Origin of the sequence: Kordiimonas marina (assembly GCF_023006325.1) — a bacterium.
Taxonomy (GTDB): Bacteria; Pseudomonadota; Alphaproteobacteria; order Sphingomonadales; family Kordiimonadaceae; genus Kordiimonas; species Kordiimonas marina.
In genome coordinates this window covers 170395-226660 of the sequence record NZ_JAINDF010000004.1, presented here as the reverse complement: position 1 = coordinate 226660, position 56266 = coordinate 170395, and the positions used below count along the sequence as shown (strand labels likewise).

Annotated in this window: 54 protein-coding genes and 1 other RNA gene (1 of these 55 cut by a window edge); 32 read left to right on the top strand and 23 right to left on the bottom strand. The window is 59.9% G+C overall.

Annotated elements, in window-relative coordinates:
- Both K6118_RS17540 and K6118_RS10435 read right to left on the bottom strand, forming a co-directional pair.
- Nucleotides 1-521, bottom strand: the 5' portion of a protein-coding gene (locus K6118_RS17540) for an HNH endonuclease (RefSeq protein ID WP_247120291.1). The gene continues 232 nt to the left of window position 1, outside the view; 521 of the gene's 753 nt are visible here — the first part of the coding sequence; the start codon lies at nt 519-521; the stop codon falls past the left edge of the window.
- Between the two features lie 63 nt (nt 522-584).
- Entirely contained in the window at nt 585-1220 is a 636-nt protein-coding gene (locus K6118_RS10435; protein ID WP_247120290.1) for a hypothetical protein, read from the bottom strand.
- A 125-nt stretch (nt 1221-1345) separates the two neighbouring features.
- Here K6118_RS10435 and K6118_RS10430 point away from each other — a divergent pair, with 125 nt between their 5' ends.
- The gene (locus K6118_RS10430) at nt 1346-1828 is read left to right on the top strand and encodes a YaiI/YqxD family protein (RefSeq protein ID WP_247120289.1); all 483 of its coding nucleotides are present in this window, start codon (nt 1346-1348) and stop codon (nt 1826-1828) included.
- A 103-nt stretch (nt 1829-1931) separates the two neighbouring features.
- Here K6118_RS10430 and K6118_RS10425 read toward each other — a convergent pair whose 3' ends face one another.
- From K6118_RS10425 to K6118_RS10415, 3 genes are all read right to left on the bottom strand, one after another.
- Nucleotides 1932-2114: a hypothetical protein gene (locus tag K6118_RS10425; RefSeq protein WP_247120288.1), complete on the bottom strand. Its 183-nt coding sequence runs from the start codon at nt 2112-2114 to the stop codon at nt 1932-1934.
- Nucleotides 2115-2320: 206 nt separating this feature from the next.
- Entirely contained in the window at nt 2321-5158 is a 2838-nt protein-coding gene (locus K6118_RS10420; RefSeq protein ID WP_247120287.1) for a M56 family metallopeptidase, read from the bottom strand.
- Nucleotides 5155-5523: a BlaI/MecI/CopY family transcriptional regulator gene (locus K6118_RS10415; protein ID WP_247120286.1), complete on the bottom strand. Its 369-nt coding sequence runs from the start codon at nt 5521-5523 to the stop codon at nt 5155-5157. The genes K6118_RS10420 and K6118_RS10415 overlap by 4 nt, the downstream gene beginning before the upstream one ends.
- A gap of 197 nt (nt 5524-5720) precedes the next feature.
- Between K6118_RS10415 and K6118_RS10410 the strand changes: the two genes are divergently transcribed.
- Nucleotides 5721-6944 (top strand): GGDEF domain-containing protein, encoded by a 1224-nt coding sequence (locus K6118_RS10410; protein WP_247120285.1) that lies wholly within the window; start codon nt 5721-5723, stop codon nt 6942-6944.
- A gap of 69 nt (nt 6945-7013) precedes the next feature.
- Here K6118_RS10410 and K6118_RS10405 read toward each other — a convergent pair whose 3' ends face one another.
- Nucleotides 7014-8144: a beta-ketoacyl-ACP synthase III gene (locus tag K6118_RS10405; RefSeq protein WP_247120284.1), complete on the bottom strand. Its 1131-nt coding sequence runs from the start codon at nt 8142-8144 to the stop codon at nt 7014-7016.
- Between the two features lie 186 nt (nt 8145-8330).
- Here K6118_RS10405 and K6118_RS10400 point away from each other — a divergent pair, with 186 nt between their 5' ends.
- The 5 genes from K6118_RS10400 (at nt 8331) to K6118_RS17355 (ending at nt 12818) form a co-directional block, all read left to right on the top strand.
- Nucleotides 8331-9083, top strand: coding sequence for a TerB family tellurite resistance protein (locus K6118_RS10400; RefSeq protein ID WP_247120283.1), 753 nt, complete (start codon nt 8331-8333; stop codon nt 9081-9083).
- Nucleotides 9070-9960: a DMT family transporter gene (locus K6118_RS10395; RefSeq protein WP_247120282.1), complete on the top strand. Its 891-nt coding sequence runs from the start codon at nt 9070-9072 to the stop codon at nt 9958-9960. Before K6118_RS10400 ends, K6118_RS10395 begins: the two co-directional genes overlap by 14 nt.
- Before the next feature lie 12 nt (nt 9961-9972).
- Complete coding sequence (locus tag K6118_RS10390) at nt 9973-10719, top strand: N-acetylmuramoyl-L-alanine amidase (RefSeq protein ID WP_247120281.1); 747 nt, start codon at nt 9973-9975, stop codon at nt 10717-10719.
- Nucleotides 10716-11945: a hypothetical protein gene (locus tag K6118_RS10385; protein WP_247120280.1), complete on the top strand. Its 1230-nt coding sequence runs from the start codon at nt 10716-10718 to the stop codon at nt 11943-11945. Before K6118_RS10390 ends, K6118_RS10385 begins: the two co-directional genes overlap by 4 nt.
- Nucleotides 11946-12161: 216 nt before the next feature.
- Nucleotides 12162-12818 (top strand): TetR/AcrR family transcriptional regulator, encoded by a 657-nt coding sequence (locus K6118_RS17355; protein ID WP_343269941.1) that lies wholly within the window; start codon nt 12162-12164, stop codon nt 12816-12818.
- 91 nt (nt 12819-12909) lie between these two features.
- Here K6118_RS17355 and K6118_RS10370 read toward each other — a convergent pair whose 3' ends face one another.
- Nucleotides 12910-13140, bottom strand: a complete 231-nt coding sequence (locus tag K6118_RS10370; protein WP_247120279.1) for a hypothetical protein — start codon at nt 13138-13140, stop codon at nt 12910-12912.
- 156 nt (nt 13141-13296) lie between these two features.
- Between K6118_RS10370 and rnpB the strand changes: the two genes are divergently transcribed.
- The 5 genes from rnpB (at nt 13297) to K6118_RS10345 (ending at nt 20180) form a co-directional block, all read left to right on the top strand.
- An RNA gene (rnpB, locus tag K6118_RS10365) (RNase P RNA component class A) lies at nt 13297-13668 on the top strand.
- A 751-nt stretch (nt 13669-14419) separates the two neighbouring features.
- A complete protein-coding gene (locus K6118_RS10360; RefSeq protein WP_247120278.1) occupies nt 14420-16216 on the top strand; it encodes a DUF885 domain-containing protein in 1797 nt (598 codons plus the stop codon).
- Nucleotides 16217-16703: 487 nt separating this feature from the next.
- Nucleotides 16704-17024 (top strand): GIY-YIG nuclease family protein, encoded by a 321-nt coding sequence (locus K6118_RS10355; protein WP_281500761.1) that lies wholly within the window; start codon nt 16704-16706, stop codon nt 17022-17024.
- Nucleotides 17025-17043: 19 nt separating this feature from the next.
- On the top strand, nt 17044-17598 hold the full coding sequence (locus K6118_RS10350) for a 3'-5' exonuclease (RefSeq protein WP_247120276.1): 555 nt from the start codon (nt 17044-17046) through the stop codon (nt 17596-17598).
- A gap of 131 nt (nt 17599-17729) precedes the next feature.
- Nucleotides 17730-20180: a zinc-dependent metalloprotease gene (locus tag K6118_RS10345; protein ID WP_247120275.1), complete on the top strand. Its 2451-nt coding sequence runs from the start codon at nt 17730-17732 to the stop codon at nt 20178-20180.
- 169 nt (nt 20181-20349) lie between these two features.
- Here K6118_RS10345 and K6118_RS10340 read toward each other — a convergent pair whose 3' ends face one another.
- On the bottom strand, nt 20350-21801 hold the full coding sequence (locus K6118_RS10340) for a calcium-binding protein (protein WP_247120274.1): 1452 nt from the start codon (nt 21799-21801) through the stop codon (nt 20350-20352).
- A gap of 608 nt (nt 21802-22409) precedes the next feature.
- Nucleotides 22410-23558, bottom strand: coding sequence for a calcium-binding protein (locus K6118_RS10330; RefSeq protein ID WP_281500747.1), 1149 nt, complete (start codon nt 23556-23558; stop codon nt 22410-22412).
- Between the two features lie 700 nt (nt 23559-24258).
- Here K6118_RS10330 and K6118_RS10325 point away from each other — a divergent pair.
- From K6118_RS10325 to K6118_RS10245, 17 genes are all read left to right on the top strand, one after another.
- Nucleotides 24259-24570, top strand: coding sequence for a division/cell wall cluster transcriptional repressor MraZ (locus K6118_RS10325; protein WP_247120273.1), 312 nt, complete (start codon nt 24259-24261; stop codon nt 24568-24570).
- The gene (rsmH, locus tag K6118_RS10320) at nt 24567-25592 is read left to right on the top strand and encodes a 16S rRNA (cytosine(1402)-N(4))-methyltransferase RsmH (protein WP_247120272.1); all 1026 of its coding nucleotides are present in this window, start codon (nt 24567-24569) and stop codon (nt 25590-25592) included. The genes K6118_RS10325 and rsmH overlap by 4 nt, the downstream gene beginning before the upstream one ends.
- Nucleotides 25585-26019, top strand: a complete 435-nt coding sequence (ftsL, locus tag K6118_RS10315; RefSeq protein WP_247120271.1) for a cell division protein FtsL — start codon at nt 25585-25587, stop codon at nt 26017-26019. The genes rsmH and ftsL overlap by 8 nt, the downstream gene beginning before the upstream one ends.
- Complete coding sequence (locus tag K6118_RS10310) at nt 26016-27713, top strand: peptidoglycan D,D-transpeptidase FtsI family protein (RefSeq protein WP_247120270.1); 1698 nt, start codon at nt 26016-26018, stop codon at nt 27711-27713. The genes ftsL and K6118_RS10310 overlap by 4 nt, the downstream gene beginning before the upstream one ends.
- Before the next feature lie 11 nt (nt 27714-27724).
- Nucleotides 27725-29176: a UDP-N-acetylmuramoyl-L-alanyl-D-glutamate--2,6-diaminopimelate ligase gene (locus K6118_RS10305; protein WP_247120269.1), complete on the top strand. Its 1452-nt coding sequence runs from the start codon at nt 27725-27727 to the stop codon at nt 29174-29176.
- Nucleotides 29173-30162 carry a hypothetical protein gene (locus K6118_RS10300; RefSeq protein ID WP_247120268.1) on the top strand — a complete coding sequence of 330 codons (990 nt, stop codon included), beginning with the start codon at nt 29173-29175 and terminating at the stop codon, nt 30160-30162. The genes K6118_RS10305 and K6118_RS10300 overlap by 4 nt, the downstream gene beginning before the upstream one ends.
- A 15-nt stretch (nt 30163-30177) precedes the next feature.
- The gene (gene mraY / locus K6118_RS10295) at nt 30178-31254 is read left to right on the top strand and encodes a phospho-N-acetylmuramoyl-pentapeptide-transferase (protein ID WP_247120267.1); all 1077 of its coding nucleotides are present in this window, start codon (nt 30178-30180) and stop codon (nt 31252-31254) included.
- Between the two features lie 7 nt (nt 31255-31261).
- Nucleotides 31262-32629 (top strand): UDP-N-acetylmuramoyl-L-alanine--D-glutamate ligase, encoded by a 1368-nt coding sequence (gene murD, locus K6118_RS10290; RefSeq protein WP_247120266.1) that lies wholly within the window; start codon nt 31262-31264, stop codon nt 32627-32629.
- Entirely contained in the window at nt 32626-33777 is a 1152-nt protein-coding gene (ftsW, locus tag K6118_RS10285) for a putative lipid II flippase FtsW (protein WP_247120265.1), read from the top strand. The genes murD and ftsW overlap by 4 nt, the downstream gene beginning before the upstream one ends.
- Nucleotides 33774-34883, top strand: a complete 1110-nt coding sequence (gene murG / locus K6118_RS10280) for an undecaprenyldiphospho-muramoylpentapeptide beta-N-acetylglucosaminyltransferase (protein ID WP_247120264.1) — start codon at nt 33774-33776, stop codon at nt 34881-34883. Before ftsW ends, murG begins: the two co-directional genes overlap by 4 nt.
- Nucleotides 34883-36304, top strand: coding sequence for a UDP-N-acetylmuramate--L-alanine ligase (gene murC, locus K6118_RS10275; protein WP_247120263.1), 1422 nt, complete (start codon nt 34883-34885; stop codon nt 36302-36304). The genes murG and murC overlap by 1 nt, the downstream gene beginning before the upstream one ends.
- Nucleotides 36305-36309: 5 nt before the next feature.
- Nucleotides 36310-37242 carry a UDP-N-acetylmuramate dehydrogenase gene (gene murB / locus K6118_RS10270; protein WP_247120262.1) on the top strand — a complete coding sequence of 311 codons (933 nt, stop codon included), beginning with the start codon at nt 36310-36312 and terminating at the stop codon, nt 37240-37242.
- Nucleotides 37239-38018, top strand: coding sequence for a cell division protein FtsQ/DivIB (locus K6118_RS10265; protein WP_247120261.1), 780 nt, complete (start codon nt 37239-37241; stop codon nt 38016-38018). The genes murB and K6118_RS10265 overlap by 4 nt, the downstream gene beginning before the upstream one ends.
- 62 nt (nt 38019-38080) lie before the next feature.
- On the top strand, nt 38081-39316 hold the full coding sequence (gene ftsA / locus K6118_RS10260; protein WP_247120260.1) for a cell division protein FtsA: 1236 nt from the start codon (nt 38081-38083) through the stop codon (nt 39314-39316).
- A gap of 72 nt (nt 39317-39388) precedes the next feature.
- Nucleotides 39389-41014, top strand: coding sequence for a cell division protein FtsZ (gene ftsZ, locus K6118_RS10255; RefSeq protein ID WP_247120259.1), 1626 nt, complete (start codon nt 39389-39391; stop codon nt 41012-41014).
- Between the two features lie 190 nt (nt 41015-41204).
- Nucleotides 41205-41579, top strand: coding sequence for a GntR family transcriptional regulator (locus K6118_RS10250; RefSeq protein ID WP_247120258.1), 375 nt, complete (start codon nt 41205-41207; stop codon nt 41577-41579).
- A gap of 9 nt (nt 41580-41588) precedes the next feature.
- Nucleotides 41589-42470, top strand: a complete 882-nt coding sequence (locus K6118_RS10245) for a hypothetical protein (RefSeq protein WP_247120257.1) — start codon at nt 41589-41591, stop codon at nt 42468-42470.
- A 71-nt stretch (nt 42471-42541) separates the two neighbouring features.
- Here the strand turns inward: K6118_RS10245 and K6118_RS10240 are convergent, their stop codons facing one another.
- The 9 genes from K6118_RS10240 to K6118_RS10200 all read right to left on the bottom strand — a co-directional run bounded on the left by K6118_RS10240 (nt 42542) and on the right by K6118_RS10200 (nt 49747).
- A complete protein-coding gene (locus K6118_RS10240) occupies nt 42542-42886 on the bottom strand; it encodes a cupin domain-containing protein (RefSeq protein ID WP_247120256.1) in 345 nt (114 codons plus the stop codon).
- Nucleotides 42886-43335 carry a molybdenum cofactor biosynthesis protein MoaE gene (locus tag K6118_RS10235; RefSeq protein WP_247120255.1) on the bottom strand — a complete coding sequence of 150 codons (450 nt, stop codon included), beginning with the start codon at nt 43333-43335 and terminating at the stop codon, nt 42886-42888. Before K6118_RS10235 ends, K6118_RS10240 begins: the two co-directional genes overlap by 1 nt.
- Before the next feature lie 2 nt (nt 43336-43337).
- Complete coding sequence (gene moaD / locus K6118_RS10230) at nt 43338-43589, bottom strand: molybdopterin converting factor subunit 1 (protein ID WP_247120254.1); 252 nt, start codon at nt 43587-43589, stop codon at nt 43338-43340.
- A 7-nt stretch (nt 43590-43596) separates the two neighbouring features.
- Nucleotides 43597-44148: a CDP-diacylglycerol--glycerol-3-phosphate 3-phosphatidyltransferase gene (gene pgsA / locus K6118_RS10225; protein WP_281500746.1), complete on the bottom strand. Its 552-nt coding sequence runs from the start codon at nt 44146-44148 to the stop codon at nt 43597-43599.
- Between the two features lie 111 nt (nt 44149-44259).
- Nucleotides 44260-46146 (bottom strand): excinuclease ABC subunit UvrC, encoded by a 1887-nt coding sequence (gene uvrC / locus K6118_RS10220; protein ID WP_281500745.1) that lies wholly within the window; start codon nt 46144-46146, stop codon nt 44260-44262.
- 350 nt (nt 46147-46496) lie between these two features.
- Nucleotides 46497-46922, bottom strand: a complete 426-nt coding sequence (folB, locus tag K6118_RS10215) for a dihydroneopterin aldolase (RefSeq protein WP_247120251.1) — start codon at nt 46920-46922, stop codon at nt 46497-46499.
- Between the two features lie 4 nt (nt 46923-46926).
- Nucleotides 46927-47694: an SDR family oxidoreductase gene (locus K6118_RS10210; RefSeq protein WP_247120250.1), complete on the bottom strand. Its 768-nt coding sequence runs from the start codon at nt 47692-47694 to the stop codon at nt 46927-46929.
- Nucleotides 47691-48668 carry a calcium/sodium antiporter gene (locus K6118_RS10205; RefSeq protein ID WP_247120249.1) on the bottom strand — a complete coding sequence of 326 codons (978 nt, stop codon included), beginning with the start codon at nt 48666-48668 and terminating at the stop codon, nt 47691-47693. The genes K6118_RS10210 and K6118_RS10205 overlap by 4 nt, the downstream gene beginning before the upstream one ends.
- Before the next feature lie 140 nt (nt 48669-48808).
- Nucleotides 48809-49747, bottom strand: a complete 939-nt coding sequence (locus K6118_RS10200) for a 2-hydroxyacid dehydrogenase (RefSeq protein WP_247120248.1) — start codon at nt 49745-49747, stop codon at nt 48809-48811.
- A 272-nt stretch (nt 49748-50019) separates the two neighbouring features.
- Here K6118_RS10200 and rpmF point away from each other — a divergent pair, with 272 nt between their 5' ends.
- The 3 genes from rpmF (at nt 50020) to K6118_RS10185 (ending at nt 51736) form a co-directional block, all read left to right on the top strand.
- Nucleotides 50020-50205, top strand: a complete 186-nt coding sequence (gene rpmF, locus K6118_RS10195; RefSeq protein ID WP_247120247.1) for a 50S ribosomal protein L32 — start codon at nt 50020-50022, stop codon at nt 50203-50205.
- Nucleotides 50206-50332: 127 nt separating this feature from the next.
- A complete protein-coding gene (locus K6118_RS10190; protein WP_247120246.1) occupies nt 50333-51118 on the top strand; it encodes a M48 family metallopeptidase in 786 nt (261 codons plus the stop codon).
- 201 nt (nt 51119-51319) lie between these two features.
- Entirely contained in the window at nt 51320-51736 is a 417-nt protein-coding gene (locus tag K6118_RS10185; RefSeq protein WP_247120245.1) for a DUF6869 domain-containing protein, read from the top strand.
- A 6-nt stretch (nt 51737-51742) separates the two neighbouring features.
- On the opposite strand, the gene nadC is transcribed toward K6118_RS10185, so the two are convergent.
- From nadC to K6118_RS10160, 5 genes are all read right to left on the bottom strand, one after another.
- Nucleotides 51743-52588 carry a carboxylating nicotinate-nucleotide diphosphorylase gene (gene nadC, locus K6118_RS10180; protein ID WP_247120244.1) on the bottom strand — a complete coding sequence of 282 codons (846 nt, stop codon included), beginning with the start codon at nt 52586-52588 and terminating at the stop codon, nt 51743-51745.
- A gap of 16 nt (nt 52589-52604) precedes the next feature.
- A complete protein-coding gene (nadA, locus tag K6118_RS10175; protein WP_247120243.1) occupies nt 52605-53603 on the bottom strand; it encodes a quinolinate synthase NadA in 999 nt (332 codons plus the stop codon).
- 123 nt (nt 53604-53726) lie between these two features.
- Nucleotides 53727-54632 carry an MBL fold metallo-hydrolase gene (locus tag K6118_RS10170; protein WP_247120242.1) on the bottom strand — a complete coding sequence of 302 codons (906 nt, stop codon included), beginning with the start codon at nt 54630-54632 and terminating at the stop codon, nt 53727-53729.
- Nucleotides 54632-55609 (bottom strand): cation diffusion facilitator family transporter, encoded by a 978-nt coding sequence (locus tag K6118_RS10165; RefSeq protein ID WP_247120241.1) that lies wholly within the window; start codon nt 55607-55609, stop codon nt 54632-54634. Before K6118_RS10165 ends, K6118_RS10170 begins: the two co-directional genes overlap by 1 nt.
- A 5-nt stretch (nt 55610-55614) precedes the next feature.
- Entirely contained in the window at nt 55615-55917 is a 303-nt protein-coding gene (locus K6118_RS10160) for an ArsR/SmtB family transcription factor (protein WP_247120240.1), read from the bottom strand.
- Nucleotides 55918-56266: the final 349 nt, after the last annotated feature.

Genomic DNA, 56266 nt, shown 5'->3' with positions numbered 1-56266 from the left:
AATTCTTCGATCTTCGCAGCAACAGATGGGGAGCGTTTGAAACGCCTGATCGTTACGGTGACTTCTTCTGGATCAGGGTTTTCGCAAACATACTCGGTGCTTTTATATTTTTTCGATATTTCTGATTCAAGGATGTAGGGGTCAGTTTGAAAGTTACCGAATAAAAAGTCCCTAAGATTAGAAGTCATATTCTCTGTTGTTTTTACCAATGTTGTTAATTTGACGCCTTCGTGGAATAAGCCGTTTTTGTAGCTGCTGGTGTCATAGGCATAGCAGCGGATGGCTTCTGCTGGTTGCTCTGTAGTGGCTTGGTATAGAAGTTTGAGAAATCTCTCTAAGTTCGCATGAAATTGCGTCTTTCCGTTGATGCTAATGGCAAAACCTCTAATGGGCTCACTTGGGAGAACAGGGACTGTATTAGTAGGTTCTGTGCATTGGACTATTTTCGGAAAGAGGGTATGGCCACTTTTCGTGACATGCCAAATGTCTTTGAAGTATCCACGTTCATCAATTTTAAACACTAGAATTCTCTCATGATTTCATAAACAGAATTTGAGCTTAGCCCCTTTATCTGCAGGCTTGAGCTAGTGAAAGTGTTTACCGAGGTCCGCGGCCAGGCTTTCATAGCGTTTGCGCATGTCGCCCCCCAGCCCCGCGCAGAAGCGCTTGGTACCGAAATCGGTCTTGAGGGAATCAAAAAGCCCGCGGCGGCGGCCGATCTTGAACATGAGCGTGGTGGACGCGACATCGCTGATGAGCGCGAGGCGTTCTGCCTCCGGCCGGCCGGCGGAATCGGCCTTGATCTTCTGGCCGGCGGGGGATTGGTCCAACAGAAGCGCGATCTTGAGCGTGCTTTGGTTGGCAATGTCATTGAGGGTTTTGGTGTCCATCTCAGGGTCCGCGCAGATCAGGCTATAGGCCATGACCTGGGCGGCATCTTCCATCTGATGCACTTCTGGCGTTGCGCGCTTGCTGCTGAGGTAGGCCAGGTGCTGGGCGGCAAGGATGCGGACCGTTTGCGCGCGGCCGAGGATAAGCGCAAGCGCCTTGAGGGAGCGTTCTTGGTCGTCCTGTTGGGGGGCAGCTTGCTGGGTTGCGAAATTTTCCGCCTGCTGGATGGAGTCGGGCGCGGTTTGTGCACTTGCAGGCAATGCAGACACAAGACCAAGGCCGATCGCGGCTATAATTGACAGATGGTGGAAATACTGAAAACTAACCATTAACCCCTCCAAAACAGTGCTTATGCCTTTCATAGCATTGTTTTGCCTTGTGAAAACATGCTATTTGGCCGCTGTAACGCCCGTTAAAGGCGGTTTACTACCCTAGTGAGGCAGTAGAGATACTGATGCTTGAAATTTACGTCGATGCTGATGCCTGCCCGGTGAAGGAGGAGGTTCTGAAGGTCGCCTACCGGCATGACCTGACGGTCCATCTCGTCAGCAACCAATGGCTTCGGCTTGAGGTCGGCGAAAATATCAACAAGGTGGTGGTCTCGGACGGCTTCGATGCTGCCGATGACTGGATTGTCGAGCATATGGGCGCGGGCGATATCTGCGTCACCGGCGATATTCCGCTGGCGTCCCGCTGCCTGGACAAAGGCGCGGTTGTTATCGGTGCCACTGGGCGGCTGTTCACGCTCGACAATATCGGCATGGCGCTGGCGATGCGGGAGCTCAAATCCCAGCTCAGGGACATGGGTGAGGACCGGGGCTTCAATGCTTCTTTCACGAAGCGGGACCGCTCGACTTTCCTGTCCGCGCTGGAGGGCGCTGTTCAGAAGTTGATGCGGCACGGCATTAGCCTTCAGGCACAAAACGGCCAAACCTAAACTGTCAGCCCTAAACGGCCCGACGCAATCCAATAAATGGCCCAATAAAAAGCGGCACCCCCAGGCGATCAGGGGCACCGCTTTCAAGCTCCCTTGACGAAGCTTAAACTTTGATGTCGATCTTCAGGCCCTGGCCGTGGCCGGTGAACTGAGAATCGAGCTTCACCTTGCTTTTGGGAAGGTTTTCAAGGTCCAGTTTGGCTCCTTTGAAACCCTGGTTGATCTTCGACGTCGGCGCTGACGCCTTGAAAGGAATAACAACACTGGAAGATACGCCTCCAACCATGCTTATTCGCTCCTCTTGGCACGTGTGATTCGACTACATGACGTCTTATCTGCCAGAGGTTCCTCTGCTTGTACAGGGACGGCTAAAATTTTAAATTTATTTGGTGAAAGAGGCGTGTTTTCAAAGAGTTGCCCTGCAGGTAGCTATACCCGCAGGGCGAGTTTTTTCTCAGAGCTTTCCGAGTGAGAAAAGGGTTTTAGAGGCAGTTAAGCGGCGCTGTTTGCGACTACAGGTTTTGCGGCGGGCGCGGGCTGCGCGGGCGGCGCCGAAGGCACTGCCGGTTCCGCCGGGATATCGTCGCCCATCATCCGCATGGTGCGGGTCAGGCGGCTGCGCTCATAGTCGGAGCCGATACCCTGGACCGCTTTGGCGAGTGTTTCCTGGAGCTTCTTGTCATCGGGCATCATCGCGCGGATATGCAGGAGCGACTGTGCCTTCTCATAGTCGCTGCCGATCTTGCTGGCGACATCGATGGCGGCTTCCCAATTGTCATTGGTCATCGCGCCCTGGCTGATCACGATATCCAGCGTCTTGCGCTTTTCATAATCGCTGTGCTGTTTTCCGACGGCGTCCAGAAGCGTCTTGGTGCTGGCTGGCGCTTTATGGAGCTGGCTCGCGAGTACGGCGATCAACTGACGGATTTCATAATCGCTTTTGATGTTATCCGTGGCGATCTTGACCACGCGCTCGACGGCTTTTTTGCTGAGATCCTTGTCATGCAGGCCGACGACCAGCAGGTTGCGGAGCTCATAGTCGCTTTTCATATGGGCGGCCATGTCGATCAGCATGTTGATACCGTCGTCATCAAGCGGGAACTGGACGAGATAGGGCGTCAGAAGCTGGCGCAGCTCATAATCGCTGTCCATGGTTTTGGCGGCCTTGAGGACTTTCGCCATGACCTTCTTGGTCGGGCGACCTTCTTCCAGAAGCAGGGTCAGCGCGACCCGCTTTTCATAGTTGCTTTTGATGTCGGCCAGAAGGTCGGCGAGCTTTTCGGTGTCATGGTCCTTCAGCTTGGCCTGCTCCAGAAGGTTCTGGGCATAGATGCGCTTGAGATAATCGGTCTTGGCACCCTTGATCAGCTTCAGCACATCCTTGACGCCGCCTTTCTTGAGGATCATGGCGATGCGTTCGCTGGCGTGCCAGCCGGTACGCTCGGTCAGTTCCGAAACCGTCGCCTTCAGCCATTTCTGGCCGTCCTTGTCCATGGCCTGCTTGGTACCGTTCACCCAATAGGTCTGGCTAAGCTTGCCGCCGTCATTTTCGAAATGAACCCGGCGGTCTTCCTTCTTGGATTTGGCGCGGATATCGAGCCAGGCGCCGGGGGCGACATCGGCGACGCCGTCCATGGTGTCATTGAGGCTGAAAGCACCTTCCCAGGATGCCTTGAGGGTGCGGTCCTTGTCCGTCAGCACCAGGTTGCCTGAATCGTCGTCGGTGACGAAATAGCTGCTGTGGTCATGGTCCTTGGCGTGCAGGCGGGCGAGTTCGGCGCGTTCGGCGGCGCGGGCGATCCGTTCCTGCTTGCGCGCCATCAGCTCTTCCTTGCGGACTGAACGTTCCTGTTCCCGCGCGGCGCGTTCGATTTCCTTCACCGCGTTCTTGATTTCACGGGCGGAGGCCCTGTGTTCTTCGGCCTTTTGCCTCAGTTCCTCGATCTTGGCTTTCTGCTCGTCGGTCAGGCCGTAATGATCGTTATGCTGATCATCCTTGGCGGCCGTGATCGACATGGCGTCGGCGAATTCGAAGCTGGGCAGGCCGAAGGTGAGGCCGATGACACCCGCAAGCAACAGGCCCTTGGCGGCGCGGCTTGCGGTGCCGAAATGGGCGCCGTTCGCGCCCACCAGGCGCTCGACGCGTATTTTAAGCATGGATTTGTTTCCAGCCATGGCTAATCCCCATTGTAGGTTTTTGCTGTCGTGTATTTTGGTGGCACAGGTGAAAAGGGCGGTGGCGACGGCGCGCGGGTCCGAAAGCTGTTTCGCGGCCCATTCGTCGGCGGCCAGTTCCGCAAGGTCCGCCAGCCGCCGGCGTGCCACGTTGAAGAACGGCTGGAAGAAGAAGAGCCGGGACAGAAGCTGAAGCACCATCAGCATCATCGGGTCACGGCGGATCATGTGGCCCAGTTCGTGGGCCAGAAGGCTTTGCATTTCGCGCTCGGGCAGGGCGTCGAAGGCCCAGTCCGGCAGGCAGATTTCACGCCGGGGCAGGCACACGGGGCTTGCGATATCCGATGACCGGCTGAGGTAGGGAACATGTTTGATGTCCGCCTTTTCGCACAGCAGACGGAGCGTGCGGTTGGCCGGGTGCTCGGCATCGACCCTTGTGCGGGTGCCCAGGTCGCGGATCGCACTCCGGTAACCGAAGCCGAGGGCGATGAGGGCCAGAAGCGCCACAATGCTCCACAAGGTGGCGGCCAGGGCCCTGGCACTCAGGCCCGCCACCCACTGTTCCCAGGACGATAGTGTAGTGTCCTCGCTGTCGGCCTCGGGTTTTTGATGAGTGCCGTGTGTCTGGGAAGTCGGGGTGGCGGCCTGGGTTTCCTTGATGGCGATGGTGGCTTCCATCGCCTTCTGCAGGTCCTTGAGTTGTTTCGGGAGCATGATGTGCACGCTTTGGGAATCCGCGTCCTGCATCCCTTGAAGGTCGACGGTGACCGGGGTTCCCTCCTTCACGCCATCAACCGTGAAGTCGCCCTTGAGCGTGATCTCCCGCGCCGGCAGCCACTGGCTGACAGTCTGGTCGGGGGAAGCATCCTTATGGATGAAGGCTGAGATCGGCTGGCCGCTGTCGAAACGGGAAACCAGGTCCTTGGCTTCGTTATGATGGATGGTGATCGGCCCCGAAAGCCAATTGCCGATGGGTAAAAGCGCGATGAAAGATGCGGCGATCGCCAGTTTCCAGGCGAGTTCGCGGATGTCGGGCAGGCGCAGGATACGCAGGCGTTCCAGAAGCCAGATCGTTCCCATCAGCACAGTGCTTGCCACCATGAATTTCAGGAACAGGCCGACGAACGGCAAGCTGGTGAAAAACTCGGTCATCATGACGGCTCCTCATCCAAAAGCGCCTGTATGTCCTTCAGTTCATCGGCGTCGATGTCACCTTCGTTCACAAGGTGGGCGAGAAGCGCTTTGCTGTCGCCCCGGAACAGGGTCGAGATCATGGAAGAGACCATGGAGCGGCGGACATCGCCTTCGCTGATCAGCGCGCGGTAAACGCGTTCACGGCCACGGGTCTCCGAAGTCAGGATGCCGCGTTTTTCCAGGCGGGACAGGATGGTGCCGACCGTGGTGTGGGCAAGTGGGTCCGTCAGCCGCGCCTGTACATCCTTGGCCGATCCTTCGCCGAGCGCCCACAGGGCCTCCACAATCTGATACTGCTGGTCGCTGAGTTTGATATCGCCTGCCATCGGTGTCTCTTTCTACTACATGTGTAGAAGATAGATACTACAGCTGTAGTAGGTGGTCAATCCCTATTTTCGGCTGTGGGGGATAGGCAGGGTCCGCCCGTTGGGGCTTACCTGTAACACTTGGGGCGGACTATGGATTTGCATTTTGTCCCTAATGCAATAAGGTGACGGCGGAGCCTGCCGTTTTGGGGGAATGGATGCTTTTAGACCTACCGACATTGATCGTTGCGACAACGCTGATTCTCATCCTGTCATCCGTTGCGCTGATTGCGCATTGGCTCGCCAATTTCGGTGTGCAGGGGCTGAAGGAGATCGCGGGCGGAGTGGTTGTCTCCACTGCCGGGATCTGCCTGATGGCGCCGATTGACGGCCCTCCTTTACCGATGACAGTCCTGCTTGGCGACCTGATGATCCTGATGGGACATTTCTGGGTCTGGCTCGGGATCGCCGATTTCTGGGGCGCGCGCAGCCGCCAGCTTGTCTATCTCGCGGGCAGTATCATGGCGGCGGCGATGATCGTTCTGTGCTTCAATTTCGTGAAGACGGAAGCCGCGGGAGAGCGCGACACGCTCCTGTCTGTCTTTATTGTGGCGATGTCGGTGGGAACATCCGTAACCCTCGTCCATGCGTTTGGTGGGCGGGTTGCCCTTTATAAGGGGATCATCAAACGGACCGCGCTTGGGGCCGCGCTTACCTCGGCGCTTTTCATGGCCCACGCGCTTTTCAATCTGTACCGCGCCGCAGAATGGCGCGGTCTGGCGCATGGGGCTGGTATGGATAGCGTCAGTTCGCTTGCGGCCTGGACGCAGGTGGAAGCCATGCTCTTCGTGTTCCTGCTGGCACTGACGGTCATCATCATGACGGCCGAACGGCTACAGCATGAGCTGAAGATCCAGGCGATGATGGACCCGCTCACTGGGGCGCTGAACCGCAGGGCCTTCATGGCGGTGGTGAAAACCGTTCTGGCACGGGCGCGGCGGGTAAGCGAACCTGTGTCGCTGATCATGATCGATATCGACAAATTCAAGCGCATCAATGTGGAACACGGCCATCTGTTTGGGGATGCGATCCTGCAAAGTTTCGCCGAGCTGGTGATGCAGGGGCGCCGGTCGCAGGATGTTTTCTGCCGCTTCGGTGGCGAGGAATTCGTGCTTCTTCTGCCGGGGACGGAGGAGGAGGGGGCGGCTATCGTCGCTAACCGGGTGCGTGAATCCATATCGCGGGGCAGCCTGTCCCATGGCGATACGGTGATCGAGCTCACGCTCAGCGTCGGGGTGATGACCGCCCGCGGGGATGATCTGGACGCCGATGGCATGCTGGATGTGGCCTATAAAATGCTGCGGGAAGCCCAGAAGGCAGGACAGAATACCATCCGTTTCGCGGAGCCGCTTACGGCCGAGCATCAGGGTGCCCCGGCGTAAGTCCGACAAAATGTGGACATGAAAAAAGGCGGCTGAAAAGCCGCCTTTTTGAATTTATCGGGTGGAAGCTTACAGCTTCTCGACCAGCAGGCTGCCGATCGAATAGCCGGCGCCGAACGAGCAGATAATGCCCTTGTCGCCCGCTTTCAGGTCGCCGCGGTGCTTGTGGAACGCAACGACCGAGCCTGCACCAGCCGTGTTGCCATATTCGTCCAGCACGGTTGGGGCTTCGCCTTCAACCGGCTCGCGGCCCAGCAGCTTCTTGGCGGCATACATATTCATGTTGATGTTGGCCTGGTGGAGCCACATGCGGGCCAGGTCTTCAACCTTCAGGCCTTCGCTTTCCAGCTGGGTCGAGATGAATTCGGTCACCAGCGGCAGCAGTTCCTTGAACACCTTGCGGCCTTCCTGGACGAAGAACATGTCCTTACGGAACATGGAATCATCGTCAAGGCGCGTCATCGGACCGTAGTTGGAGCGGATGTTGTTGGAATATTGGGTCTCGGCCTTGGTGCCTGTCACCTTCCAGAGGTCCTTGCCCTTGGCGAGGTCGGCGCGTTCCAGCACCACAGCGGTGGCGATATCACCGAAGATGAAGTGGCTGTCGCGGTCGCGGAAGTTGATCATGGTCGAGAAGATTTCCGGGTTCACCATAAGGACCCGGTTGGCGATGCCGGACTTGATGGCATTGACGCCGGAGATCAGGCCGTAGGTGGCGCTGGAGCAGCCCATGACCATATCAAGCGCCGAGCCCTTGGTGCCCAGATGGTGCTGAACCTCGATGCCGATGGCCGGGAAATAACGCTGCAGCACGGCGGCCGAACAGATGGTCTGGTCGATGTCTTCCGGCTTCAGGCCAGCTTGTTCAAGCGCCATGTTGGCGGCTTCGATCGCCATGTTGGCCTGGAAGCACGGGGTGTCGGTGTCGCCGTGGCCGCCTTCCGGCATTTTGGACATCATGCGGTTCAGGTCCATCACGCCTTCAACGTCCACAAGGTGGCGGGCCTTGATGCCGGAGGCTTTCTGGATGAATTCTGCGCTGGAATGCTGCAGGGCAGGGGTCAGGCCTGCGTCGATGTCGGCTTTGTGTTCCGCATTATACTGGTCGACATATTCGTTGAATGTCTCCACCAGCTGCTCGTTCGTGATCCTGTGCGGCGGCACATAAAGACCTGTACCGGAAATCACTACATCAACCATACCCAACAATCCTTCATTTTTATCCGTTCTTGCACCGCCAATCTATATGACAGCCTTGTTACAGCGGCGCACAGATATACTGCCTTTTCGGCCAATCGCCAACCAAACATTCGGCTTCGCGCAGATATACAATTTCCCGCTTAGTTTTCTGTAGGATAGGCAAGGGGCCTATGCTACCAAATCAGCATGTCGATTTGGGGAAAAATAATTGGTGGTACCGCGGGGCTCGCGCTTGGCGGGCCGCTCGGGGCTTTGATCGGCCTGACCGTAGGCGCCGCGGTGGACGCGGGCGTGCGCGCGGTTGACCGCGACCCTGAGGCCACGCGCCGGATTACCTTCACCATCGGGGTGATCGCGCTGGCCGCCAAGATGGCCAAGGCCGATGGCCGCGTTACCCGGGAAGAAGTGGACGCCTTCAAGGCGGTTTTCCGTGTGCCCGCAGGCGAGATGCGCAATGTCGGGCGCGTGTTCGATATGGCGCGCCAGCATACCGCCGGCTATGAGGCCTACGCCCGCCAGATCGCCGATCTGATGCGCGATAACCGCCCCGCGCTCAACGACCTATTGGAAGCGCTGTTTTTCATTGCCGAAGCGGACGGCCATGTCCATCCGAATGAGCTTGATTATATCCGCACCGTCGCGCGGATTTTCGGGTTCAATCAGCAGGAAATCGAAGCGCTTGTTCATCGCCATATCGGCGCGGACCCCAACTGCCCCTATAGCGTGCTGGGGGTTGACCCCGCCATTGGCGATGAGGATCTCAAACGCCACTACCGCAAGCTGGTGCGCGAAACCCACCCGGACCGTATGATCGCTGCCGGCGTCCCGAGCGACTTTATCGCTGTCGCCACCCGCCGGGCGGCGGAGATCAACGCCGCTTATGACCGGATCATTGAAATCCGCATGAGCAGTAAAGGCCGCACGAATGCCGATACGTGATGTGTTTCTCGTCCTTCTGGTGACTGTCATCTGGGGCGTGAATTTCGTCGCGGCCAAAGGCGCCGTCACGCACCTGCCGCCCCTGGTGGCCAATGCGGGCCGGTTCGTTGTGGTCATCATCGCGCTTTTGCCGTTCCTGAAGCTTGTGCCAGGGCGGATGAAGGACCTGATGATTGCGTCCTTCACGCTCGGCGTTCTGCATTTCGGCCTGGTGTTTACCGCCATGAGCCTTGCGGGCGGGGTTGGCTCCGTGGCGATCGCGGCCCAGCTGGCTGTGCCGTTTTCCACCATCTTGGCCATCATCGTTTTGAAGGAAAGCCTGGGCTGGAAGCGCGGTGCGGGCATTGTGCTTAGCTTCTTTGGCGTGCTCGTGCTTGGGTTCGACCCCAAGGTTTTCGCTTATTGGGACGCGCTTCTGGTGATGTCGGCGGCGGCTTTTGTTTATGCCGTGGCGGCCATTCTGATGCGGCGGCTCAAGGATGTGCGCGCGGTAACCACGCAGGCGTGGGTTGGTGTCGCAGGCGCTATCGGCTCAATCTTTCTGTCGCTGGTGTTCGAACATGGGCAGTGGCAGGCGATAACAAGCGCGCCGCCGATTGCCTGGCTTTGTGTGGTCTATACCGGGCTGGGCTCATCGGTTGCGGGGCACGGGACGATCAATTATCTCCTGCGCAAGCATGAGGTGACCGCGGTTTCGCCCTATATGCTGGCAACGCCCTTGTTCGGGGTTCTCGCGGGCATGGTGTTCCTGGGCGAACATCTGACCTGGCGGATGGTCCTCGGCGGTGTGCTCACCATTCTGGGAGTTCTGATCATCACGCTCAGGAACAATGTCCGCGCTCGCGCGGTCGCTGAAGTCGCCCTGACGTCGGATTAAGCAGACCCGCCCATGAAAATCCACCGCCAGCCATCCCCCAATTTCAATGTCCGCCCCGCAGATGCCGCGGTCGATACCGTCATCCTGCATTATACCGGCATGGAGACGGCAGAGGCTGCGCTCGCGCGGCTGACCGACCCGAAGGCGGAAGTCTCAGCCCATTATCTGATCGATGAAGACGGCCGGATCGTGCAAATGGTCGAGGAAGAACACCGGGCCTGGCACGCGGGGGTCTCCATCTGGCAGGGACGCGAGAACCTTAACCACACCTCCGTCGGCATCGAGCTGGTGAACCCGGGGCATGAGTTTGGCTACCGCGCGTTTCCGGATGCCCAGATAGAGGCACTGCTTGCCCTGTTGGCAGGCATCCGCGAAAGGCATAAGATACCTGTGTCGCGTTACCTGGGGCACAGCGACATCGCACCGCATAGAAAAGCGGACCCGGGGGAATTATTCCCATGGGGCCGGCTGGCCCGTGAAGGCTTCGGGCTCTGGTCCGATGTTGAGGGCTCGGATACGCGACCGCTTCCGGATGAGGCCGTCACGGGTGAAGCCCTTGTTAAGCTTAATAAACAATTAGGTATCGTCGGCTATCATATGGAAGATAAAGACAGTTTCGGCGCTGCCGCTCAGTCCATCGTTCGTGCATTCCAGGCACATTGGCGCCCCGAAACGGTGAGCGGCCTGTACGACTACGGTACAGCCGCCATCTTGAGGGACATCGCTTGCCAAAGCGAACAAACCGGGGAATCTCTATGAATAGATTGCTTGCCACCACCGTCCTCACCCTTTTCGCTTCGTCGGCCCTGAGCGTGTCTGCGTCCGCGCAGAACGGCTCCAACGGGTCGGTCTCGGAAGAGCACAAGCCGAACGCGGCGACCATGGCCTGCCTAGAGGCGCCGACACGGGACTGCGCCTTTTCGGCTGCGCTCCACACCGTGATCGGTGAGGATTTCGGCGTCGAACGCGCCAAGGTGCTGATCGGCGTTGCCCGATCGATGATTGAGACCGGCAAGGACAAGGAAGCCCTGCAGACGCTCAAGCTCGCGCTTGATGAAGCCCGTGCCGTGCACCTGTCGCTGGTGACCCAGGAAAAAATCCGTTCCATCGCGCCCCTGATGTCGACGGCCGGGGATGTGGCCGGTGCGCTGGCGCTTACGCAGGAGCTGACGAACGAAAACGTGCGCGACGGCGTCTTGATTCATATCGCCGCCGGCGCCTACAAGCGCGGGGATATCGCCGCCGGCCGCCTGGCGCTCAAGGAAATGCAGAACCGGGGCCGGGCCTTCTGGCAGGAACTGACGCTGCTGACCGAAGCGCCGAAGGCCGCGCTTGCCCACGTCAAGCTGGCTGATTTGGAGAAAAAAGTCTCGGCCATGGCCCGCCCGTACCGCCACTATCGCGGGCTTGTCCAGCTTGCCATCATCGCCGACCGCATGGGCAACCCGGGCGATCGCAACCAATATCTGGCGCAGGCGGATGACCTGTTCCCGACCGTGATCGGCCTGCAGGTCCGCGCGGACGTGACCGCGTTCCGCCTCCGCAACATGTTCGACGCCGGAATGAGCGATAGCTTCATCGATGCGAGCTACAAGCTTGCCCTCCTGCACGGCAGCCGCTTGCACGCCAAGTCGGAACTGGCGTCCTTCTCCGAGAAGGTCGGCCCGGTTGAAGCCGCGCGCGGCAACCTGGACGCCGCACTCAAGCGCCTGAGCTACTTCAAGGCCGTGGATGCCAAGGCCCAATATCTGGCGTCCCTGAAGGCGTCGAAGGATGAAAGCATCCTGGCGGCGCAAGTGCGGGAAGTCCTGACCGAGGTGAAGGACGTGCAGGGCGCCTATGAGCGGGACGGCATCCGGCTCGACCTTCTCGAATGCGCCTTCGCCAACAAGGATATCCAACTGGCCCGCACCATCGTTGAGGCGATGGAGGATGACGACAACCAGGCACTCGGCCTCGCAGTCATGGCGCCGATGCTGGACTGATCCGCAGCCGTCCAAGGCCACAGAAAACGCACGCGGCTCCGGTCATCCGGGGCCGTTTTGCTGCCCGTCTCAGCCGTCCGCCTTGCTTTCGGGCGCTTCCGTGATATTTATGGACCATCAAGTCCAAGAATGCCTGCCTGACGCTACGGGGCATTTGCATGTAGCCGGACTTGGCGCTATGGAAAGCGTGTTCAAGGACAAGAAGGCCAACTTTCAGTGACAGAAACCGCGTTAGACCTGACAACTGCCGATGACACCCGCCCGACCCGCGGCCGCCCGCGTGACGCTGAGAAAAACAGCGCCATCCTCGAGGCGGCGGGTGAGCTGTTCCTCGTGAACGGCTATGACGGCACCAGCATGGATGAAGTCGCCAAACGCGCGGGCGTGTCGAAACAGACGGTCTACAGCCATTTTTCGTCCAAAGAACAGCTGTTCAGTGAGGCGATCCACCAGAAGATCGAAGCCTATTTCCCGGACAGCGCCCTCAGCCGTGTCACCACCCACACGCTGGAAGCCGACCTTCGGGCGGTGAGTGAGGCTTACATGCGCCTGGCGCTGAGCCCCGAGGCCATCGCCGTCAACCGCACGCTGATGACCGCGGCGGCGAAGAACACCAACCTGCCGAAAATCTTCTGGGAAGCCGGCCCGCAGGACCTGATGGTGAAGCTGAGCGCCTTCCTGAAAGGCTGGGTCGAACGCGGCGCGCTCAAGATCGAGGATATCGATGAAGCGTCGGACCTGCTGATGTCGCTCCTGAAGGGCCGTCACCAGTTCCCGCTGTCGATCGGCCTCATCGACCATGTCAGCGACGCGGAAATTGACGCCCATGTCGACCAGACCATCCGCCATTTTCTGAAGCTCTATAGCGCCTGATCCGCGCTTTAGCCGACGTCCCCAAAAATAAAAACGGCCCGCCGCAATCTGCGTGGGCCGGTTTTCGTGGTCTGCTGTTTGGGGAAGGGGCTTAGTTGCCACCCTTGCCCTTGGCAGGGGTGCCGTCATCGGTGGTCATGTCGGGCGCGACCGCCGGGGCATCGGAATATTTGGCGTTGGCATGGTCGCCTTCCAGGTTTTTCGGCAGTTTTTCGATTTCCGCATGGGTTGCCGGGCCGACCGTGTCATCGAACACGATGGCGTCGCCCTTGCTGCAGGCGCCAAGCATCAACAGGGCGGGAACGATAAGCAGTTTCTTCATCACGCTATCCTCGGTACGGGCCGCCGGAGATATGAGGGCGGCTTCAGTTGGCTGGACTGTGCCGCAAAAGCTGCGGGAGTTCAACAGGGGAGTTCAACCACCCCCGCCGCGCAATAAGCTTGACGTGCGGGCGGGCAAAGTGTTCATTGGCGCCCGGCAGATGGCTGGATGACCGCCGCTCAGGAATGAGGGGAGGAAAGTCCGGGCTCCACGGAAACACGGTGCCGGTTAACGGCCGGCGAGGGCGACCTTAGGGAAAGTGCCACAGAAAGCAAACCGCCGGGCTTCGGCTCGGTAAGGATGAAAGGGTGCGGTAAGAGCGCACCGCGGTCCTGGCAACAGGACTGGCAGGGTAAACCCCACCGGGAGCAAGACCAATAGGGATGGTAGCCCTTCAATGGGCAGGCGGGTTTCCGCGCCTCCGTCCGGGTAGGTTGCTTGAGCATGCTGGCAACAGTATGCCTAGAGGAATGGTCATCCAGGCGCTTCGGCGCCGGACAGAACCCGGCTTACAGGCCATCTGCCGCTTTTCTTCCGAAAAATGTGAAAAGCGGCTTGTCCGGATGTTCCGTATATTATAGGTTTTTATAGCTAAAATGTGAGAAGTTCAGCCGCGGTCAAGATCGCGGCTTTTTTATTGCGCTGGCACTACATAAGACTCTACTTACATCTCTTGGTGTGAGCGCCGGTATGGCACTCTTTCTCCTCTTACCCACCTCATAGGAAATATGATGAAAAAAGCGAAGCGGCGCCTAGCGCGACCGCAAAGGAAGAGCCGTTCCATTTGGAACGGCTTTTTTCTTTGGGTTGGCCGTATGGCGACATTGCTAAAGCTATTTGATCTGATCAAGCACATCTTCTGATAGCAGATAGCGCTTTATGCATCTAAATTGTAGAAAGAGACTAAACCAGTAAACGATACTCTATTGTCTGAAGGTTGGGGTTCCTGTCATGCCGGGACTTGATCCCGGCATCCATGCGGTGGTGGCTGAGGGTGCCGATCTCGGCAAGCAGGGTTAATGGATAGCGGGATCAAGTCCCGCTATGACATGGGGTGGAGGCGTAGGGCACGCGCTGTACAGCCGTTGATTACAAATCAACGGCCCTCATTTGCCTCTTCCAATCTTTCCATCCCACAACCCACTTCCACCGCACGGCGGGCACGCCTCGGCGCATTCTCATTTGACGGGTGCATATATGCACGGCATGATGCGTCTCGGGGCAGGGGAGCGTCCTTGCGCCAATAATATAAAAAACTGACAGTCCGAGGAGAAAATCCATGTCATTCAAGAAACGCGGCCGCGTTGCGGTCGCTGGCGTTAGCCTTATTGCGGTTGTTTGTGGTCTTGGCCTTCCGGCGAGTGCCGAAGAAAGCTGGGTCGAGAAAAGCAACGCTTACTCGCAGCAACTGCTGCAGCTTCTGGCCAAATATAACCCGGAACAGGCCACTATGGTGGGTGTCGCCAGCGCGGACGCCGACGTTGAGGACCTGCGCCCGCATGTGCTGGAACGCCAGACAGCCGACGCCGAAAAGATCATCGCCAAGCTCAAGGTCGCGATGACGAAGGAGACCGACCCGTCGCTCAAGCAGGACCTGGCCATCATGGTCGATGCGCTCGAGGACGGCATCACCAGCGAAAAGCTGCATAACAGGGTCGAAATTCCTTACTACAACCTGCCGCAGACCATTTATTCGGGCTTCCGCTCGCTGCTCGGGCCGGGCAGTGACAAAAGCCGCCACGAGAAAGCCGTGCTGCGCCTCAAGCGCTATGCCGGGCTGGTGGAAGGCTACACGCCGATCGTTCAGCTCGCTGAAGCCCGCACCACCGAACGGCTTGGTGACAAGAAGCTCATCGGCCCCTATATCGGCGAAATCAATCAGGACTTCAAACGCATGCCGGTCTTCATCGGCGGCATTGAGAAGCTCTTTAAGGATGCTGGCCTCACCGGATGGGAAGACGCCTACGCCACGCTCAAGACCCAGCTGACCGGCTATAAAGGCTTCGTCGAGAAACAGATCGTGCCGCGCGCCCGCCAGTCGGCCCGCCTGCCGCTGCCCTTGTATCAGGACGCGCTCAAACAGTGGGGTGTGGACGCGACGCCTGAACAGCTCATCGCCATGGCCCAGCTCGGCTATGCCGAAATCAAGGATGAGATGAAGGCGCTGGCGCCCCTGGTCGCCAAGGAAAAAGGCTACAAGACCACCGATTATCATGAGGTGATCAAGCTCCTCAAAAAGGAGAATATCCCCGGCGATCAGGTTGAGGCCTTCTACAAGCACCGCATCGACCAACTTGAGGATATCGCGCGCAAGCATAACCTTGTCACCATTCCGGACCGCAAGGCCAAGGTGCGCATGATGACCGCGGCTGAAACCGCCGCCAACCCGGCGCCGAACCTGCAACCGCCGCGGTTCGTCGGTGGCGACCCCGACCATAAGGAATATGCCACCTTCCGCCTGCCGCTTCTGAAGAAGAACGCTGACGGCACCTGGCAGCATACCGACGATACCTTCAAGGCCACCACCTGGACGCTGGCGGCGCACGAAGCCCGACCGGGGCATGAGCTTCAGTTCGGGGCGATGGTGGACCATGGTGTCTCGCTCGCGCGTCAGCTTTATGCCTTCAACAGCACAAACGTCGAAGGCTGGGCGCTTTATGCCGAAGCCATGAGCAAGCCTTACATGCCGCTCGATGGCCAGCTTCTCAGCCTGCAGAACCGGCTTCTCCGCGCCGCGCGCTGCTTCCTTGACCCAATGCTGAACCTCGGCCTCATCAGCCCGGCGGACGCCAAGCGTCTGCTGAAGGAAGACGTGGTGCTGGGTGAAGGCTGGGCGCAGAATGAGATCGAGCGCTACACCTACCGCATGCCGGGGCAGGCCACGGCCTATTTCTACGGCTATACCAAGCTGATGGCGCTGCAGACCGAAGTGCAGTTGCGCCTCCGCGACAAATATAGCGCCAAGGCCTTCCATGACTTCATCCTCGCCCAAGGCCTGCTGCCGCCGGACCTGATGCGCAAGGCCGTCCTGGACCGCTTCGTGCCCTCCGTCCTCGGCAAGAAAAAAGCCAGCTAAGCGCGGGTATAGCGATAGAAACCAGAAAGGGGTGCCTGAGGGCGCCCCTTTTTCATTTCAGTAAGTCGTCACCCTGAACTTGTTTCAGGGTCTATATCGGCCTCATGCGGCGCTGTTGGCCATGGATGCTGAAACAAGTTCAGCATGACGAGTATGAAAAGCAGCGCTGGAGCAAACACACCTGTCCCCCTGAGCTTGTTTGGCTGAGGTCGGCCTCAAAATCTGGGCGCACATCTCGAAAAAAGCTGCTTGGCTCAAAAATGGATGCTGTTTGCGAAGCTGGCTGTAGCCTGACAAGTTCAGCATGACGAGTATGAAAAGTGGCGCTTGAGCAAACACACCTGTCACCCTGAACTTGTTTCAGGGTCCATGTCGGAACCATGCGACGTGGTTGGGTATGGATGCTGAACCGAGTTCAGCATGACGGTGACGGTGACTGGGCGTGGCTGTGTTGATCACCAGCAGTATCCATGCATATTCTTTGAGGATGGAGAAAGCAGGGTACACATACATTCTTGCCTCAAAGAAGAACGGTACGCTCTATGTCGGCGTTACGTCTGACCTCATCAAACGCATCTGGCAGCACAGGGAAGGCGTGCAGGCAGGCTTCACATCACGCTATAACGTCAAGCGGCTCGTATACTATGAGGTGTTCGGGGATATGAGCCTGGCGATTGAGCGGGAGAAACAGCTCAAGCGCTGGCACCGGCCTTGGAAGGTTAACCTGATCGAAGAGAAAAACCCGGACTGGAAGGATTTGTATCCCGGTCTTGTCGGGGAAATGGACCCTGAAACAAGTTCAGGGTGACGCTAATGGGGGAGGGTTCATGAAAGTTGCGGTACTGGATTTTGAAACGGCGGACACCGGGGCGGACAGCGCCTGTGCCTTGGGCCTCGTCCTCGTTGAAGACGGGCAGATCGTCATGGAAGAATCCTACCTGATCCGTCCGCCAAGACAGACGTTCCTCTTTACCGACATTCACGGCATCACCTGGGCGGACGTGTGCGATGCCCCGACCTTCGAGGACTATCTGCCGGAGATAAACGACCGTCTGGCAGACGCGCGCTATATCGCGGCCCACAATGCCGGGTTCGACCGCAAGGTTCTCTGGACCTGTTATGGCGCGGCGGGGCACCGGCCGCCGCCGCAGGATACCCTGTGCACGGTGAAGCTTGCCCGTAACGCTTGGGGCCTGCGCCCGACCACCCTGCCGGATGTCTGTGCCCATTTCGGCTTTGAGCTCGATCACCACGACGCGCTTTCCGATGCCCGCGCCTGCGCCCGGATTGTTATGGAAGCTTTGGCGCAGGGTATTCCGCTCGACCGCGCCAAGCTGGGCCCGCCATCCTATCAGGTCAGGGTTCATGGGAATGGGCGTTAGGCCATTCCCTGCGGTGTGTAATTATCTTTCCTTGCCATTCTTCACGCCCTCGTGACGCGCTGCCCCCTTCCATTCGCGTGACTAATCTTTAAGGTAGTCGCCTTGTGGTCAATGGTTCATGGGGGAAATGTATGTCCTTACCCACCTTTTTAAGCCGCAGCCTTGTTGCCTGCGCGCTCCTCGCCTTGCCTGCCCATGCGTCCGACTTTGGCGACGCCGTCAAGGGGCTGAAACATAAGGAAGGCCTGATCGAAACCTATGTGGACAGTGCCAAGGCGCGGGTCCTCGTTGCCCTGCCGAAGCCGGATGAAGACGGTGTCGCCGGGCGCTATGTTTACGCAGCCTACCTCACGGGCGGCCTGGGCTCGAACCCCATGGGGCTGGACCACAGCCTGCCGGGCGATAGCCAGATCATCGATTTCAAGCAGATCGGTGACCATGTGGCCGCGGTGATTGAAAACACCGCCTTCACCGCCTCCGGCGCGCCGGAGGAGGCCCATGCGGTCAAGAACAGCTTCGCGCGCTCGATCATCTGGTCGACGCCGATTATCGCGACCGACAAGAAAACCGGCCGCCTGCTGATTGACCTGAGCGGGTTCCTCAAGCGCGATGCCATCGGCGTTGCCGCCCGGCTTGAAGCGCGTGGGCAGGGGCATTTCAAGCTCGATAAGGACCGCTCCTTCGTCGACACCAAGGAAGCGCATGCCTTCCCGATCAACGATGAATTCGATGCCTATATCACCTTCGCGGGGCAAAAGCCGGGGCCTGAGGTGGTGACCACCACGCCGGTGCCGGATGCCGTGACGCTGATCGCGCATTCGAGCTTCATCAAGCTGCCGGAACCGGGGTATGTGCCGCGCGTCAATGACGAACGCGCCGCGATCATCGGTATTTCCAAGGTGGATATGTCCGCGCCGCTCGATGGCGACACGGTCAAGAAACTGGTGCGCCGCTTCCGCCTGCAGAAGGACAAGGACGGCCACACGATCAAGCCGATCGTCATGTATGTCGACAACGCCGCGCCGGAGCCGATCCGCTCCGCGCTCGTTGAAGGCGCGAGCTGGTGGAAGGCCGCCTTCGCCGCTGCCGGCTTCCCGGACGGCTATCAGGTCAAGGTGCTGCCGAAGGGCGTGCACCCCCTCGATGCCCGCTATAATGTCATCAACTGGGTGCACCGGGCGACGCGCGGCTGGTCCTACGGCGCCGCGATCCATGACCCGCGCACGGGCGAGACGATCCGCGGCCTCGTGCTTCTGGGCTCGCTCCGCGTCCGTCAGGATATCCGTATTTTCGAGGCGCTCGCGGGGGCTGAGAAAACCGGCACCGGCGCGCCCGATGATCCGGTTCAGCTTGCACTCGCACGCATCCGCCAGCTGGCGGCGCACGAAACCGGCCACGCGCTCGGCTTCGGTCACAATATGGCGGCCAGCACCGCGCCCGGCGGCCACAGCGTGATGGATTACCCAGCCCCGGATGTCCGGGTGAAAGCCGACGGCACGCTCGACTTCAGCCACGCCTACGGTGTCGGCATCGGCGGCTGGGACAAGTGGAACGCCCGCTTCCTTTATGGCGATGAAGATCACGCCAAGCTGATCAAGGAAGCCGACGCAAAAGGCTACGTCTATATCCGTGACGAAGATTCCCGTCCGATTTCCTCCGGCGAAGCCCGCGGGGCTTTGTGGGACACGGGCTCCGACCCGCTCGCAAGCCTGAAGAACACGCTGCACGTCCGCCGTATCGCGCTCGACAAGTTCGGCCCGCATAACCTCAGGAAGGGGGAAAGCTTCGGCGCACTGCAGGCCAAGTTCGTGCCGCTTTATCTGTATGACCGTTACCAGCTTCAGGCGGCGGCCAAATCGCTCGGCGGTCTGATCTACCAATATCGTCATGAGGGCGATGGCCGTCCGGCACCGTCCGTGGTGTCGGTGGACCGCCAGAAGGAAGCGCTCGACCTGCTCCTTCAAACTGTTGCACCTGCAACACTTGATGTGACCGATAAAGTGCTGGATACGCTGACACCTGTTGCATACGCGGACGGCGATCCGACCTTCGTGCGCGAGACCTTCAAGGCCCCCGCCCGCCCGCAGTTTGACCTGATGGGAATCGCCCGGGTTTCTGCGGATATTACCTTTAACGCCATGCTCGCACCGGCCCGGCTCGCCCGTGTCGACGCGCAGGACCTGAAGGGTCTTGGCCTCCAGGCGATGTTTGCGGAAGCAACGAGCACGCTGATGGCCAGCCCGCGCAAGGAAAGCCGCCGTCACCAGCGCCTGCGTCAGATTGTGGCGGATGTTTACGCTAACCATCTGATCGCGCTGACCTTTGGCACGGATACACCGCCCAACGTCAGTGCCGCTGCCCGCTCCGCGCTCATGGATGTGCGCACCGCCGCCATGCGCATGAGCGGTGAGATGAAAGCCTACGGCAAAGGTCTGATCGCCCGCATCGACGACGCGCTCGCCCGCGGCCGCACGCCTGCCGTGAAGGCCGCCGCCGGTCCTGCGGTACCGCCGGGTAGCCCGATTGGCGCGACCACCGGTGAGGATTGCTGGTTCTGCGATACGGATACGCTGCTGCGCTAAGCGGCGTCTTGGAAAAGCTAGATAAGAGAAAGGGGGCCGAAGCCCCCTTTTTTATCGCCTGTGTCCCCCATTGCGCATTTCGGAGAGAGGCTGGTCTGGATGGTGATGACCGGCCCCGGGAGAAGGGGATCGCCCGCGCGGGGTCCGCGCGGGCAGGCGTGCTTGGAAGTTAGATGAAGTCGAACCAGGCCGGGTCCGCCGTGCCGTGCACGTCGGTCAACAGCAGGCTGTTGTCGCCCCAGGTGATCATCATGCCATCGTTGGTGTCGGTGATGGTGAGGTCGCTGAACTGAACCCCGGCCGCCGAGAAGTTGAGCATGTCGGAGCCTGCTTCGAAGTCCTTGATGACATCGTTGCCGGACGTGCTGTCGAAGACGAACTGGTCTGCACCAGCACCCCCATGAAGGATGTCGTCGCCGTTGCCGCCGGTAATGGTGTCGTCACCCTGGCCGCCGAACAACGTGTCGTTGCCGTCACCACCGTTCAGGTCGTCATTGCCTTCACCGCCATAGAGGCGATCGCTGCCGGCATCGCCGGTCACCGTATCATCGTCGGTGCCGCCGAACAGCTTGTCGTCGCCGTTGCCGCCGTCGACCGTGTCGCTGCCGTTGCCGCCGAAGCACATGTCGTCGCCGTTACCGCCGGAGACGTCATCGTTACCGCTGTGACCGGCATAAAGCGTGTCGTTGCCATCGAGGCCGTTGATGTCGTCGTCGCCGTCGCCGCCGCCGACCTTGTCGCCGCCTGCGCCGCCATAGACCGTATCGGCGCCTTCGCCAGCCCAGAGGGCATCGCTATTGGCGGTCGCGCCGGTGCCGTCGTCGAACGTGTCACCACTATCGACCAGGCCGTCACCGTTGGTGTCTTCCCAGTTGCCGCCGACGATCACGTCATCGCCGTTGCCGCCGAAGATCGTGTCGGCGCCAGACGCGTGATGACCATGGCCGTTGCCATGTTCGCCACCGAACAGGCTGTCGTTGCCATTACCGCCGCCCATGACGTCATCGCCATTGCCACCGGAGAAGGTGTCATCGGACTCGTCGCCTTTGCCAGCCCACATCTTGTCGTTGCCGTCGCCGCCGTCGATGGTGTCTGCGCCAGCGCCGCCCACGATAGTGTCGTCGCCGTTACCGGCATCGATGACATCGTCGTTGCTGTCGCCGCGCAAAAATTCGGCATGGTCGTTGGCGTGTTCGGCGCCTTGGCCGTGCTCGCCAGCCTGGCCGTGATCTGAATCGTCGTTGGAGCTGTCGTCGTTGGAACTGTCGCCGTTCGAGGTGTCATCGTTCGATGTGCCATCGAGCGTGTCATCGTTCGAACCGGTCAGCGTGTCATCGTTCGAGCCGGTCAACGTGTCCCCGTTCGAGCCGGTGAGTGTATCGCCGTTCGATCCCGTCAAGGTGTCCCCGTTGGAACCGGTGAGCGTATCGCCGTTCGAGCCAGTGAGCGTGTCGCCATTGGACCCCGTCAAGGTGTCGCCGTTGGAGCCGGTAAGGGTGTCGCTATTGGAACCGGTGAGTGTATCGCCGTTGGCCGTTGTTGCCGCCTGTGGGACGGCTTCCATGCCAAAGCTTTGCGGGCCGAAGAGATCTCCGGCCTGATAAGGATCATAAGATGCCACTGTGAGTGCCTCCTGAAATTGCCTGGATAGGCGGCTTTTAACTGCCTGATGGACGAAAGTTTATGGTGGGTTTGTTACGGAAAGCATAATGATTGCAGTGGCTTATAGTAAAAGAACCGGAAAATTTTAACTATTTCAAGGTCGGCCTCCGCCGCAATGAACCGCGGAATTCCGGGCTTTCGGGGCGTTTGTGATGGTGGTTGGCCGCCAGTGGCTGGGTCCAGCCTCTGAAAAAAAATCCAAAAAATTACGCTGCCCTGACACCGGTATGTTGTTTCGCATTCCCCTAAGGCTGATTTGGGACGCCGTGGGATGGTCTGCGGGATCGGAGTCTTTGCATGGACTTGTGGTTTCCCATGCCGTTTGAGGGGGGCTTTAACGGTATGAATGTTGAGCCAGCACCACGCTTACTGACGCCATCCCGATGGTGTCGTTGCTTCGGAGGTGGACCGAGGGGGCGTTGGATGCCACAGCGCCCCCAATGAGGCCTTCTGAGCGTGTGTCGCGGGCCATCTTTTGTGGGTCATGATTCTTCGCCTCGATAAAAGGAGGCCGAAGCCTCCTTTTCACGTCTCATTGGGTTATCCGGGCTATCCCCGTGTGCTTAATTAAAGAAGTACGGCGCCTGGTAAAAGGTCGTCCAACGTCATGTTCGAAAGGTGGATGACAGTGTCGCCGAAGCTGATGACAAGGTCGGCTCCGTCAGTGTGCGTGGCGGCAAGCAGAGCATCTCTGTCAGCGAAGCCTGCGGCAGTGAGGTCCAGGACATCCGTATCGGCATTGAAGTCGGTTACGGTGTCATTGCCACTTGTTCGTCCGAAGATGAAATGGTCAGCGCCATCACCGCCAGTGAGCGTGTCGTTACCCAGGCCACCCCACAGGGAATCATCGCCAAGGCCGCCTTCCATGCTGTCATCTCCGACGCCGCCGAACAGGCGGTCATCACCCGCGCCGCCTGACAGTGTGTCATTGTTCTGTCCGCCGCCGAGTGTGTCGTTGCCGTTGCCGCCAATCAGCAGGTCATCACCACGACCGCCCCACAAGACGCTCGACCCTTCTCCTGCCTTGGCTTCTCCCGTGTCGAAGCGGTTGTTGCCGTTCTGGTCCAGCCAATGCCCGGCAATCAGCGTGTCATTGCCCAGGCCCCCCATCAGGTGGTCCTGGCCTGCTTCCTGGTTGAGGGTGCCGGAGTTGCCGCCGATAAGCAGGTCATTCCCTGCGCCGCCTGCCATGGTATCATTGCCGATGCCACCGATCAGGATGTCTCGTCCGGTATCGCCCGCCCCAGCCCAGACCTTGTCGTCGCCGATGCTGGCCTGCACAGTATCGTGGCCGCTCCCGGCGATAATGGTATCGTTGCCCCCGCCTGCCAGGATTTCATTGTTATCATCGGTACCCACAAGCCGGTCGGGGCCTGATGTGCCGCCAACGTATACGGACGTGGCAAAGACGAATTGGTCATTATTCATTTCCGCCACATCGACGCCGTCCAGCATCAGGCTATTGCCAAGGCCGTCTGTGATGAGCGTACCGCCGTCGGACGCCGTCAGGGTGAGGTCAAAATAATGCAGGTCGGTTGCCGAAAGGTCGATGGTGTCGGCGCCGGGAAGGAAGTCGGTAATCCGATCTGCTCCCCAGTCGCTGTAGCCGCCTGATGCCAGGACGAACACGTCCGATCCTGTGCCGCCTGAAAAGATGTCGTTTCCGGGGCTGCCGATCAATGTATCGTCCCCGGTTGTGCCGGTCAGTGTTGTCATTTCAAGTCTCCACGCGGGGTATTAGGCCCCGCTTCGCTGTCTAGATTTTTTTCTTTGTACTTTCATCTGTGCCTCATTTTCGGGGCGCGAATAAAATGAAAGTAAAAATGCGGATAATCTTTCTGAGTGGGCCGGTCAATTTGGATATTGGTTTAGGGCCCAATGGTATCCAAGGGGCCGAGTGGCAGGGTGGGGCGGCCGATTTGGGAACTATATGGGATGCCATGGGGGCGGCGCTTGAGAGGAGGGGCGTGTCTGGTTTGCCAGTTTCCCATGCTGTCCCATCGTGCCCCCGACTAGGAAGCCCTATCAGCACATTTTTATGCGGAACATTAAAAGAACAAAATGTAACATCTATATGAATCAAAAGGAATATTTGTGCTTTTGTGGCTTATCTTTATGCCCAGAAAAACGCACTTAATCCCATAAAGTCCCATTGACCACCTATAGAAACCCATGATATCCCAAATAGGTCCAGATGACGATCTGGATGCCTGCTCGTGCGTTTGGCGGCGTGCCGGTGGGGAAATTCGGGGGAAACGGGACAATGGCATTTTTCCTGTCCACATTTACGAACAAGGTTGACAAGAAGGGACGCGTGTCCGTTCCGGCAGCCTTTCGTGCCGCCGTTTCCCAAAGCCAATTCCCCGGTATTGTCGTTTATCGTCCGCTAAACCTGCCCTGTATCGAAGGGGCGGATATGACCTTCCTTGAACAGCTCTCCGACCGGCTTTACGGCGACTTTGGTCCCTTCGACCCCGATCAAATGTCTGTCGCCACCGCCATTCTCGCCGGCGCGAGCCAGCTGTCGTTCGACCCCGAAGGCCGGGTCATGCTGCCAAATGACCTGAAGGCTTTCGCGGGTATCGATGCCGCCGCCACCTTTGTCGGTATCGGCCGCAAGTTCCAGATCTGGAACCCTGAAGCCTTTGAAGCCCACCGTGCCCAGCAAATGGCTGTGGCCGCAGACACCGCCCCCAAACTTCCGCCCTTCGGGGGAGGTCGTCCATGAGCGTAGCGCCGGGCCATCGCCATACAAAAGACGGTGCCGGCCAGCATATCCCCGTTATGCTGGCTGAGGTTCTGGCCACGCTTGATCCCAAAGATGGTGAAATTTATGTCGACGGCACGTTTGGTGCCGGCGGCTATACGCGCGCCATTCTTGAGGCAGCTGATTGCACCGTCTATGCCATCGACCGGGACCCGGACGCGATCCGGCGGTCTGCGGCCCTGAAAGCCGAGTTCGGTGACCGCTTCCATATGCTTGAAGGCTGCTTCGGCGATATGGCGTCGCTCGTCCGGGGCGCGGGTATCGAGGCCGTCAACGGTGTCGTGCTCGATATCGGCGTGTCGTCCTTCCAGCTTGATGAGGCTGAGCGCGGCTTCTCCTTCATGGAGGATGGCCCCTTGGACATGCGCATGGCGCGGTCGGGCGAAAGCGCGGCCGATGTCGTCAACACGTACGACGAAACGGCGCTTGCCAACCTGATCTATCAGTATGGTGAAGAGAAAAAGTCCCGCCGGGTTGCGGCCGCCATCGTGCGCGCCCGGGATGAGGAGCCGATTACCCGTACCCGCACGCTGGCCTCTATCATTGAGCGCACCTTGGGTATTCCGCCCCGGAAGAAGGGCATGAAGGCCGTTCATCCGGCTACCCGTACCTTCCAGGCGCTGCGTATTCATGTGAATGACGAACTGGGTGAACTTCAGCGCGGGCTTGAAGGCGCAGAGGCGCTGCTCGCCCCGGAAGGGCGGCTGGTGATCGTCGCTTTCCATTCTCTTGAAGACCGGATGGTCAAACAGTTCATGACCGAGCGCGCGGGCCGCCTGCCCGGCGGCAGCCGCCATTTGCCGCAGGCGGTGGATACCGGTCCCAAACCGACATTCGAGCTCAGGCTTAAGGGAGCCAAGAAGCCGGGTGCACGCGAAGAAGCGGAAAACCCGCGGTCGCGTTCCGCCCGGCTTCGCCAAGCCATCAGGACGGCTGCGCCTGCGTGGAAGCAGGCCGGCAAAGGGGGAAAAGCACATGCGTAGATTGGTAACCGCATTCGCCGCCGTGACGGCCCTCATCTCCGGGGCCGCGGTCCTCAAGCTCAAGCTTGTTGTTCAGGACAAGGCCGATCAGGTCCAGGCGCTTGCCGACAAAATCCATGACGACCAGGAAGCTATCCGCGTGCTGGATGCAGAGTGGGCGTATCTGACCACGCCGCGCGCGCTTGAAAACCAGTCTGCCAAGTTCCTGGCACTGATGCCGCCGAGGGCATCGCAAGTATTGACCAACCCGGACGTTATCCCTTTCCGGCCGCGTAGCGCCGGTGAGGTCGAGGACCCGGGTGTGCTGCTGCCCAGCCGCGAGACCAAGAAAGACAAGCCGAGTTCCGCCCAGTCCGGCCTTCAGGCCACAAGCCAGGAGGCGGGTGTACGTAAACCCCAAACCAACCAGAAAGGACAAGCCCTGTGAGCGTCGCCTACAGTTATCATAGCCCGGTTCTGGAAGGGGAGCGCAAGACGGCGCTGGAAATCGCCCGTGGGCGGCTGACGGTTGCGGTGCTGCTGTTTCTTTTGGGCTTTGCCATCATGGCGGCGCGGACCATTGAGCTTGGGATCAGCACCACGGCGGAAAAGCAGGTAGCGACCCGTACGATCGAGGTGCCGCCGGTCAAGGTGGCGCGTGCCGATATCGTGGACCGCAACGGTGAAATTCTGGCGACCAACCTGGAAACCTCCTCGCTTTACGCCAACCCGAGCGAGATCAAGAACCCGAAACTGGCGGCTGCCAAACTGGTTTCGGTGCTGCCGGACCTGTCGCTGGCGGATGTTGAGGAAAAGCTGTCCTCCGGCCGTAAGTTCGTGTGGCTCAAGCGCAAGCTGACGCCGCGTGAAAAATGGCAGGTCAATGCGCTGGGTATTCCGGCCTTCGCGTTCCAGGATGAGGAAGAGCGGGTTTACCCGCACGGGCGCTTGGCCGCGCATGCGCTCGGCTTCGTCGATGTGGACGGCAAGGGCCTGGCCGGGGTGGAGCATTTCTTCAATGACCGCCTGGACGACCCGGACCGGACCACCGAGCCTGTGAAGCTGTCGATCGACGTACGGGTGCAGTATGCCCTTGCCGATGAGCTGGAAGCCGCCAAGAACGCCTATCAGGCTGTGGGGGCCGCGGGCCTTGTGATGGACGTCAACACCGGCGAAGTGCTCGCCATGGTGTCCCTGCCGGATTATGACCCCAACAATGTGACCGGCGTCAGCGCCGATGAACGCTTCAACCGGGTGAGCCAGGGTGTGTATGAGCTTGGCTCCACCATGAAAACCTTCACCTTCGCCGCGGCGCTTGATGACGGTGTGGTCACGATGAATGACGGCTATGATGCCTCGAAGCCCCTGCATGTGGCGCGCTTCACCATCCATGATGACCATCCGCGCAACAGATTCCTCAGCGTGCCGGAGATTTTCGTCTATTCGTCGAACATCGGGACGGCGCAGATGGCGCTGGACCTCGGCACCGAACGCCAGCAGGCCTTCCTGTCCAAGGTTGGGCTGTTGCAGCCGTCGACCCTGGAGCTCAGCGAAGTCGGTGCCCCAATTTATCCCGCTCAGTGGCACAAAATTTCCACAATGACCATCTCCTATGGGCACGGTATCGCGGTGAGCCCGGTCCAGCTGGCCACCGGTATTTCGGCGATGGTCAATGGTGGGCGGCTGATGCCGGCCACGCTTATCCATACGAGCGGTTTGCACCATGGCGGACGGCAGGTGATCAGCCCGGCGACCAGCCGCAAGATCCGCCAGCTTCTGCGCCTGACGGTGATGAAGGGCACGGGCGGCCGGGCCAACGCCATCGGCTACCGTGTCGGCGGTAAGACCGGGACGGCCGAGAAGGCGGAAAATGGCGGCTATGCCCGGCATTCGCTGATCTCGTCCTTCGTCGGCGCTTACCCGATGGATGACCCGCGCTATGTGGTGTTCGCGCTCCTCGATGAGCCGCACGGCACCAAGGAAACCTTTGGCTACAAGACCGGCGGCTGGGTGGCAGCCCCTGTGGTCAAGAATGTGATTTTGCGGACGGCGCCGCTTCTGGGTATCGCGCCGCGGAAGGAAGACGAGGGGCTCTATCAGAAGACCTCCCTCCTCATCCACGACTATAAACACCACCGGTAGGATAGGGGCCAATGACACTAACCCTGACGGAATTGCTGGGCGGCAGAAAGGTAGCGGGAGATGTTCGTATCTCGGGCATGACCGTTGACAGCCGTGCCGTGCGTCCGGGGGACCTGTTCGTCGCGCTGCCCGGCACCAAGATGGATGGCCGTACCTTCATCCGCGATGCAGTCGCGAAAGGCGCGACCGCCATTCTGACCACGCCGCATGGTGCGCCGGATGATATCGGCGTGCCGGTGGTTGAGGACCAGAACCCGCGCAGGCGTTATGCCGATCTCGCGTCCCGCTATTACCATGCCCAACCTGAAACCATGGTGGCGGTGACTGGCACCAACGGCAAAACCTCGGTCGCTGATTTTACCCGCCAGATCTGGCAGCATCTCGGGCTTGAGGCCGCCAGTGTCGGTACGCTTGGCGTGCGCTCCGAGCATGTCAATGTATCGGGCGGGCTGACGACGCCGGACCCGATGGCGCTTCATGCCGCCTTGAAGGACCTCGCGGACGCGGGCGTGACCCATGCCGCGATTGAGGCTTCCAGCCACGGGCTTGACCAGTACCGGCTTGATGGGGTGCACCTGAAGGCGGCGGCCTTCACCAACCTCACCCGCGACCATATGGATTATCACAAGACCGAGCAGGGCTATTTCTTCGCCAAAGCCCGTCTGTTCGGAGAACTGCTCGCGCCGGGGTCCACCGCGGTCATCAATGTCGATGACCCGTGGGGGCAGATCCTTGAGGATATCGTCTGGGCGCGCGGGCTCGTGAGCCTGAGCGTCGGCACCGGGGAAGGGGCGAAAATTCGCCTTACCGGGCAAACTGTTAACCAGACAGGCCAGGAAATTACCGTCACCCACGCGGGGCTGACCCACAAGATCAACCTGCCGCTTGTCGGCTTCTTCCAGGCAGGCAACGCGCTCGTGGCCGCGGGGCTCGCCATCGCGACCGGTGCGGATCCCGTGGATGCGTTCGCGGCGCTCGCGCACCTCAGGGGTGTGCCGGGGCGGATGGAGCTGATCGGCAAATCCAAATCGGGCGGCGCCGTCTTCGTTGACTATGCCCACACGCCGGATGGTCTCAAGACCGTGCTTCAGGCCGCGCGGGCGCACAATCCCAAGCGGCTTCTGGTCGTGTTCGGCTGTGGTGGTGACCGCGATAGCGGCAAGCGTCCGCAGATGGGCGCGCTGGCCGCAGCGCTTGCCGACAAGGTTTTCGTGACCGACGACAACCCGAGAAGCGAAGACGCGGCCGCGATCCGCGCCGAGATCATGGCGGCAAGCGAGCACGCTACCGAGATCGGGGACCGTGGCGAGGCGATCCGGACCGCGATCCGCGAGCTTGAGCATGGCGATATGCTGATCGTCGCGGGCAAAGGCCATGAAGAAGGCCAGATCGTCGGTGACAAGATACTGCCTTTCTCGGATATCGAGGCGGTGCGGGCAATTCTAGCGGGGGAGGGCGAGTGATGCAGCTTGATGTGCCCCTGTGGACCTCCGCTGAGCTTCGCGCCGGGTGCGGCATTGCGTCTGCCCGGCCCTGGTATGCCGACCGGCTGGATATCGCCGGGCAGAAGGTAATGCCTGGCACGCTTTATGTCGCGCTTGGGCACGGGGATGATGTTCTCGATGTGTCCGAAGCCTTGTCCCGCGGGGCCATTGCGGCGCTGGTCGATAATCGTCAGGCCGGACTTGGCGGTGACGACCCGCGGCTCGTGCATGTTGATAATACCGAAACTGTCCTGAGGCAGATGGCGGTGAAGGCGCGGGACCGGGCACCGGCGACCCGTGTCGCGGTACTTGGCGACATGAGGGGGGCTGTCACGGCTATCCTCGCACAGGTTTTTGGGCTTGATGTTGAAGTGCAGGCTGCCGATGAGGGGCTTGCACCCTCTGTCCGCATCGCCCTCGCGCTGGCGCGGCTTGAGCGGAGCGCACGCTATGGTCTGTTTGATTTGGAGGCTGATGCCGACCTCATCGGCCTGATTGCGCCGCATGTGGTGCTTGTCGGGGCGGGCGGCGTGCAAGGGGTGGATGGGCTTCTGTCCGCGCTCCCGAAAGAGGCGGTTCTGGTTGTCGATATCACGGATAAGGCTGCCGCTTCCTTCGCGCGCCGTGCCGTGGAAGATGGACGGCAGGTGATGACCGTCTCCATGACCCGGAAAGCCGCGGTCCGCCCGGCCAAAATCATCGAACACAGCCATTGCACTTGCCTGAGCGCGGATATAGACGGTGTCCCCGTGACCTATAAGGTCGGCATCGCAGGTGCTGATTGGGTCGCCCTGAGCCTGATGATCCTGGCGGCGGTGAAAGCCGCGGATGCTGATCTCGGCCGGGCCGCGCTTTGTCTCGCGGGCCTGGGGTCAGCCTTGAATGACGATATGGAAGAGAGCGATTGGGCCGAAGGGCCTGATGCATCCCAGTGGGCGACCGCGCGCCGGGCGCTTGCGGAATAGTAGGGAGTAAGGAACATGCTTTATAATCTGCTCAGCCAATATTCCGAACATGGTGGCATGTTCAACCTGTTCCGTTACCTGACGTTCCGCACGGGTGGCGCGGTGCTGACCGCGCTGATCATCTGCTTCATTTTCGGCCCCGGCATCATCCGCTGGCTCAAGGCCAAGCAGAAGAAGGGCCAGCCGATCCGCGAGGACGGCCCGCAAAGCCATATCATCACCAAGGCTGGCACGCCGACGATGGGCGGCTTCATGATCCTGCTGGCGTTTGGCGTTTCCACCTTCCTGTGGGCGGACCTTTCCAACCCCTATGTCTGGGCGGTGATGATCGTCACGCTCTCGTTCGGGGCTATAGGCTTCGTTGATGACTATCTTAAGGTGACGAAGCGCACCTCGGCCGGGGTTCCGGGCAAGCTGCGGCTCCTGCTGGAGTTCCTGGTCACGGGTGCTGTCGCCTACTGGATTTCCACGATCAACGGCGACACGCTGGCGCTGCCGTTCCTCAAGAATTACCTGATCAACATGGGCATTTTCTATGTGCCTTTCGCCATGCTGGTCATGGTGTGGGGCGGCAATGCCGTGAACCTGACCGATGGGCTGGACGGTCTTGCCATCGTGCCGGTGATCATTGCGGCTTCGGCTTTCGGCCTTATCGCCTATCTTGTCGGCAGTACGGTCTATACGGCTTATCTTGGTGTGCCTTATGTGGCAGGCGCCGGCGAACTCGCTGTGCTGGCGGGGGCCATGATCGGCGCAGGGCTCGGCTTCCTGTGGTTCAACGCCCCGCCTGCCATGGTCTTTATGGGAGACACGGGGTCGCTTGCCCTCGGCGGCGCGCTCGCGTCCATGGCGGTTGTCACCAAGCATGAGATCGTGCTCGGCATCATCGGCGGCCTGTTCTGGCTTGAGACCATTTCGGTGATCGTGCAGGTCGCTTCCTTCAAGCTGACCGGCAAGCGCGTGTTCCGCATGGCGCCCCTCCATCACCACTATGAACAGAAGGGCTGGGCCGAACCCACCATCGTTATCCGCTTCTGGATCATCTCCGTCATCCTGGCCCTTGTAGGCCTTGCAACCCTGAAGCTGAGGTAAGGCGTAAATGATCACGGCATCGGCATATAAGGGCAAGGACGTCGGGGTCTTTGGCCTCGCTCGGACCGGGCTTGCAGCCGTTGAGGCGCTGAAGGCAAGTGGCGCCCATGTTCACGCGTGGGATGACAATGTCGATCGCCAGAAAGCGGCGGTTCCCCATGCTGATGACCTTTACGCTCTGGATTTCAAAACCCTTGATGCCCTGATGCTGGCCCCGGGCGTGCCGCTGACGCACCCTGAGCCGCACACGCTTGTCAAAAAGGCGCAAGGCGCAGGGGTGCCGACGATCAGCGATTTCGATGTATTCGAAGCCGCGCGGGCTGAACTGCCTGCGCACAAAACGGTGGCGGTTACCGGCACCAACGGCAAGTCGACCACCACGGCGCTGATCGGCCATATGGTTGCGGCCTGCGGTCGCCCGGCGGCCATCGGTGGCAATATCGGCACAGGTATCCTGTCGCTCGACGCTTTGCCGGAAGATGGCGTCTATGTCTTTGAAATGTCGTCGTTCCAGATCGACCTGACCCGGTCTTTCACCGCCGATATCGCCATTCTTCTGAACATCACGCCTGACCATCTGGACAGGCACGGCGATATGGCCGGTTATGTTGCCGCCAAGCGCAAGCTGTTTGATATGCAGCGCCCGGGTGCTGCCGCCATCATCGGGGTGGATGACGCCTACGGGGCCGCCATCGCCGCGGAACTCGGCGACAGGGCCGTTCCCGTGTCGGTGATGAAAACCGCCCCCAGCGGCATTTATGTCACCGAGGACGGGATGCTGATCGATGACCGGGACGGCACGGCCACGGCGGTCGGCAGCATTGCCGGTCTGACCGTGCTCAGAGGCCGCCATAACTGGCAGAATGCGGCTGTGGCATATGGGGCCGGGCGCTTGCTCGGCTTTGCGCCGGAGGCCATTCTGGCCGCGTTCGAGAGCTTCCCGGGCCTTGCGCACCGGCAGGAAGTGATCGCCACGATAGACGGTGTTCGCTACGTCAACGACAGCAAAGCGACCAATGTCGACGCCGCCGAGCGCGCGCTCGGCTCCTTCCGCAGCATCCTCTGGATCGCGGGTGGCAGGCCGAAGGATAAAAGCTTCGATGCGCTCGCAGCCCATATGGGCAATGTGAAGCGCGCCTATCTGATCGGTGAGGCGGCAGACGCTATCGCCTCCGGTATCAACGGCCATGTCGATTATATCGATTGCCATGATCTGGCCCATGCGCTGGAGCTGGCCCGTGCCGATGCGGCGGACGGGGATACGGTTCTCCTGTCACCTGCATGCCCCGCCTTTGACCAGTTTCGGGATTTCGAGCACAGGGGCGCCACCTTCCGTGCCCTTGTTGAGGGCCTCATGAAGGGAGCGGACGCATGATTGCCTTTTCGCGCAATGACAATTCGCTGGTCTCCCGCTGGTGGTGGACTGTGGACCGCTTGATGCTGGTTCTGATCCTGGCGCTGGTGATGGTCGGTATCTGGCTGACGCTGACCGCAAGCCCGGCGGTGGCCGAGCGGATCGGTCTCGACCCGTTTCATTTCGTCAAGCGCCAGGCCTTCTTCCTGGGGGTGGGGCTGGTCACCATATTCGGTATTTCCATGCTGTCGACCGCGCTTGTGCGCCGGATGGCCATCATTGGCCTGCCGGTGATGATGATCCTTATGCTGGCGACACTGTTCGTCGGGCCGGAAATCAAGGGCGCGACCCGCTGGCTCCAGATCGGCAGTTTCACGTTGCAGCCGTCCGAATTCCTGAAGCCCTTCTTCTTCGTCGTCACCGCCTGGATCCTCTCGGCCCAGTTCACGGATGACAGCATTCCGGCCAAGCGTGTCGCGTTCGGCATCTATGCCGTCGTGGTCGCCCTCCTGATTTCACAGCCTGACTTCGGGCAAACCGTGCTGATCAGTGCTGTCTTCTTCGCGCAGATGGCCATTGCCGGGCTGCCGCTGATGTGGCTGACGGTTGCGGGGTTGACCGGGCTGGTTGGTGTCGGCATGGGCTATGCGCTTCTGCCGCACGTCGCCAGCCGGATCGACCGTTTCATCAACCCGGCAAGCGGGGACACCTATCAGGCGGACAAGGCTATTCAGGCGTTCCATTCGGGCGGCCTTCTGGGCACTGGCCCGGGTGAAGGTGTTGTGAAGCTCAGCCTGCCGGACGCGCACACCGACTATATCTTCGCGGTGATGGGCGAAGAGTTCGGCGCCATCGCCTGCGTAATGCTGCTGACCCTGTTCGCGGGGCTTGTGGTTCGCGGGCTTGCCCACCTTCTGGAAGAGGAAAACCCGTTCCGCCTGATGGCGGCGGCTGGCCTCATTATGCAGTTCGGCCTGCAGACGTTGATCAACGTCGGCGTGAACCTGGCGCTTCTGCCGTCCAAGGGTATGACCCTGCCGTTTGTCTCCTATGGTGGGTCCTCGATGGTTGCGCTGGCGATCGGCATGGGTATGGTGCTGGCGCTCACGCGCCGGAACCGCTTTATTCGTCCGGGCACCGATCCCATTGGCTGGAGGGCGGCTGAATGAGCGCAGGCACGCCCTATATCGTTCTGGCAGCCGGGGGCACCGGCGGGCATATGATGCCCGCGGAGGCCGTCGCTGGCGTGCTCAAGAATAAAGGCTGCAAAGTGTCGCTCATCACCGACAAGCGCGGGGATGCCATCGGCAATGCGCTCGCCGGGTTCGACCGGTTTGTCCTTGATGCCACCAGCCATATGGCAGGGGGGCTTGTCGGTAAGCTGAAGGCGCTTGTCAGTATCGGCAAAAGCACTTTGCAGGTGCGTAAGCGTTTCAAGGCCGAGCGGCCGGATGTCGTGGTCGGCTTTGGTGGCTACCCATCGCTGCCGGCGGTTCTGGCGGCGCGGAGCCTCAGAATTCCGTATGTCCTGCATGAACAGAATGCCGTTCTTGGCCGGGTTAACCGTCATATGGCCGAACATGCTGCGGCTGTGGCGCTCAGCGTCACCTATACCCAGCGCGTGCCTGAATGGGTGCATACGGTGGTGACCGGAAACCCGGTCCGGCAGATGATCGCCAAGCTTGCGAACCTTGCCTATGCCGTGCCGCTTGGGGCAGGGGATATCCGTGTTTTCATCCTCGGCGGCAGCCAGGGCGCGCGCATCCTGTCGGATGTGGTTCCCGCGGCGCTGGCGGCGTTCGGGAACGATTGCCGCCACCGGTTCGACGTTATTCACCAGGCACGGCCGGAAGACCTGGAGCGTGTCACCGAAGCCTATAAGGCGGCGGGCATTCGCGCGCGGGTGCAACCCTATTTTGATGATGTTGGCTCAGTGCTGACCCGCAGCCAGCTTGTGATCTGCCGGGCAGGCGCTTCCACGCTGGCGGAGCTGACGGCCATGGGCCGCCCGGCGATCCTTGTGCCACTGGCTATCGCGGCGGATGATCACCAGCGGGCGAATGCTGAAGCGGTGGTCGCCGCGCGGGCCGGTTGGATGATGGAAGAAAAAGCCTTCACGGTCGAAGCGCTCCACGAAAAGCTGGAGACACTTTTCTCCGATATGGGCGCCCTGAGGGATGCTTCCGAGAATATGCGCACGCTGGCGCGGCTCAATGCGGCTGATGAGCTGGCAGCGCTTGTAATCAGTATCAGTAAGAAAGAGGGTAAAGCCTGATGCGCGGTATTCCGTTCGACATTGGCATGATTCACTTCGTCGGTATCGGCGGTATCGGCATGTCCGGTATCGCGGAAGTCTTGCATAACCTGGACTATAGCGTACAGGGCTCGGATGCGTCCGAAAGTGCGAATGTGCAGCGCCTCCGGAAGCTGGGCATCGAGGTGAAGATCGGACAAAAGGCCGAAAACCTTGGCGATGCCCGCGTCGTGGTGGTTTCTTCCGCGATCAAGGAAGACAACCCGGAGGTGGTGGAAGCGCGCGCCCGGATGATCCCGGTTGTCCGCCGGGCCGAGATGCTGGCGGAACTGATGCGCCTGAAATGGTGTGTCTCGGTCGCGGGAACCCACGGCAAGACCACAACGACTTCGATGGTTGCCACCGTTCTGGAAGCCGCGGGTATCGACCCGACGGTGATCAATGGCGGCATCATCAACAGCTACGGCACCAACACGCGCCTGGGTGAAGGCGAGTGGATGGTGGTTGAAGCCGATGAAAGCGACGGTACCTTCGTCAAGCTGCCGGCGACCATTGCCGTCGTCACCAACATGGATGCCGAGCATCTGGATTTCTACGGCACGTTCGAAGCCGAAAAGGAAGCCTTCCGCACCTTTGTGGAGCGCGTGCCCTTTTATGGCGCCGCTATCCTGTGCATCGACCACCCGGAAGTGCAGGCGTTGATTTCCCATATCCGGGGTCGCCGCTTTGTCACCTATGGCCTGTCGGCGCAGGCGGATGTCCGCGCAACCAATATCCGGTCCAAGGCGGGGGTGGTGACCTTCGATGCGGTGGTGCGCGCGCGGGCTGACGGCGAGGACCGTGTAATTGCGAATATCAGCCTGCCGATGCCGGGGCAGCACAATGTTCAGAACGCCCTGGCGGCCATCGCGGTCGGGCTTGAGATGAACGCATCTGATGACGTGCTCCGCGCCGCTTTCAAGAATTTCGGCGGGGTTAAACGCCGCTTCACCCGCACGGGCGTGGTGGACGGTGTCACCATCATCGACGATTACGGCCATCACCCGGTCGAGATCGCGGCGGTCCTCAAAGCCGCGCGCGACAGTTTCGACCATAAGGTTATCGCGGTTGTCCAGCCGCACCGCTACAGCCGGCTTCATAGCCTTTTCGAAGAATTCTGTACCTGCTTCAACGATGCTGACGCTGTGCTTGTCGCGCCGGTTTATGAAGCGGGCGAGCAGCCGATTGAAGGCGCGGACCGTGACCATCTGGTTGAGGGGCTTAAGGCCCATGGCCACCGTCATGTCGAAGCGATTGAGGGCGAAAGCGACCTCGCAGACGCCATCCGCCGTCACGCGTCGGAGGGGGACGTTGTTGTGTGTCTTGGGGCTGGGTCGATCAGTAAGTGGGCGAACGACCTGCCGGACGCATTGGTGAAACTTGGGGGTAACCATGAGGGGTGAAACTGATGGCTGAACAGAAAAAATTGAGTTTTCTCGACAGCCTGCCGCATGTCCGTGGCCGGCTTGTCAAGAAGGCACCGCTGGCCCGGCTTAGCTGGTTCCGGACCGGAGGCGAGGCCGACGTGCTGTTCGAGCCGGCCGATGAGGCGGACCTTGTGGCTTTCCTGCGGCATTTGCCGGGGGATGTGCCGCTTACCGTTATCGGTGTCGGCTCCAACCTGTTGGTCCGTGATGGCGGCGTGGATGGTGTCGTGCTCCGTCTTGGCCGGGCGTTTGCCAATATCGTCATTCGCGGCGATGTGGTGAAAGCCGGGGCTGCGGCCATGGACGTGCATGTTGCCAAGGCTGCCGCGCGGGCAGGGCTGACTGGCCTTGAATTCCTGGTTGGGGTTCCCGGTACCATCGGCGGCGCGCTCCGCATGAATGCCGGGGCCTATGGGGCCGAGGTCAAGGATGCCCTCCTGCATGCCCATGCGGTCGACCGCTATGGCCATGTTCATGAACTGCGGCCTGAGGATTTCGACTATCGCTACCGCGAAAGCGCGATCACGGATGCCATGATCATCCTGAGCGGCTCCTTGCAGGGGCGGGCAGGCAATGTGGATGACATCAATGCCGAGATGGCGCGCATCATGAGCGAGCGGCAGGAAAGCCAGCCGATCGGCACGCGCACCGGCGGCAGCACCTTCAAGAACCCGGACGGCATGAAAGCCTGGGAGCTGATCGACAAGGCGGGCTGCCGCGGCCTCCGGGTTGGCGGGGCGCAGGTTTCGGAAAAGCACTGCAATTTCCTGATCAACCACGGCGATGCCAGCGCGGAAGACATCGAAACGCTGGGCGAGATGGTCCGCAAGCGGGTGAAGGAAGAAACGGGTGTGGAACTCGAATGGGAAATCCGCATTCTCGGCAACCATAATGCGGGAGGCCAAAAGGCATGAGGACTGCAATCAGGCACCATTGGGGTATGTTCCTGACGCTGATGCTTTTGGCGCCGGCCGCCATCTATGCGGTCGTGGCGGCGCCGTCGATGGAAAACTTGTTCGTCGAAGGCACGCGGGATGCCGGTTTTGTCCTTGAAAACCTCAAGATTGACGGGATCGACCGCAGCAAGCGCTCGGATGTGCTGGCCGCGCTCGATGTTGACACCGGTGTGCCGCTTCTCGCCATCGACCTCGGCCAGATCCAGAAGAAGCTGGAGGCATTGCCGTGGGTCAAACGCGCGGAAGTAACCCGTGTGCTGCCGGGGGAGTTGAATATCCGCCTGCATGAACGCCAGCCCTATGCTTTGTGGCAGGACCACGGCAAGATCCGCCTGATCGACCCGGACGGGGTGGTGATCACCGACAAGGGCCTGGGTGAGTTCGCCCACCTGATGCTGGTGGTCGGCAATGGTGCACAGACGCACGTGAAGGCGCTGGAGACAATGCTCGAAAAATCCCCCGAACTGGCAGCGCGTGTACGCAGCGCCGTGCGGGTGGGTGAACGCCGCTGGGACCTGATCTTTTCGAACGGCATCCGGGTGAAATTACCGGAGGAAGACCAGAAGCCCTACGGCGCTGAAGCCGCCTGGAACCGTTTTATCGAATTTGAACGCAAACACCGCTTGCTTGAACGCGAAATCAGCGTCATTGACATGCGGCTGAAGGACCGGATGGTCTTGCGCGTTTCGCCCGAAGGCCACCGCCAGATGAAGGGCGAAGAATGGACCATGTAAACAAATCAACCCAGGTGTGTTGAGTAGGAAAGATGAAGCCACTGAAACCAGTCCAGGAAGGAATGATCGCCGCACTCGATGTCGGCTCGGCCAAGGTTGCGTGCCTGATTGCCGAGGTCGATGCCGAAGGGGCCATCCATGTCCGCGGGGTCGGTAACCGCGCCAATGGCGGCGGCGTGTCTTCTGGGGCCATCGTTGATATGGAGATGACGGAAAAAGCCATCCGCGCCTCCGTCGACCAGGCCGAAAAAATGGCTGGAACCACGATCAGCGATGTCTGGCTGACCTTCTCGGGCGGCGAACCCAAAAGCACGATCATCGAAGTGCAGGTTGATATCGCGGGCCATGCGGTAAGCGAAGCTGATATCGATCGGGCCGTCGCCAAGGCGCGCGAAGACGTGGATGTGGAGGAAGACAATATCCTGCACATGTTCGCCGCGGCCTACGGGGTGGACGGCAATTTCGGTGTCCGGGCGCCTATCGGCATGTACGGCAAGAAGTTGACGGTCGCCCTGCATGTTGTCAGTGCCGACAGCGGCCCCTTGCAGAACCTGCAGGCCTGTGTGCGCCGGGCGCATCTTGGTGTGGCAGGGGTGGTTCTGGCGCCGTTCGCGGCAGGTCTTTCCACGCTTGTCGAGGACGAAGCCAAAATGGGTGCTGCCTGCATCGATATCGGCGCCGGGACGACGGGTATTTCCGTTTTTGCCCAGGGCGCGCTTGTCCATGCGGAAGTGCTGCCCATGGGTGGCAGCATGATCACCGAACAGGTGGCCCGCGCACTTTTGGCCCCGTTCGACCAGGCTGAGCGGCTCAAGACTTTCAACGGCGCGGCGGTTGTCGATCCGGCGGATGAACGTCTGGAGATCGAAGTGCCGCAGGTTGGCGAACGCGGCGGCGACAGTGTCGCCCGGATGCCGAGAAGCGCGCTCACCAGCGTTATCCAGAAAGAACTCGAACTGTTGCTCGCCACTGTCGGTGACCGGCTCGATGCATCGGGCTTCTCCGGTGTGGCCGGGCGGCGTGTGGTGCTGACGGGCGGTGTCGCCCAAGCCGAAGGTATCCGGGACCTGGCGAGCCGCGTGCTCGGCCGCCAGGTGCGTATCGGTCGGCCGGAGGTGATCGACGGTCTGCCGCAGGCGGCGCAGGCCAGCAGTTTTTCGGCCGCACTCGGCCTTCTCATCTATGTGGTTCGCAGGCCAGTTCAGGATGCGGCCAAAAAGAACAAGCCGGAAAAGGTAAAAGGCCCGGCAGGCGGTACTTTCAACCGTCTGACACAATGGGTCAGGAATAATTTTTGACGGGCAAAGTGTCGATTCGCTGGTAACGCGCGACTCGGCAGGATATAAAGGATCAAACGGAGGTATTGGGCAATGTCAATCGACTTTGAAAATACGGAACTGACCGAACTCACCCCGAAGATCGCGGTGATCGGTGTTGGCGGCGCGGGCTGTAACGCTGTCAACAACATGATCCGCGCCGAACTGCAGGGTGTGGACTTCGTCGTCGCCAACACGGATGCTCAGGCGCTCGCCAACGCGGCCGCCGACAACCGCATCCAGCTTGGCGTCGAAATCACGCAAGGCCTGGGCGCAGGCGCCCAGCCCAAGATCGGCGAAGCGGCCGCAGAAGAAGCATCGGACAATATCGACGCCATGCTGAACGGCTGCCACATGGCCTTCATCACCGCGGGCATGGGCGGCGGAACCGGCACGGGGGCGGCGCCGGTTATCGCCAAGCGCGCCCGTGACAAGGGCATCCTGACCGTCGGTGTCGTCACCAAACCGTTCCAGTTTGAGGGCGGGCGCCGCATGAAGATCGCGGAAGCCGGCATCTCGGAACTCGCGGGTCATGTCGATACGCTGATCATCATTCCGAACCAGAACCTGTTCCGGGTCGCGAACGAGCGCACCACCTTCGCAGACGCCTTCAAAATGGCTGACGAAGTGCTGCATTCCGGTGTTCGGGGCATTACCGACCTGATGGTCATGCCGGGCCTCATCAACCTCGACTTTGCCGACGTCCGCACCGTGATGTCGGAAATGGGCAAGGCGATGATGGGGACGGGCGAAGCCGAAGGCGAAACCCGTGCACAAGACGCGGCAGCGGCTGCCATCTCGAACCCGCTTCTGGAGGAAGCGTCGCTCATGGGGGCCAAGGGCGTTATCATCAACGTCACCGGCGGCATGGATATGACGCTCTATGAAGTCGACGAAGCCGTGAACATGGTCCGTGACCAGGTAGACCCCGATGCGCTCATCGTCTTCGGGTCGGCCTTCAGCCAGGACCTTGAAGGCAAGCTTCGGGTCTCCGTGGTCGCAACCGGTATCGAAGGCGGCATGGGTGCCGCTGATACGCCCCGGCCTGTCCGGGAAACTGCGCCGCAGACTGAACCTGTTGTTGAAACCGCCGACGCTGCCGACGAACTTGCCGCAGAAACGGAGACTGCAGTAGCCGCGGAAGCAACGGTCAGCGAGTCCCTCGCTGAAGTTGCCGTGCTGATGACCGAGGAAGAGGTCGAGCGCCAGGCTGAGCCGCAGGCGGAAGACGTGGCTGAAGAAGCCGCCGAAGCAGCTCCGGCCAAGGAAGACCTCGAAGCCCGTGCCGTAGCAGCACAGGGTGAGGATGCTTTCGTGGCCGACGCGCCGATGATGCCGAAGGCAAGCCATCCGGCACCGCAGCCAACGAGCGCGAACCCGTTCCAGGAAGCGGCTTACGCCAGTGGGTCTCCGGAAAAGAAAGCACCGACGGCAGAAGCACCTGCCCAGGACGCAGCGCCGCAGCGCCGCAGCCTGTTTCAGCTGATGACGTCCGGTCTTCGGACTGAAAACACTGAGCCTGTAGTGCCGAAGGCCGAGCCGTCCAATGATGCCGGCGCTGTCGTATCAGGCCCTGAACTTGGCGGTCTCAGCGAGGAAGAGCGCCCGGCGCCGAAACCCGCTGAAGACAATACGCAGCAGCTTGAAATCCCAAGCTTCCTGCGCCGTCAGCAAAACTAAGCTTCAGGCAATAGCATTATGAAAAAGGCCGGGGATAACCCCGGCCTTTTTTGTGTCTATGGAAGGCATTCTCCACGAAAACCTTTTTTACTTGCTTTTCTTATGTACCAGTTGTACCCCATATATACATGGTACAAAGGGAACAAGAAATGTACCAGCAATAATCCTAGTCACGACAGACGAGAAAGCTATGCAAATAACCATAGACATAGAAGCCGAGGAACCGCTGTTCGCCCAGCTGATTGCGGGTATCAAGGCGGCCATCGGTGCCGGCAGCCTGAAGGCAGGAGACGCGCTACCCTCGATCCGCCAGCTCGCCAACGACCTGGATCTCAATAACAAGACGGTGGCGAAAGCTTACCGGCTGCTGGAACGCGACCATGTGATTCAGACCAAGGGCTACCGGGGCACGTTTGTGCATCCGGATGCCAAGGCCCATGTGGATTTCGACCTGGCCGCCTGGCTGGAAGCCCAATTGGGCGAAATCATTGAGGCATGCCGCGCGCGTGGCGCCACCGACAGCGAAATCCGTATCGCATTTGCCAACATAATGCAGAATAAATAGGAGCCCCCGATGGCCGACATAACCACGACAGCCGTATCGGCACTTTTCTATCTGGTGTTTGCGTGCCAGATCGTTCTGATATCCCTCTTTTATCCGCGCAAGCTCATGGCCCGGATGACCTATGTTCTGGAGCATTTTCCACCAGCCGAGTATCCGAAGCTCTATCCGGATGCGGGGCCGGGCTTTGAAGCGAGCATGAAGGGCAAGGCCCGCCTGTATCTGGCGGTCAATATGATCATAGCCGCCCTTGGAGTGGTGGCCATGGGACTTATGCTGACTTGGGGGCTCAGCCGGGGCGCTTGTGCGGGCTATTTCATCCTGCAGGCCATGCCCTATCTCTATCTGTCGATCAAGGAAATGGCTCAGTTCAAGGCCATGCGTGCGGCCTATCGCCCCCGATTGCGCGTTGCGGATCTCACCCCCAGGCGCCTATCTGACTTTGTTGCACTCCCGTATGTGGCGGTGGCCGCCGTCCTCTATGTGGCATGGCTGGCCTTCTTTCTGTCAGGGAAGGGGGCGCCAGAAAGCTGGGGAACCAGTGTCGTGGCGACACTGTTGCTGATCTCGGGCATGAACCTTGCCTATGTCTTCATCATCCGGCGTTTCATTTCCGGCAAGAAGCTGAACCCGATAGCCGGCCATGCCGACCAGATGCTGCAGACAAAAACCACGGTAAAGGGGCTGGTTTACTCTTCCATCGGGGTCAGCCTGTTCCTGATCGTCATTGATGCCATGCGCCGCTATGGTCTCCATGATGTGGGACCTGTGGTGACCAGCTTCTACATGCAGGCCTGTGTCGTGTTCGCGATTGGCATGACCCTGGATAAGATCAGGCCCGAGACGATGGATTTCGATGTCTACAAGCCAGACGACACGCTGCCCGCCGGTTAGCCCCGAAATAACAAGAACAACAATTCTTAAGCTTATCTTTTCGGGGCGGTCGGTTTGGTCGCCCCATTTTTTTAGCCGAGGTTGGTACGGTCCCGCTTGGTGAGGCCGGAGGAAGCGACGAGGAACCGCACTGGCTTATCGTCCGCATTGTGGGCGCGGTGTTTGGCACCGGGGGCAATCTCTAACCCATCGCCGGGGCCGAGACGGTGGACATCGCCTTCAAGCTCGATTGAGAGCGTGCCCTCAAGCACATAGAAAAACTGGCGCGTATGGGCATGGAAATGGCGGGTTTCGCCCACGCCTGCGGGGATAGTCTCCTCGGCGATCGCCATGTCATCCCGGTCAAGAAGGCGCCAAGCCTTGGCACCATCTCCCCACGGGTCTTCGGGCAGGGTCTGGGCATTCACTTTCATCATCAGGATTGCCACTTTTCCAGCGCGTCGTCGTCATCTGTTTTGGCGTCAACCCAGGCGTCGCCCGCAGCTGTCGCTTCTTTTTTCCAGAAAGGCGCACGGGTCTTCAGAAAATCCATCAGGAACTCGGCGGCTTCGAAGGCGGCGCGTCTGTGCGCGCTTGCGGTGATGACCAGCACGATATTGTCACCGGGTGCGAGCGTGCCGAAACGGTGGATGATCCGGCAGCCGAGGAGGGGCCAACGGCGTTCAGCCTCGCCTGCGATACGGGCGAGTTCGGTCTCCGTCATGCCGGGATAATGTTCGAGCGTCAGGCTTTTGAGATTGCCGTCCATGTCACGCACGGTGCCGGTGAAACTGACGAAAGCGCCAGCGTCCGTGCGGCCTTCCTTCAGGGCTTCGATCTCACCGCCGACATCGAAGTCGGCTTGCTGAACCGACACATGGGCCATTATCAGCCCCCGGTGACGGGTGGGAAGATGGCGACTTCGTCGGTATCAATGACGGGATGATCGAGCTTCACATGCGTCTGGTTCACCGCGACCCGCAGTTTTTCAGGTTCGGCAAGGGCATGGGCATAGATTTCATTAATGCCTGACAGGTAGCTGAGCAGTTCACGCACGGTGTTGACGTGTTCCGGCAGGTGGAGTGTTTCCTCCGACTTGCCGACGCGTTCCTTCACCCATGCGAAATATACGAGCTGCATACGCTAACTATACCATATGTTTGAGCCCGGCGCGCAAATAGTCGTAGCCGGTATAGAGGGTAAGAACGGCTGCTGCCCAAAGAAGCGCAATGCCGATTTCAAGGGACGGAATGTCGAAGGCCGCGCCGCCCTTGGCCCAGCACAGGGCGCCGAGCGCAAGCATCTGCACCGTGGTTTTCCATTTGGCTGCCATGCTGACAGGAACGCTGACCTGGATGCCGGCCAGGAATTCCCGCAGGCCGGAAACCAGAAGTTCGCGGCACATGATGATGACGGCAGCCACAACATGGATGCCGCTGACCCAACCCGTGGCGACCACCATCAGCAGGATAGCGCCAACCATCAGCTTGTCCGCGATCGGGTCAAGAAACACGCCGATTTTCGAGACACTGCCGGTCGCGCGGGCGAGATAGCCATCGAAAAAGTCGGTGATGCCAGCGAAGAAGAACAGGATGAAGGCAATGTGGCTGCCCAGCGGCTGCTTCATGTAAAAAGACGCCACCAAGATCGGGATCACGAAAATCCGCGACATGGTCAATATGTTCGGCAGGGTCCACATAATCTGTATCTACTCGCGTGGGGGTGGGACTTGGCTTCACAATAGCTGATTGCGAAGGCGCGTCAATGGCACGCACGGAGGATCGGGTGGAATGTGGTTTGGCTGCGGCATTCAGCCGCGGAAATGGTCGTAAATTGTCTGCGCTGTCGCGTGGGAGATGCCGTCGACGCTTTCGAGGTCACGCACGTCGGCATCGGCCACGGCCTTGGCGGAGCCGAAATGATGGAGCAGCGCTTTCTTGCGCTTGGGTCCGATACCTGGGACGCCGTCGAGCGGTGATTTCTTGATGTCACCGGACCGGCGCGCACGGTGGCTGCCGATCGCAAAGCGGTGGGCTTCGTCCCTGAGGCGCTGCAGATAATAGAGCACAGGGTCGGTAAGCGGCAGCATGAAGGTCGGTTTGCCTGGCATATGAAACTGTTCGCGCCCGGCGTTCCTGTCCGGCCCCTTGGAGATGGCGACAATGGCGACATCTGAAACGCCAAGGTCATCCAGCGTTTCCGTGACGGCAGAAAGCTGGCCCTTGCCGCCGTCAATCAGCAGCAGGTCCGGCCAGTGGCCGCGGTCGCGGCTGGCGTCTTCCTTCATCAGGCGGGAGAAGCGCCTGCGCATCACTTCGCGCATCATGCCGAAGTCATCGCCCGGCGTCAGCTCCTCGGACTTGATGTTGAACTTGCGGTAGCTGTTTTTCATGAAGCCTTCGGGCCCGGCGACAACCATACCGCCGAGGGCATTGGTGCCCTGGATATGGCTGTTGTCATAGACCTCGATGCGCTTTGGCGCTTCCGCCATGTCGAAGAGATCCGCCACCCCTTCGAGGAGCCGTTCCTGGCTTGCGCTTTCAGCCATGCGGCGTTCGAGCGATTCCTTGGCGTTCCTTTTGGCCTCCCGCATCAGTTCAGCCTTGCGGCCGCGAACCGGGACCGTCAGCTCGACCTTGCGGCCCATGCGTTCGGTCAGCGCCCCGGCGATGAGCGCAGCGTCCGTCGGTTTATGGGATGTCAGGATCGTCTTTGGCGCGGGCTTGTTGTCATAGAACTGGGTGATGAAGGCCGACAGTACGTCTTCGATGCTGTCGGTCTTGTCATGCTTCGGGAAATAGGCGCGGTGGCCCCAGTTCTGGCCTGCACGGAAGAAGAAGACCTGGATGCCGACGCGGTCGGCGATGACATCGGCGGCGATGACATCGGCTTCGTCTACCATGGCGCCGACCATGCTCTGGTGGCTCTGGATCTGGGTCAGCGCATTCAGGCGGTCGCGGTAGACGGCGGCGATTTCAAACTCCAGCGCGTCCGAGGCTTCCTGCATGGCGGCGGCGAACTTCTTCTGGATGCTGCTGGTGCGGCCTTCGAGGAAGGCGCGGGCCTCGGCGACCATGTCGTCATAGTCGGCCTTGCTGATCTTGTTCACGCACGGCGCGGAACAGCGCTTGATCTGATGCAACAGGCAGGCCCGCGTCCGGCTTTCGAGCACGGCATCGGTGCAGGAGCGGAGCTGGAAGACTTTCTGTAGCGTATTGAGCGTGCGGGTGACCGCGGCCGCGCTGGCGAACGGGCCGTAATATTGACCCTTGTGGCGCCTCGCCCCACGGTGCTTGGTGATCTGCGCCCACGTATGATCCTCCCTGAGGAGGATATAGGGGAAGCTTTTGTCATCCTTGAGGAGCACGTTGAAGGGTGGTTTGAAGCGCTTGATCAGCGAAGCTTCAAGAAGCAGGGCCTCAGCTTCCGTGCGGGTGGTGACGAACACCATCGACCGGGTCGCTGCCACCATGCGCTTGAGGCGGATGGTCAGCCGGTTCGCCTGGGTGTAGGCGACAATGCGTTTGCGGATGCTTTTGGCCTTGCCGACATACAGCACATCACCATGCTCGTTCAGCATCCGGTAAACCCCTGGCGCGGACGGAGCCGTCTTCAGGTGGGTTTTGATGATGTCGGTGCCGATGTCGAGGCTGGTGTCGCTCACCGCGTGTGTCTCCGGAAATGCTGTTGCATCCATTTTTGGCGGAAGTCCGGGAGGGAATCAATCGATCAACTTGTTAATTTTGAGTCGAGAAAAAGATTTCCACTTATCCTGTGGATAAGTTTGTGGGGAACTTCTGCACATAAACTGCAACACGGCTGTAACACTAGGGTTTCCCCTGATTGCCCAAAAAATAGGCAAAATTGTTAAGTCATTGATTTATATAGCTATCAGTTAGGTCAACAAGAGATTTTTACCATCTGCATAAATGTCATCTTGTCTGGAAATGACCCCTGTGGCAGTCACCGATTCGGTGTGTACAACTCACCGCACTTGCGGTTAAGCGCAGGCAGAAAAATACCAATTGTTACTAAACGGTTAAGGATTTATGGACGCCGATGACGCTCGATCTCGACCCCGACAGACATGGCCTCTTTGATCGCTTCGAGCTTTTCAACTTTGACGCGGACACCGATCACCCGATTGTCGTCAAGGGCTAATGCCGCAATTTTTTCGGCCAGTGTTTCGACGAGGTTGATATGGCCAGCTGTCAGGATCGTCTGGATGCCTTTGACGATGTCATGATAACAGACGACGTTATCTAACTGGTCGTCATGATGGTCGGTGGCTTCAAGGACGGACAGATCCACGTTGATGCGGATTTTCTGGTGGGCGCCTTTCTCATGGCTATAGACGCCGATCTCGGCTTCGGTCTCATAGTCGCGCACGAATACATGACGCACGGAGCGGGTGGCATCGGCAAAGGGCAGATGCAAAATATTGGCGTTTATGCCAGCGTCATCATGCGTCATGGACCTAGTCCTCTAAGATATCGTCGGTGCGCCACTTGAGGTGTTGACCGCCGTCCAGCGCAATCATTTGCCCGGTGACGGACGGAGTCTCAAGCAGAAAACGCACGGTGGTGCAAATTTCCTCAGGTGTCGGGCCGCATCCGAGCAGCGTCCGGGCCTGCTCGGCGGCAAACTCTTCCGCGCTTTGACGGGCATTCCTGAGCGTCGGCCCCGGGGCCACGGCATTGACGCGGACCCGCGGCGCCAGGGCCTGGGCGAGGGTCTGTGTCACGGTCCAAAGCCCGGCCTTGGAGGCGGTATAGGACATATATTGCGGGTTAAGCTTCAAGACGCGCTGGTCGATGATATTGACGATATTGCCCATGACCCCGCCCGGAAGCGCCTTGTTGAAGGCCTGGGCAAGCAGGACGGGCGCGCGCAGGTTGACGGCCTGATGCCTGTCCCAGCTTTCGACCGCCAGGTCCGCGATGTCGTCTTTCTCGAAAAGCGAGGCATTGTTGATAAGCGCGGTAAGCGGCGCGCTGAGCGCACTTGCAGCTTCAGGGACCAGGGCGCAGGTAGCTTTCGCATCGGCCAGGTCTGCCATCAGGGCGACCGCCGTTCCCCCCGCTTCCCGGATTTCAGCAACAGTGTCATCGGCTTCAACGGTGGCGTTGTGGCAATGGATGGCCACGGACCAGCCGGCCTTGGCGAGATCAAGCGCAATTGCCCGGCCGATACGCCGGGCAGCGCCTGTAATCAGGACGGTTTTGGCTGCGTCCTTCAGTGTCATACAGCAAGCCCCATCGCGGCGGCGCTATCGGCCGTGTGCGCCAGATAGACCAGATAGACGACGTAAAGCCCCAGCAGGAAGATGCCGCTCAGCTTGGTGACATAGCTTCTACGCTGGCAGAAGGGGACGAGCAACAAAGCCGATCCCAGCATCACCCACAGGTCGACGCGCAGGAAGGGTTCCGGCACCGGGATCGGGCCGACGATCGAGGCGGCGCCCATGATGCCGAGGATATTGAAGATGTTGGAGCCGACCACATTGCCGACAGCGACGTCGCAGTGGCCGCGTACGGCGGCGACAAGGCCTGTCACCAGTTCCGGCAGGCTGGTGCCGATGGCAACCAGCGTCAGCCCGATGACGGCTTCGGAGACCCCATAGGCGCGGGCAATGGAGACCGAGCCATCCACCAGCCAGTGTGCCCCGGCGGCAAGGCCGATAAGTCCGCCAACCACCAGGATGCTCGCGAAGGCGTAACTGTCGGGCCGTTCCTGCAGGCCATCCAGGTCTTGCAGGGGGTCAACCGCTTCCGGGTGCCCTTTGGCGCGAAGCGCGGAATAGAGAAGGAACAGGACAAGGCCCGACAGCAGGACAGTGCCCATGGGCCAGTCGATCACACCGCGGTATGCCATGGCGATGAAGATAAGCGTCGCGCCGATCATGATGCCGATATTGCGGCCGAGCCGGGGCGCCCCGCAATGCATGGGGGCTATCAGCGCGGGCAGGCCCACGACCAGCAGCACGTTTGCGATGTTGGAGCCGACCACATTCCCAAGCGCCAGGGTCGGTGCCTTGTTGATAACGGCATCTACCCCGACCACCAGTTCGGGGGCGGAGGTGCCGAAGGCAACGATGGTCAGGCCGATCACCAGCGTAGAGATGCCAGCCCGCTGCGCCAAAGACACGGCGCCGCGTACTAAAAAGTCACCGGCGAACACAAGAAGGACAAGCCCGGCAACAACTTGAACATAGGCCATGGGGTGATCGAATCCTTATTACTGGCGCCACGCGAGGACGTCTTTAGACGCTTATATAGGGATTAAGTTCGCCGATGGGAAGGGGTGGCTTGGGTTTCACTTTCATATGGTTGTCCGGGTGGATGCCCTTTGTGAATAGGTCAGTAGCCAAGCTTGAGGTCGAGCAGGTTTTCAGGCGTGTCGCCTGCCTCGATCCTGGCGATGTTCCGAAGCACATATTCGGCGGCGGTATCCGGCCGTGTGATAGCGGCGGAATGCGGTGTGATGATGACCTTTTCCTGCTCCCACAAGGGGTGATCCGCGGGGAGGGGCTCTTCCGGGAAGACATCAAGCGTCGCCCCATTGATATAGCCGCTGTTCAGAAGCGCGATAAGGTCATCAAGGACAATGAGTGTGCCGCGCCCGGCATTGATGACGGCGGCGCCTTCCGGCAGGCGGGAGAGCCGTTCGAAATTCATCAGGCCCTCCGTTTCCTTGGTGGAGGGCAGAAGGCCGACGAGGATGTCTGTGCGGGCGAGGAAGTCATTGAGTTGGTCCATGCCGTGAAAGTGGCGGATGCCGTCTTCCGCGGGCTTCGGGCTTCTGGACCAGCTGGCGAGATTATAACCTATGGGTTTGAGGGTTGCGGCTGCGCATTTGCCGAGTGCCCCATAGCCGAGGATACCGACGCGCACGTCCCTGGCGGCGAGGGAAAAGGCCCGCTGCCATTTCTTGTGGCGTTGGTCGGCAATGAAATTGAGCATTTTGCGGTGGTGCATCAGCACATTCATCAGCACATATTCAGCCATGCCTTCCTTGAGGCCGTCATCCCCCATCCGGATGATCGGCACATCTTTCGGCAGGTCCGGGTCGGCCATCAGGTGGTCGATGCCGGCGCCCAGGGAAAAGATCGCCTTGATATTCGGGTAGCGCTTCAGGAGGCCGGGTTCAGCTTCCCACACGAAGGCGTAGGCTGGGCCGTCATCCGGGGAACCCCAGTCCGGGAAGCTCCTGAAATCGATGGAAGGGTCGATTTTCTTAAAACAGCCCCGCCACATGTCGTGGCTATAACCGTCCAGATAAAACAGGATGCGCGTCATGGAACCTCCTTCCCTGAATAATGCCTTTTATCCCCTACAGGCGTCACATAGGGCATAAAAGGCAAAAGTCAGCTTGAAAAGCTTTAGGGAATCAATTATCTGTGCGCCCGAACAAAAGGCGAAGAAGGCCGCTTGCGTGTTTTCCTTGCTTTTTACCGGTGCAGGCCTTATGGTCCGCGCCTCGAATCAAGGGGTTCACGCGCATGTGGGCCCGGTGGAGATGGCCGGTGGCGCCAAAAGCCGTGCCCCGGTGACTAGAGAAGGTTAGAGAAATGGCAGTTCCTAAGAGAAAAACTACGCCGTCCCGCCGTGGCATGCGCCGTTCGCACGACGCCCTGGCGCCGGTTAACTTCCAAGAAGACTCGCACACCGGCGAATACAAGCTGCGTCATCACATTGACCTGAAGACCGGCATGTACCGTGGTAAGCAGATTCTGGAGCCCAAAGGCGACTATTAAGCCTTTCGCTTCGACCGAAAAAAACGGCGTCCCAAGTATGGGGCGCCGTTTTTTTATGGCCTACACCTCCCGCTGTGCATTTGCTACCATGGTGCCTATCGGATTTAGCCGGAACGGGGAGGGCAAAATGGGCAAATTGTCACTGAAACATGTCGTCGGCGCGGCGCTCATTTTTGTATTGAGCGCGTGCGTCACCACGAATGAGGTGACCGGACGGTCACAGTTCATCACCATTCCGGCGTCCGAAGATACGTCCCTTGGTCTTGAGGCGATGGCTGAGGTCAAGAAAACCGCCCCGGTTCTGGAAAGCGGCCCTATGGTTGATCGTGTGCGCCGGATCGGCAAGCGGATCGCCGCCATCTCAGACAATCCGAACCTGCCCTGGGATTTCGTCGTGATCGACGAACCCGTCCTCAATGCCTGGGCGCTTCCCGGTGGTAAAGTTGCCGTTTACGCCAAAATGGTCAACAGCTTGACCGATGATGCCGAGCTCGCGGCCGTGCTGGGGCATGAGATTGCCCATGCGGTCCTGCGCCATGGCGCCGAGCAGCTCAGTCGCGCCCAGATGCAGAGCCTGATCATCGTGGGCGTCGGCGCTGCGGTCGGCGCTGCCACCAAGGACGATGAGAAGGCCCAGCTCGCGGTGGGGCTCGGAAGTTTGGCGGCCCAGGGGTTTGTCGCTTTGCCGCACAGCCGGTCGATGGAGCTGGAAGCCGATGATATCGGCACCCGCTACATGGCCAAGGCTGGCTATGACCCCCGGGCGGCTGTCCGGCTTTGGGAGCATATGAAAACCCTCAAGGATGCCGGTGGGCCGCCGACTTTCCTGTCAACGCACCCGTCGGATGATAAACGTATCGACCGTTTGCAGGCGCAAATGCCATACTATCTTAGCGTTTACAAAAAGCGGTAAGGGCTGATTCTGGTTTCAACTCAAACCGCTATCTGGAATTGCTATTATCCTTAGAATTTTATCTAAATTCTATCTGAAGTTTGCGTGACCCCTGACAAATAAGCATGATGCAGCCGATTGAGTGGGGTGGGGCTATTGCTCGCAATGGTAGAATGGTGCATTGTGTAATGCAGGCAAGGGTCCCTTGAGGGGATAACGCGAATGCAGGAAACGGAAATACACAAGTTGGCGTCGGACTATCTGGCCTTCTTCCGGGGAGGGCAGCGGCTCGACCAACCTGAGATGTTTTCTCTGGGCAAGATTTCTCGCCTCTGCCAGGACGAAGCGTCCCTTGGCTTCAAGGTGGCGTGGGTCATTGCCAACAGCGCGGATGCGGACAATGCCAAGGCGCTGGCGAGCCTGGGAACGGGCCCGCTCAAGGACCTGATGCGTTGCCATGGCGAAGAAATGCTAGGCCTGCTTCTGGAGGCCGCGCGTGAAAACGCCAACTTCTGTGTGGCGCTTTCGTGTGTGTGGAAAAATGCGGTTGATGAAGGGCTGTGGTCCCAGCTTAGTGAAGGCCTGCACGCGATCCGGACGAGCCACGGCGACCAGTTGCTGTCACCGTCAGAAGGCTGACATCCCTTAAGCGGCTGAGAAATCGAGCCCGATATCCACGGCAGGTGCTGACTGCGTCAGCCGTCCCACGGAAATATAATCGACACCGGTTTCGGCAATCGGTCGGATCGTCTCCAGCGTGACACCGCCGGAGGCCTCGCACGTTATCCTGCCGTCCACCATGGCCACAGCCTCGCGGAGCATGGCAAGTGACATATTGTCGAGAAGCAGGCTATTGGCGCCCGCATCCAGCGCTTCCCTGACCTGGTCGAGCGTGTCGCACTCAACCTGGATGTCAGTCCGGCCTGCCGCCTTGGCGCCAGCGACGGCCTTGGAGACGGAGCCTGCTACGGCGATATGGTTATCCTTGATCATCACGGCATCGAACAGGCCCATGCGGTGGTTCTTGGCGCCGCCCATGGCCGTGGCGTATTTCTCCAGCTTGCGCAGGCCGGGGATGGTCTTGCGCGTGTCCAGAAGCCGTGCGCCGGTACCATCGATCCGGTCGACATAGGTGCGGGTGAGGGTGGCGATGCCTGCGAGGTGCTGGACGATATTGAGCGCGGTGCGTTCTGCGGTCAGTAGCGCGCGTGCCTTGCCTTCAAGCGTGACCAGCGGCGTGCCGGGGCGGACCTTGTCGCCGTCCTTGGCGTCGAACGTGACCTGACAGTCCGGGTCAAGCTGATGGAAGATCGGCGCCACCAGCGGCAGGCCTGCGACCACCATATCCTCGCGCGCATTCATCACCGCCTTCAGGCGGGCTTCAGCGGGGATCACGGTCGCACAGGTAACGTCGCCGTCACCGACATCCTCGGCGAAGGCGATGTCGATGAAGGTTTCGATCTCTTGGGCGCTCAGCGGAAAGTCGGTCATGAAAGCGTGTCCCGCATCAGGCGCCGACGGCGGAGACGTCTTTGGCGGCACCCTTCTGGGGGCTCAGTTCCAGCATCCGGCGCAGCGGCTTTTCGGCTTTCACCCGGGTTTCCTCGTCAAGGTCGATTTCCGGGCCAAGGTCACGCAGACACAGATACAGCTTCTCCATGGTGTTGAGCGCCATGAAGGGACAGGTGTTGCAACTGCAATTGCCGTCAGCACCGGGCGCCCCGATAAAGGTCTTGTGGGGCGCGGCTTTCTGCATCTGATGGATGATGCCGGGTTCGGTGGCGACGATGATGGTGTCGGCATCGCTTTCGGTCGCGAACTTCAGGATCGAACTGGTGGAGCCCACATGGTCGGCGTGGCTCACGATCTGGTCCGGGCATTCGGGGTGGGCGGCCACAGGCGCGTCCGGGTGCTTGGCCATCAGCTTGATCAGCTCTTTTTCCGAGAACATCTCATGGACGATGCAGGTACCCTGCCACAAAAGCATATCGCGGCCGAGCTTGCGCGACAGGTAACCGCCCAGGTGCCTGTCGGGCGCGAAGATGATCTTTTGGTCTTCAGGCAGCGACGCGACGATATGTTCAGCGTTCGAGCTGGTGACGATAATGTCGGTCAGCGCCTTCACCTTGGCCGAGCAGTTGATGTAGCTCAGCACCATATGGTCCGGGTGCGCCTTGACGAATTTTTCGAACTCATCCGGCGGGCAGCTGTCCTCGAGGCTGCAGCCGGCTTTCATGTCCGGCAGCACAACCTTCTTGTTCGGGCTCAGGATCTTGGCAACTTCGGCCATGAAGCGCACACCGCAGAAGACGATGACATCGGCGTCGGTTTCCGCCGCCTTGCGCGAAAGGTCCAGGCTGTCGCCGACAAAATCGGCAATATCCTGGATTTCGGCGGCCTGATAATAGTGCGCCAGGATAACGGCGTTCTTCTCTTTCCTCAGGCGATTGATCTCAGCCACCAGGTCAAGGGTGGGGTCAACGGTGGGGTTGTTTATCAGGTTCATAGGTCTTCGTCTTTTCCCGCGGGGGAGGGCTTGTCGCTGCGTCCCGCGCGTGCGTTCCTGTCATAAATCTGCCGCATAGATACCGGCCCGGCTGCGCCTTGGCAATCAAGGATTTGTTGGGCCTCAGCTTAGCCGATATTCACTCATCAACCTAGGCGGGCCATCCGTGGCCACACGGCCTTCATCCACAAGCGCAATCAGGTGCCCGAAAACCGAGCGTGCGGCCGCCCCATGCAGGCGCTTGTCCACATCCTTGTACATGCGGCTGACCATTATATCGATGGTCATGGGGCCTTCTTCAAGAAGCGCCATGATCTGGCCCTCACGCATCCGGCGGTGGGTGATGATCCCGCGGACGAAACGTTTGGGACCCTCGACCGCCGGGCCGTGGGTCGGTAACAGCCGATCCGGGGCTTCCTCAATCACCCGGGCGAGGCTTTTGAGATAGTCACGCATGTCGCCGTCAGGCGGCGAGATGACCGTGGTCGCCCAGCCCATGATATGGTCGCCTGAGAAGAGGGTCTTTTCCTCCTCCAGCATGAAACACAGATGGTTGGCGGTGTGGCCGGGGGTATGGATCGCCCGCAAGGTCCAGTCGTCGCCCTCAAGCCTGTCTCCGTCTTTCAGGAGGATATCGGGCGTGAAAGCCTTGTCGGCCCCGGCTTCCACCTCTTCTTCCTCAAGCCCGCCCTTACGGCCTGCGCCGTGAGGGCCGTAGGCATAAACCGGGGCCCCGGTTTTCGCCGCCAGCCAGCCGCTTAAGGGGCTGTGATCGATGTGGGTGTGGGTCACCAGGATATGGCTGATGGTGCGTGTGCCTGCCGCTTTCAGGATCGCCTCACCATGCTCGGGCATCATCGGGCCGGGGTCGATGATGGCGAGATTGTCGCCTGCGCCAACCAGATAGGTGCCCGTGCCCGTGTAGGTATAGGGGCTCGGGTTCCGGCACATGACGCGGACGACCCGGTCGCTGACCTGCTCCGGCGTACCGTACTCGACCGGGATACCCATGATATATTCCGTTGCCATCAGGCGCGCTCCCATCCCGGATGGGCGGATTTGCCCTTAGGGATTAAGCTGCATGTATGCTCGGTGGTGCCGTTTTCAATCTGCAATGTGGCGTGGCTGATGGCGAAGCGGCTGTTAAGGCCGCTTGTCACCGTGTCGATGAAGACATCGCCGGGGTGGCCGTCCGGCATGACCAGATGGACGGTCAGCGCGCTTTCGGTGGTGCTGAGGCCCCAGATATGCAGGTCATGCACATCGCTGACACCGGTTTGTGCTTTCAAATAGTCGGTTACCGAGGCGGCATCGATGCTGGCCGGTACCGCCGCCATGGCGAGCGCGAGCGATTCCTTCAAAAGCCGCCATGTGCTGAAGAGGATCACGGCGACGATGACGAGGCTGAACACCGGGTCGAGCCAGTACCAGCCCGTTTTCATCATGACCAGCCCGGCGACCATAACGCCGAGGGACACTGCCGCGTCAGCCGCCATATGCAGGTAAGCGCCGCGGATGTTGAGGTCATGCTTGCTGCCCTTCATGAACAGCCAGGCGGACAGGCTGTTGATGATGATGCCGATCCCGGCCACCGTGGTGACGGTCGCGCCTGCGACCTCAGGCGGGGCGGCAAAACGGCTGATGGCCTCCCAGGCAATACCGCCGCAGGCGAACAGAAGAATGATGGCATTCGCGAGCGCCGCCAGGATCGTGCTGTTCCTGAGGCCGTAGGTATAGCGCGCGTTCGGCGCTTTCTGGGCCAGGGATACCGCGCCCCAGGCCAGGATCAATCCCAGCACGTCAGACAGGTTATGCCCGGCATCGGCCATGAGGGCGGTTGAATCGGCGATGAAGCCATACGCGAATTCGGTAACAACGAAGACCGAATTGAGCAGAATGGCGATGACGAACGCCCGGCTGTGGTCAGCCGGATCGCCATGGTGATGGCTATGTCCGATGCCGTGGTCGTGGCTGCAGGATGAATGTGATGCCTGGGGAGAAGTCATAAAGGTCAATCTGCTTCCGGGTGAGGTTCTGAAATATGGTCCAGCATATCCGCGAGCATCCCGGAGATATGCTGATCGGCCGCGACATAGAAAACTTGTTTGCCGCTTCTTTCCGATTTGACGATACGGGCCGCGCGCAAGAGCCTGAGGTGATGGCTGACAAGCGAGGGGCTCAGGTCGAGCTTATGGGCGAGATCACCGACCGACACAGGCGCGGAGACACAGGCAAGCACGATACGCAGGCGTGTCGTGTCCCCCAGAAGCCGGAACAGGTCGGCCAGTTCGGCGATATTGTGGTCAGAGGCCATGATGATATAACCTACAAACAATTCAATACATGTTCATATGTTACATATAGCAAAATGCCGCCAAGCGACAAGAGTGAAATTGAATTTTTGGGGAGAGTGGTCTGGAACCGACTGCATCGAGCGGATTGAGGTGGGGCAAGAAGATGCAGTCGGTTCCAAGTCTCTAGTCATTCCCGTGGCAGCGGGACGACCCTAAATCTGGACCTAGAATTCGGTGGCAGCCGGAGTTCCAGGTTCGCCCTCCTATACTCAAGGGCCGTGCCAGTTTTTAATGCTGTTTAAAATCAACATGTTATGGTTTTAGGATGCCGGAATGTCCCAAAATGGGGCAGTCTTGTTTCAAAATGAT

What these genes read in the sequence shown, in the direction of transcription:
- K6118_RS10205 (WP_247120249.1), bottom strand. Translation starts at nt 48,668, where the DNA reads ATGGCCTATGTTCAAGTTGTTGCCGGGCTTGTCCTTCTTGTGTTCGCC.
- K6118_RS10170 (WP_247120242.1), bottom strand. Translation starts at nt 54,632, where the DNA reads ATGGCAACGGAATATATCATGGGTATCCCGGTCGAGTACGGTACGCCG.
- murC (WP_247120263.1), top strand. Translation starts at nt 34,883, where the DNA reads ATGCGCGGTATTCCGTTCGACATTGGCATGATTCACTTCGTCGGTATC.
- K6118_RS10325 (WP_247120273.1), top strand. Translation starts at nt 24,259, where the DNA reads ATGACCTTCCTTGAACAGCTCTCCGACCGGCTTTACGGCGACTTTGGT.
- pgsA (WP_281500746.1), bottom strand. Translation starts at nt 44,148, where the DNA reads ATGTGGACCCTGCCGAACATATTGACCATGTCGCGGATTTTCGTGATC.
- K6118_RS10330 (WP_281500747.1), bottom strand. Translation starts at nt 23,558, where the DNA reads ATGACAACACTGACCGGCACAACCGGGGACGATACATTGATCGGCAGC.
- K6118_RS10160 (WP_247120240.1), bottom strand. Translation starts at nt 55,917, where the DNA reads ATGGCCTCTGACCACAATATCGCCGAACTGGCCGACCTGTTCCGGCTT.
- K6118_RS10425 (WP_247120288.1), bottom strand. Translation starts at nt 2,114, where the DNA reads ATGGTTGGAGGCGTATCTTCCAGTGTTGTTATTCCTTTCAAGGCGTCA.
- K6118_RS10165 (WP_247120241.1), bottom strand. Translation starts at nt 55,609, where the DNA reads ATGACTTCTCCCCAGGCATCACATTCATCCTGCAGCCACGACCACGGC.
- K6118_RS10235 (WP_247120255.1), bottom strand. Translation starts at nt 43,335, where the DNA reads ATGGCCCATGTGTCGGTTCAGCAAGCCGACTTCGATGTCGGCGGTGAG.
- nadA (WP_247120243.1), bottom strand. Translation starts at nt 53,603, where the DNA reads ATGAACCTGATAAACAACCCCACCGTTGACCCCACCCTTGACCTGGTG.
- folB (WP_247120251.1), bottom strand. Translation starts at nt 46,922, where the DNA reads ATGACGCATGATGACGCTGGCATAAACGCCAATATTTTGCATCTGCCC.
- ftsZ (WP_247120259.1), top strand. Translation starts at nt 39,389, where the DNA reads ATGTCAATCGACTTTGAAAATACGGAACTGACCGAACTCACCCCGAAG.
- K6118_RS10350 (WP_247120276.1), top strand. Translation starts at nt 17,044, where the DNA reads ATGAAAGTTGCGGTACTGGATTTTGAAACGGCGGACACCGGGGCGGAC.
- moaD (WP_247120254.1), bottom strand. Translation starts at nt 43,589, where the DNA reads ATGCAGCTCGTATATTTCGCATGGGTGAAGGAACGCGTCGGCAAGTCG.
- K6118_RS10190 (WP_247120246.1), top strand. Translation starts at nt 50,333, where the DNA reads ATGGGCAAATTGTCACTGAAACATGTCGTCGGCGCGGCGCTCATTTTT.
- rpmF (WP_247120247.1), top strand. Translation starts at nt 50,020, where the DNA reads ATGGCAGTTCCTAAGAGAAAAACTACGCCGTCCCGCCGTGGCATGCGC.
- K6118_RS10430 (WP_247120289.1), top strand. Translation starts at nt 1,346, where the DNA reads ATGCTTGAAATTTACGTCGATGCTGATGCCTGCCCGGTGAAGGAGGAG.
- K6118_RS10245 (WP_247120257.1), top strand. Translation starts at nt 41,589, where the DNA reads ATGGCCGACATAACCACGACAGCCGTATCGGCACTTTTCTATCTGGTG.
- K6118_RS10420 (WP_247120287.1), bottom strand. Translation starts at nt 5,158, where the DNA reads ATGATGACCGAGTTTTTCACCAGCTTGCCGTTCGTCGGCCTGTTCCTG.
- rsmH (WP_247120272.1), top strand. Translation starts at nt 24,567, where the DNA reads ATGAGCGTAGCGCCGGGCCATCGCCATACAAAAGACGGTGCCGGCCAG.
- K6118_RS10395 (WP_247120282.1), top strand. Translation starts at nt 9,070, where the DNA reads ATGCCGATACGTGATGTGTTTCTCGTCCTTCTGGTGACTGTCATCTGG.
- ftsL (WP_247120271.1), top strand. Translation starts at nt 25,585, where the DNA reads ATGCGTAGATTGGTAACCGCATTCGCCGCCGTGACGGCCCTCATCTCC.
- K6118_RS10355 (WP_281500761.1), top strand. Translation starts at nt 16,704, where the DNA reads ATGGAGAAAGCAGGGTACACATACATTCTTGCCTCAAAGAAGAACGGT.
- K6118_RS10370 (WP_247120279.1), bottom strand. Translation starts at nt 13,140, where the DNA reads ATGAAGAAACTGCTTATCGTTCCCGCCCTGTTGATGCTTGGCGCCTGC.
- K6118_RS10210 (WP_247120250.1), bottom strand. Translation starts at nt 47,694, where the DNA reads ATGACACTGAAGGACGCAGCCAAAACCGTCCTGATTACAGGCGCTGCC.
- K6118_RS10390 (WP_247120281.1), top strand. Translation starts at nt 9,973, where the DNA reads ATGAAAATCCACCGCCAGCCATCCCCCAATTTCAATGTCCGCCCCGCA.
- murB (WP_247120262.1), top strand. Translation starts at nt 36,310, where the DNA reads ATGGCTGAACAGAAAAAATTGAGTTTTCTCGACAGCCTGCCGCATGTC.
- K6118_RS10345 (WP_247120275.1), top strand. Translation starts at nt 17,730, where the DNA reads ATGTCCTTACCCACCTTTTTAAGCCGCAGCCTTGTTGCCTGCGCGCTC.
- K6118_RS10265 (WP_247120261.1), top strand. Translation starts at nt 37,239, where the DNA reads ATGAGGACTGCAATCAGGCACCATTGGGGTATGTTCCTGACGCTGATG.
- nadC (WP_247120244.1), bottom strand. Translation starts at nt 52,588, where the DNA reads ATGACCGACTTTCCGCTGAGCGCCCAAGAGATCGAAACCTTCATCGAC.
- K6118_RS10360 (WP_247120278.1), top strand. Translation starts at nt 14,420, where the DNA reads ATGTCATTCAAGAAACGCGGCCGCGTTGCGGTCGCTGGCGTTAGCCTT.
- K6118_RS10410 (WP_247120285.1), top strand. Translation starts at nt 5,721, where the DNA reads ATGCTTTTAGACCTACCGACATTGATCGTTGCGACAACGCTGATTCTC.
- K6118_RS10250 (WP_247120258.1), top strand. Translation starts at nt 41,205, where the DNA reads ATGCAAATAACCATAGACATAGAAGCCGAGGAACCGCTGTTCGCCCAG.
- murD (WP_247120266.1), top strand. Translation starts at nt 31,262, where the DNA reads ATGATCACGGCATCGGCATATAAGGGCAAGGACGTCGGGGTCTTTGGC.
- K6118_RS10435 (WP_247120290.1), bottom strand. Translation starts at nt 1,220, where the DNA reads ATGGTTAGTTTTCAGTATTTCCACCATCTGTCAATTATAGCCGCGATC.
- K6118_RS10305 (WP_247120269.1), top strand. Translation starts at nt 27,725, where the DNA reads ATGACACTAACCCTGACGGAATTGCTGGGCGGCAGAAAGGTAGCGGGA.
- ftsW (WP_247120265.1), top strand. Translation starts at nt 32,626, where the DNA reads ATGATTGCCTTTTCGCGCAATGACAATTCGCTGGTCTCCCGCTGGTGG.
- K6118_RS10385 (WP_247120280.1), top strand. Translation starts at nt 10,716, where the DNA reads ATGAATAGATTGCTTGCCACCACCGTCCTCACCCTTTTCGCTTCGTCG.
- K6118_RS10415 (WP_247120286.1), bottom strand. Translation starts at nt 5,523, where the DNA reads ATGGCAGGCGATATCAAACTCAGCGACCAGCAGTATCAGATTGTGGAG.
- murG (WP_247120264.1), top strand. Translation starts at nt 33,774, where the DNA reads ATGAGCGCAGGCACGCCCTATATCGTTCTGGCAGCCGGGGGCACCGGC.
- K6118_RS10405 (WP_247120284.1), bottom strand. Translation starts at nt 8,144, where the DNA reads ATGGTTGATGTAGTGATTTCCGGTACAGGTCTTTATGTGCCGCCGCAC.
- uvrC (WP_281500745.1), bottom strand. Translation starts at nt 46,146, where the DNA reads ATGGATGCAACAGCATTTCCGGAGACACACGCGGTGAGCGACACCAGC.
- K6118_RS10400 (WP_247120283.1), top strand. Translation starts at nt 8,331, where the DNA reads ATGTCGATTTGGGGAAAAATAATTGGTGGTACCGCGGGGCTCGCGCTT.
- K6118_RS10200 (WP_247120248.1), bottom strand. Translation starts at nt 49,747, where the DNA reads ATGACGCGCATCCTGTTTTATCTGGACGGTTATAGCCACGACATGTGG.
- K6118_RS10185 (WP_247120245.1), top strand. Translation starts at nt 51,320, where the DNA reads ATGCAGGAAACGGAAATACACAAGTTGGCGTCGGACTATCTGGCCTTC.
- K6118_RS10240 (WP_247120256.1), bottom strand. Translation starts at nt 42,886, where the DNA reads ATGATGAAAGTGAATGCCCAGACCCTGCCCGAAGACCCGTGGGGAGAT.
- mraY (WP_247120267.1), top strand. Translation starts at nt 30,178, where the DNA reads ATGCTTTATAATCTGCTCAGCCAATATTCCGAACATGGTGGCATGTTC.
- ftsA (WP_247120260.1), top strand. Translation starts at nt 38,081, where the DNA reads ATGATCGCCGCACTCGATGTCGGCTCGGCCAAGGTTGCGTGCCTGATT.